This is a genomic window from Pseudovibrio sp. JE062 (assembly GCF_000156235.1).
Taxonomy (GTDB): Bacteria; Pseudomonadota; Alphaproteobacteria; order Rhizobiales; family Stappiaceae; genus Pseudovibrio.
The window spans coordinates 139083-195371 of sequence record NZ_DS996807.1 but is presented as its reverse complement, the minus strand read 5'-3'; the positions used below and the strand labels follow the sequence as shown (position 1 = coordinate 195371).

Below are 56289 nucleotides of genomic sequence, written 5' to 3'. Positions count from 1 at the left end.
AAGCAGAGGCGATGAAGCTGGCAACAGCTGCAGCTCACAAGGCTGGTCGTCCATGGGTGCTGGACCCGGTGGCTGTCGGCGCCCTCACCTTCCGCACTAAACTTGCTGCTGAATTGCTGGAGAATAAGCCGAGCGTCATTCGCGGTAATGCCTCTGAAATCATGGCACTTGCCGGTCAGGGTGCAGGCGGAAAAGGCGTTGATAGCACGGATAGCTCTGAGACTGCTCTGGCTGGTGCGAAAGAGCTGGCGAAACAGACTGGTGCTGTGGTTGTTGTCTCTGGTCCGGTCGACTTCATCACTGACGGCACGCGCACTGCTGAAGTCGCCAACGGGGATAAGATGATGCCATACGTGACTGGCCTCGGCTGCACGGCAACGGCCCTCACTGGCGCAACGCTCGCAGTTTGCGATGATCCGTTTGATGCTGCAGTCGATGCAATGGTTTTCCTCGGTGTAACTGGTGAGATTGCTGCGAAAGATACCGCAGGACCAGCAAGTTTGCAGTTGGATATCATCAATGGTCTCTATCAGCTGAACGGTGATATCCTCAATGCAACAGCTCGGGTTGAGATGCATGAAGCCGTTGCTTGATCTTTCCGTATATCTAGTGCTGGGGCCGCAAGACTGCCCTGGCCAGGATCCCGTCAACATCGCAGTCGCAGCCGCTCAAAACGGTGCTACTGTGGTGCAACTGCGCGATAAAACTGGCAGCACCAAAGAGCAGATTGAGCTGGCAGAACGGCTGATGCAGGCGCTTAAACCGCTCAATGTGCCTTTGATCGTCAATGACCGTGTAGATGTTGCGCTGGCCGTTGATGCCGATGGTGTTCATGTTGGACAAGATGACATGAACGCCACTAAAGCGCGGGAATTGATCGGGGCAGATAAGCTGCTTGGACTGTCGGTGAGCACTCAGGATGAGCTGGACGCTGCGGACATTGCAGCCTGCGATTACCTCGGCATCGGCGCATGCTTTCCGACCAACAGCAAAGATGATGCAGCTGATGTGGGGATGCAGAACTTTGCTGGCTTAACTGCTCAATCACAGCTGCCTGTTGTTGGGATTGGCGGAATTTCTCTTGCCAATGCGGATCAAGTGATCAAAGCTGGGGCTGATGGTGTTGCTGTCATTTCAGCAATCTGTGGGGCACCCAGTGCTGCGGAAGCTACGCGCAAGCTTCAGGAAATCGTCAAAAGCGTAAAAGACCTAGGGTGATAGGATAAAACACGCATTTACTCCTCACAGAGCCCATCTACATTGATATATGAGAGAACTGAAGTTTGGTGCATTCATTGAGTTCATGCAAATCGCTCCAAGCTTTTGTTTTAAACGCATCACCAGTGTTTTCCTCTGAGGTGCGTTTCTGGCGGGGGGCCGTTCGTCATGAAGCTTAGTCAAACAACGTTCATGTGCACGCTGTTCAGCACATTCGCTTTCTTTGCCTCTGAAGGACAAGCCCAAACCGCCTGCGAAGTCCGCAAATCTGAGATGGCAGAGCTGGGCAACTGGGAGAACCCAAAGGCACGGCTGAAAGAGCTTTCTCAGATTGAGGTGGAAGGCGAATGCATTGATAACCAACTGGTGGTTCGCGCCCGTGCTTTTACAAGCTGTTCCCCCCGAGACTGCAAATGGGGCTGGGCTGCGGGGCAGTTGAGTTTCTCTGGTGTGTTGACGTTTCGGTTCGGTGGGTTCTTTAAGGCTCAGTATATTGAACTACGGCCAATGGGTCAGCGTATTCAGGCCTATGTGCGGACCGAGAACCATGATCCAACCATTCCCAACAAGACGCGCAGTTACATCCTGATCCGTCAGTAAAGCTGCCTGCTTTGCAGTAGGAGCGTTTGAGCTGCTTTACTTTTTTCCTTGCGTATCTTTTTCCGAAAACCGGTACCCACTTTTCGGAGATACACCAATAAAAAAAGCCGCCTCAGTTTCCTGAAGCGGCTTTCTCTTAATCTGATCAGCTCAGATTACATATGAATTGGCTTTGCAAATGTCGCCATAGCAGCTTCTTTCACTGCTTCGGACATTGTTGGGTGCGCATGACAGGTGCGACCCAGATCTTCTGAAGATCCGCCAAATTCCATCAGAACACATGCTTCGTGGATCATCTCGCCAGCACCGAAGCCAACGATGTGAACGCCGAGAACACGATCTGTTTCTGCGTCAGCCAGAACTTTCACGAAACCGTCGGTGTGCAGCATTGCTTTTGCACGACCGTTTGCAGAGAACGGGAACTTGCCAGACTTGTACTTGATGCCGTCTGCTTTCAGCTCTTCTTCGGTTTTACCAACGCTGGCAACCTCTGGAGAGGTGTAAACAACGCCTGGGATGACGTCATAGTTTACGTGACCAGCCTGGCCGGAGAGCATCTCAGCAACTGCAACGCCTTCGTCTTCAGCTTTGTGAGCAAGCATTGGGCCTGCAATCACATCACCGATCGCATAGATGCCATCAACGTTGGTTTTGTAGTGGTTGTCTGTCTTCACGCGGCCGCGCTCGTCCAGCTCAACGCCTGCTTCAGCAAGGCCGAGGCCTTCAGTGTAAGGACGGCGGCCGATAGCAACGAGAACCACATCAGCGTCCAGAGTTTCAGCTGCTGCTTCACCAGCTGCAGGCTCTACAGTCACCTCCAGAGAGCGACCTTTTTTCTGAACTGCTGTTACCTTGGAGGACAGCTTGAACTTCAGGCCCTGCTTTTTCAGCATACGCATGAACTGCTTGGAAACGTCCGCATCCATTGGGCCAAGGATCTTGTCCATAAACTCAACAACAGTCACTTCAGCGCCGAGACGTGCGTAAACGGAACCAAGCTCAAGGCCGATCACGCCTGCACCAACGACAGTCATGCGGTTAGGCACTTTTTCCAGAGACAGAGCACCGGTTGAAGATACGATGGTCTTCTCATCGATCTCGATGCCTGGCAGAGGCATGACGTCAGAACCAGTTGCGATAACGATGTTCTTGGTCTCAACGATGGAAGTGGAGCCGTCTTCAGCTTTTACTTCTACGCGGCCAGCGCCAAGCACACGGCCAACACCGCTGTGAACGTCGATCTTGTTCTTTTTGAAGAGGTAATCGATGCCGGTTACGTTGCCATCGATGACTTTGTCTTTGTGCGCCTGCATTGCCTTCCAGTCCACTTTTGGCTTGGAAGTTTTAATGCCGAGGGTTTCAAAGCTATGGCTTGCTTCCTCAAACATTTCAGAGGCATGCAGCAGAGCTTTGGACGGAATACAACCGATGTTCAGGCAAGTACCACCATGGGTCTTACGTTTCTCAACAACGGCGACTTTCATGCCGAGCTGAGCTGCCTTGATTGCACAAACATAGCCGCCTGGGCCTGTTCCGATGACAACGAGATCGTAGGACATTTGCTAATCCCTGTAAGTAGTCGGGGGAAGGCAGCGACGAGATAAGTGCGCCAATCACCCTTTAAAGCAAATGTGCCCGGACAGTGCCGGGCACGCTTATATTAGAGGTCCAGAACCAGACGCTGTGGATCTTCAAGGCTCTCTTTAACGCGAACCAGGAAGGTCACTGCCTCTTTGCCGTCAACGATACGGTGATCGTAGGACAGAGCCAGGTACATCATCGGACGGATTTCGACCTGACCGTTGATTGCGACCGGACGCTCCTGAATTTTGTGCATGCCGAGGATACCGGACTGCGGTGCATTCAGGATTGGAGAGGACATCAGGGAACCGTAAACACCACCGTTGGAGATGGTGAAGGTGCCACCCTGCATGTCTGCCATGGAGAGCTTGCCGTCACGACCTTTGCGGCCGAGGTTGCCGATCTCTTTTTCGATCTCAGCGATGGACATCTGGTCAGCATCGCGAACCACAGGAACAACGAGACCCTTCGGTGTGCCAACAGCAACGCCGATATGTGCGAAGTTCTTGTAGATGATGTCGGTGCCATCGATCTCAGCGTTTACAGCTGGGATTTCTTTGAGAGCATGGGTCACTGCTTTGGTGAAGAAACCCATGAAGCCGAGCTTAACGCCGTGCTTCTTCTCGAAGATATCCTTGTACTGCTTGCGCAGATCCATGATCGGCTTCATGTCCACTTCGTTGTAAGTGGTCAGCATAGCCGCGGTGTTCTGAGCATCTTTCAGGCGGCGCGCAATGGTCTGGCGCAGCTTGGTCATGCGAACACGTTCTTCACGAACTTCATCAGCCGGAGCAGATGGTGCGCGAACAGCGACAGGAGCCGGTGCAGCTACTGCTGCAGGAGCAGCGGTTACGCCAGCAGCTACAGCTGCGAGAACATCACCTTTGAGAACCTGACCGCGCTTGCCGGAGCCTGCAACCTGATCAGCGGAGAGGCCTTTTTCAGCCATCATCTTTGCTGCAGATGGTGCAGGAGGCATGCTGGAACCGGATACTGCTGGTGCAGGAGCAGCGGCAGCCTGAGCTGCTACAGCAGCAACTGCTGCACCCTCGCCTTTAGCGATCTTGCAGAGCAGGTTGCCTGGCTCAACAGTTGCGCCAGTTGCCTGAGCAATCTCAACAACAGTACCAGCAACTGGGCTAGGTACTTCCTGAGCAGCTTTGTCAGTTTCCAGTTCAACGAGGATGTCATCAGCCTTGACAACATCACCCACCTTCACGGACCACTCACCAACTTCAGCTTCAGTGACACTTTCACCAGCGGAAGGTACGAGCACTTCAATTGTCTCAGCAGGTGCTGCAGATGTAGCTGGTTCAGCCTTAGCTGCCGGAGCAGCTGCTGCGCCAGCAGCGCCTTCAGCAATAGCGCCAAGAAGTGCGCCAACTTCAACAGTGTCGCCTTCTTTCACGTCGATGCTTTCCAGCTTGCCAGCAACAGGAGCAGGCACTTCAACAGTCACTTTGTCTGTTTCCAGCTCAACGATTGGTTCGTCTGCATTCACCGCATCGCCCGGTTTTTTGAACCATTGAGCGATTGTTGCCTCGGTTACGGATTCACCCAGAGTGGGTACTCGAATTTCCGTCGCCATTGTCTCTATCTCTTTTCGTTTCAGGGCCCCTGAAAGGCCTCTCGGACTTTACCTGATTACGAGGTACTTACTCGGCGAATGCATCGTCGAGGAAAGCTTGTAGCTGAGCCAAGTGCTTTGACATCAAGCCGGTTGCTGTTGCAGCAGCTGGTGGACGGCCAACGTAACGTGGGCGATGCACTTTTGCATTCACATGCTCCAGAACCCATTCAATGTACTGCTGAATGAAGAACCAGGAGCCCATGTTCTTTGGCTCTTCCTGACACCAGACTACGTCTGCATTCTTGAAGCGCGCCATCTCTACACATAGGGATTTGGTAGGGAATGGGTAGAGCTGCTCAACGCGGAGGATGTAAACATCGTTGATGTTACGCTTCTCACGCTCTTCAAGCAGGTCATAGTAGACCTTACCAGTACAGAGGATCACGCGACGGATGTCTTCATCCTTCTTCAGCTCAACAGTTGAACCTGGGTTCGTCTGAGCATCATCGTGAAGGAGACGGTGGAAGCTCTCGTCCGCGCCAAAGTCTTCCAGCTTGGAAACTGCTCGCTTGTGGCGGAGCAGAGACTTCGGTGTCATCAGAACGAGTGGCTTACGAATGTCACGCTTCAGCTGACGGCGCAGGATGTGGAAGTAGTTTGCAGGCGTTGTACAGTTCGCAACCTGCATGTTGTCTTCCGCGCACATCTGCAAGAAGCGCTCAAGGCGTGCAGAGGAGTGCTCTGGGCCCTGGCCTTCGTAGCCGTGTGGCAGCAAGCAAACCAGACCGGACATACGCAACCATTTACGCTCACCAGAAGAGATGAACTGGTCGAACAGCACCTGAGCACCGTTTGCGAAGTCGCCGAACTGTGCTTCCCACATGGTCAGCGCGTTTGGCTCAGTCAAGGAGTAACCGTATTCGAAGCCCAACACCGCTTCTTCAGAAAGCATGGAGTTGATTACTTCGTAGCGGCCCTGCTTTTCACCAACGTGGTTCAGCGGGATGTAACGGCCTTCGTCTTCCTGATCGTAAAGAACGGAGTGACGCTGAGAGAAAGTACCGCGCTCACAGTCCTGACCAGACAGGCGAACGGAATGGCCTTCTTTCAGAAGAGAACCGAATGCGAGCGCTTCACCCATTGCCCAATCGATACCTTCACCGGTTTCGATCATTTTGGCACGGTTGCTCATAAAGCGACGGATGGTGCGGTGTGCGTTGAAGTCGTCCGGCACGGAAGAGAGCTTCTCGCCGATAGCCTTCAGATCTTCGAAAGGCATGCCTGTAGAACCACGGCGTGGCTCGTCGACTTCCTTAGCAACCTTCATCTTAGACCAGCGACCATCCAGCCAGTCAGCCTTATTTGGCTTGTAGGTCTGGCCAGTTTCGAACTCACGGTCCAGATGCGCACGCCAGTCAGCTTTTGCCTTCTCAACGTCTTCAGCGGACATCAGGCCTTCTTTGACCAGCTTGTCAGCGTAGATCTGCAGAGTTGTCGCGTGCTTACGGATCTTGCGGTACATGATTGGCTGCGTGAACGCAGGCTCGTCGCCTTCGTTGTGGCCGAAGCGACGGTAACAAATCATGTCGATCACAACCGGCCGACCGAACTTCTGACGGTACTCAATCGCAATCTTCGCAGCGTAGGTAACAGCTTCTGGATCGTCGCCGTTTACGTGGAAGATTGGCGCTTCAATCACTTTCGCCACATCAGAAGGATATGGAGAAGAGCGTGAGAAACGTGGATTGGTTGTGAAGCCGATCTGGTTGTTAATGATGAAGTGGATGGAACCACCAGTACGGTGACCGCGCAGTGCGGACAGACCGAAACATTCAGCAACAACACCCTGACCAGCGAATGCAGCATCACCGTGCAGAAGCAGCGGAAGAACGTTGTCACGCTCAACTTCCGTTGTTTCTTTCCAGTCTGCCAGCTGGTCCTGTTTTGCGCGTACCTTACCCAGAACAACCGGGTTTACGATCTCAAGGTGAGACGGGTTCGCAGTCAAAGACAGGTGAACGTTGTTGTTGTCAAAGGAACGGTCAGAAGATGCACCGAGATGGTACTTCACGTCGCCGGAGCCTTCCACATCATCAGGAGCGTAGGAACCGCCCTTGAACTCGTGGAAGATTGCCCGGTGAGGCTTGCCCATCACCTGAGACAGAACGTTCAGGCGGCCACGGTGTGCCATGCCCAGAACGATGTCCTGTACGCCAAGAGCACCACCACGCTTGATGATCTGCTCAAGTGCAGGGATCAGTGCTTCGCCACCGTCCAGACCAAAACGCTTGGTACCGGTGTATTTTACGTCGAGGAATTTCTCGAAGCCTTCAGCCTCAACCAGTTTGTTGAGGATCGCCTTCTTACCTTCCGGAGTAAAGGCAACATGCTTGTCCGGACCTTCGATGCGCTCCTGAAGCCATGCTTTTGCAGCAGGATCAGAGATGTGCATGAACTCAACACCAAGGGTGGAGCAATAAGTCCGTTTCAGAATGTCCAACATCTCGCGGATGGTGGCGAATTCCATACCCAGAACGTTGTCCAGGAAGATCTTCCGATCCCAGTCCTGTTCAGAGAAGCCATAGGTCGCGGGATGCAACTCTTCGTGGTCACCAGGAACAGCCAGACGGAGCGGGTCAAGATCAGCATGCAAATGGCCGCGCATACGGTATGCACGGATCATCATGATAGCGCGGACACTGTCACGTGTTGCCTGCAGCACCTGATCTTCGGTTAGCTCGACGCCATTTTTCTTGGCTGTGGACTTGATCTTCTTGCTGACTTCTTTCTCAGCAGGCCAATCGCCATCAAGAGCTGAAACCAGTTCACCGTTTGCTGGAACTGGCCAGTCAGAACGCTTCCAGGTCGCTCCACGAGCTTCCTTGATTACGTCCTCTGGATTGTCCTGAAGCGAAGAAAAGAATTCTTTCCACTCGGGATCGAGTGAATTCGGGTTTTCCTGATATTGAGCATAAAGCTCTTCAATATAAGGAGCGTTGGCGCCGTATAGAAACGACGTCAGCGCGAATACGTTGTTCGCGTCCTGCCGAGCCATCGTTTTTAAGCGGACTTTTGATCCGCCCTACTTTCTTTGGGCGGGTGTCACACACCACATACCCTTGGGTCCCGCGACTGACAGTAAGCCTGGGGACTTACTGCCTCCTCAAGGACTGTCGATGAAAGTGATTCACCGACAGTCGATTTAGTATGCCTCCTAAATAGTGTAGGAGGTGTAATTTTTAAGCGCCCTGCTTCAATTCTTCGAGAAGAGCAACAAGGGTTTTGCCAAGCTTCGCAGGAGATGGAGATACACGGATACCCGCATCTTCCATTGCTGCGATCTTGTCATCTGCACCACCTTTACCGCCAGAGATCACAGCACCTGCGTGACCCATGGTACGGCCTGGAGGCGCTGTACGACCTGCGATGAAGCCAACCATTGGCTTCTTGCGGCCTTTAGCAGCCTGTTCTTTCAGCCACTCAGCAGCTTCTTCTTCAGCAGAACCACCGATCTCACCGATCATGATGATGGATTCTGTTTCTGGGTCGTCCAGGAACAGGTCCAGCATGTCGATGAACTCGGTACCCTTAACCGGGTCACCACCGATACCAACAGCAGTGGTCTGGCCGAGGCCTTCTGAGAAGTCTGGAACACAGCTTCATAAGTCAGGGTACCTGAGCGGGACACGATGCCAACATTACCCTTTTTGAAGATAGAACCAGGCATGATGCCGATTTTACATTCTTCAGGGGTCAGAACGCCTGGGCAGTTCGGGCCAAGCAGACGGCTGTTGGAGTTGTCGAGGCGAGCTTTCACCTTCACCATGTCTGCAACTGGGATACCCTCAGTGATACAAACGATGAATGGGATTTCTGCGTCGATTGCTTCGATGATTGCAGCTGCTGCACCTGCTGGTGGAACATAAACTACAGAAGCGTTTGCACCGGTTGCCTCTTTAGCTTCTTTAACGGAAGCGAAGATTGGCAGTTCAGCTGCGGAATCCAGGCCAGAAGACCAGGTTTCGCCGCCTTTTTTAGGGTGTACGCCAGCAACCATTTTGGTGCCGAAGTATGCCAGTGCCTGCTCAGTGTGGAATGTGCCGGTTTTGCCGGTCAGACCCTGAACAATAACTTTGGTGTCTTTATCTACGAGGATGGACATTATGCGACCTCCTTCACAGCAGCTACGATTTTCTGAGCTGCGTCATCGAGATCGTCAGCAGGAATAACATTCATGCCGCTCTCGTTGATGATCTTTTTGCCAAGCTCAACGTTGGTGCCCTCAAGACGCACAACGAGTGGAACCTGCAGGCCAACTTCTTTAACAGCAGCCAGCACGCCTTCTGCGATAACGTCACAGCGCATGATGCCGCCGAAGATGTTAACCAGAATGCCCTGTACGTTTGGATCAGACGTGATGATCTTAAACGCAGAGGTTACTTTCTCTTTGGTAGCGCCTCCACCAACGTCGAGGAAGTTTGCAGGCTCAGCACCATACAGCTTGATGATGTCCATGGTCGCCATAGCGAGACCAGCACCGTTCACCATGCAGCCGATGTTACCGTCTAGAGCAACGTACGCGAGGTCGTGCTTGGAAGCTTCGATCTCTTTTTCGTCTTCTTCGGTCTTATCGCGCAGAGCAACGATGTCTTCGTGGCGGAACAGTGCGTTGCCGTCGAAGGATACTTTCGCATCCAGAACGCGCAGACGACCGTTTTCCATGACGATCAGCGGGTTGATTTCGAGAAGCGCCATATCCTTTTCTACAAATGCTTTGTAGAGGATTGGGAACAGCTTCATGCCGTCTTTGCGTGCTTCACCTTCAAGCTTGAGAGTGTCGCAAAGCGCAGCAGCTTTCTCTTCAGTCACGCCTTCCAATGGATTGATTGGCAGGGTGAGGATCTTTTCAGGAGTTGCGTGTGCAACTTCTTCGATGTCCATGCCGCCTTCGGTGGATGCTACGAAAGCAACCTGACCACAAGTACGGTCTACCAGAAGGGAGAGGTACAGTTCGCGATCGATGTCTGCACCGTCTTCAATGTAAAGACGGTTTACAACTTTACCTGCGTCACCGGTCTGAGCGGTTACGAGGGTGTTGCCAAGCATCTCATTCGCGTGGGACTCAACTTCGTCCTTGCTGAATGCCAAGCGAACGCCGCCCTTTGCGTCTGGGCCGAGTTCCTTGAACTTACCTTTACCACGGCCACCGGCGTGGATCTGGGACTTCACAACCCAAAGCGGGCCAGGAAGTTTATCTGCCGCAGCTTTTGCTTCGTCTGCGGAGAAAATTGCGACACCTTCAGCAACCGGTGCGCCGTATTCTTTCAGGACTGCTTTAGCCTGATACTCATGAATGTTCATCTGCACTTCCCATTCTAAGGGCCCTGCCGGAGCAGGAAGCTAGACTGGCAACGACAATTGCTGCCAGCCTTTCAGATCAAAGCTTGCCTGGCTTATGCCAGAGCAGGCTGGATTTTCTTACAAGCGTCAACGAGACCGTTTACGGAAGCAACGGACTTGTCGAACATAGCTTTTTCATCGCTATTGAGATCGATTTCAATGATACGTTCGATGCCATTTGCGCCGATAACGGTTGGCACGCCAACGTACATATCTTTCTGACCGTACTGACCATCAAGATGAGCCGCACATGGAAGAACGCGCTTTTTATCTTTCAGGTAGCTCTCAGCCATCTGGATAGCAGAAGCAGCTGGTGCGTAGAATGCGGAACCAGTTTTCAGCAGGCCTACGATCTCTGCGCCACCATCACGGGTGCGCTGTACGATTTCTTCCAGACGCTCTGCAGTGAGCCAGCCCATCTTAACAAGATCGGTCAGAGGCACACCGGCAACGGTGGAGTAACGTGTCAGCGGAACCATGGTGTCGCCGTGACCGCCAAGAACGAATGCGGTTACGTCTTCTACGGATACGTTGAATTCTTCAGCGAGGAAGTAGCGGAAGCGCGCGCTGTCCAGAACACCAGCCATGCCGACAACTTTGTTTGCTGGCAGACCAGAGAACTTCTGGAGAGCCCAAACCATTGCGTCGAGCGGGTTGGTGATGCAGATAACGAATGCGTCTGGTGCGTACTTCTTAATACCAGCACCAACCTGTTCCATAACCTTCAGGTTGATTTCAAGCAGGTCATCACGGCTCATGCCAGGTTTACGAGGAACACCTGCGGTCACGATGACGACATCAGCGCCTTCGATACCTTCATAGGTGTTGGTGCCAGACAGACCTGAGTCAAAGCCATCAACCGGAGAAGATTCTGCCAGGTCCAAAGCCTTACCCTGAGGCATACCTTCAGCGATATCGAACAGAACGATATCACCCAGTTCTTTCAGACCAGCGAGGTGTGCAAGTGTGCCACCAATCTGACCAGATCCAATCAAAGCAATCTTGTTGCGCGCCATGAGAAGCTCCCCTTTACGTAACATAGAACCATGATATATGGTGCCTATTTGTCGCAGTGGGTAGCGTTTTTGACGCATGTGCGCAACCCAAATGAAGCACACATCCGCGTTATTTTCCGTAAAATGACGTTTTTTTAGCAGTTTGGATAAGCTCTCAATACGTCATTTCTGAAAATATTTAAATTTTTTCAGTTTTAGGTATTCTGCTCATGCATCAAGTACTCTTCCGAACGCATTTCAATGAGCCGCGAAGCAGTCCGATCGAACTCAAAAGCTTCCGTTCCAGAAGAGGCGACATAGAGGTCTTGCGGCTCTGCGCCTGCCTGAATCACGAGATGGACGTGATTGTCATATAGCGTATCGATCAGATTAATGAATCGCTTAGCCTCATTCCGACGTGTCTTGTCCAGGACGGGCACACCTTCGAGGAAAACTGTGTTGAAAGCATGTGCAATACGCAGATAATCGGATGGTCCCAGCGGGGTGCAGCAGAGCTCCTGGAATGTGAACCAGGCAATCGCGCTACAAGTCCGGCTTACCGGGATTTTCCGACCCTTGTTTTCCAGCTCAACCAGATGGCATTGAAGGCCATAAGTCATGCTGTCCCAGAGCTTCTCCATGCGCTGCAGGCTTTCCGGGCCAAGTGGCTCCAGGTACGTGTCTGAGCCGGAGAGCTTTTCAAGGCGATAATCGGTGGGGGCATCAAGGTGCAGAATATTCATCCGCTCATTCAGAGAACGGATGAATGGAAGAATGTGATTTCTATTCAGTCCGTCCTTATAGAGCTCGTCTGGCACCACGTTTGAGGTGCACACGACAACAACACCAGCCTCGAACAACTTGCCAAACAGTCGGCCGAGCAACATGGCGTCAGCAATGTCCGTGACAGTGAACTCGTCAAAACAAAGGAGGCGCGTTTCGCTGGCGATCTGCTCGGCAATCGGGATGATTGGATCGCGATCCTTGATGGTGCCAGCGCTGATCTGCTTTCGGACGATAAACACGCGGTCATGAACCTCCTCCATGAACTCGTGAAAGTGAGAGCGGTGTTTCTTAGGCTCCGGACTGAGATCGAAGAACAGATCCATAAGCATGGTCTTGCCGCGTCCAACGGAACCCCAGACATAGAGCCCCTTGGTGAACTCCTGCTCTTCCTTGCCCTTGCCAAACAAGCGTCCCAGCAGGCCTTTCTTCTCTTCTGGCTTTCGCTGTGCCATTTCGGCTGTCAAAGCATCAAGAGATTTTGCCACCTGAATCTGCGCTGGGTCTGCTTCCAGATCGCCCCGCGCGACCATTGCTTCATAGTTGGCAAGGACGGTTGTTAGGTTAGACGTATTCTCAAGCACGGAGCTCACATTCCTTAAGCTGATTTTTTGAAGGGCAAATCACCCGGCCCATTGGGCATATTTGCCCATGGCATAATGGAGAGCGCTACCCAGACGCAAGTACAATAGGGTTTATTCGTAAAACCAATGCCTCACATCTCATCAAAATCTACGGCGTACTTGCACAAACACAAAAAGCGCTGCGCCTGATACCAGCGCAACGCTTCTAAACTTATAAAACCATCAACTGATGATTAGCGGGCGAAGTTGATTGGAGCGCCGTTCGCTGTCTGGCCGGAGAAGTTGGTTCCGCCACCAGAAAGGGTCGCTACATTTCCGCCGCCAGCGTCTTTCAGGACAACCTGATTGCCATTCAGATTCCATGCGGAGATCTGAGAGAGTGTTGCATCGCTACAGCCGCGGGTGTTCGCGCGGTAGCCGCCACTCCATTTGGTCAGGGTCATGAAGAGCTTACAGTTGTCGCCGCCTGAAGAAACGCTCCAGCCGCCTAGCAGGTCAGTCCGGCCTACGGAGCCGCCTGTTGCGTTTACGTTTGGAGCAGGTGGTGCAGAAACAACCTGAGAGTTAGCGTTTGCGTCCTGACCATCAACCAGGATCTGGCCTTCAGAGCCTGGCTGACCAGGTGTGATCGGCGACAGCGTCTGGCCTTCGATTGGTGAGATCGGGGAAGCAGGCAACGGAGAGACATAGCTACGGGTATACGTCGTCCGTTGGCACGCCATAGTGGAAAGTGCAATTACAGAAACAAATGCAATCGTCAAACTACGATTCATAGTGGTGTCATCCCAGCCTTGTGAATTAAGGCGTATTAACCATAAAGACCTTAAGAAACTGCCCCTAAAACATGGCAGGTGAAAGGTTTAGCACTCAAAAAAATGTGAGTTTCCCACTGAAACCCCTGTTTCCTAGGGGAAATATGCGAAAATCTGACAACTACGATAAAGCATTGGGCCAGTGAAGCTTAACAAGCGGCACGCCAATTCAGAGAATCACTAGAAAATACCTTAGATGAGATTGCGAGATCTATAGATTCTTTAATTTTGTGGAATGCATCTGTGGCCTCTTTTATGTTTCGCGGCATGTTTTCATCTAGACAGATGTCCCAGTTCATCTTCACAGGTTGCCCAGGCCACATTGGTTGCTTGTCAAGAAGCACGCTTGTCTGAAGGCTTATTATGTAATCGGGCTGGGGTGCGTGCGGCAGCGAAAAAATGGTCCACGGCTTGGGATGGAGGCCACTCTCATCCATTCCATTGGTGAAAAGGACTTTCTGCGTGAGAGATACCATCTCTTCCCGAGGCAAGGGCCCTGCAGAGAAGGCACGCAACTCACCCATGGATGTGTGGTTAAGGTAAGCCTCAGCCGCCAGGCTCAGAAACGAGTTATCTACGCATACAAACAGTACATTTGCCTTGGTCATAGGCACGCCTCCACTGGAGCGCCGGACAGTGTCCAATCATTCGGTGTCATACGGTTCGAGCACTTCATAGTACCCTTTTTCTTCGGATCGATGACAACCGAACGATGCGCTTAAAATAAATGCGATTGATTTTGGATTGAGCGAAGCCAAGGCACAGAAATATTCGCCATATTGACTTCAAACCTAAGTGAACTCAGTTCACTTTGCTTCTCAACGCCTGTATAAAGGCTCCGATTTTCTTGATCTTGTTTGGAGCTTGCACAATGTCTTTTCCTTTATGGACAATTTTGATTGCCGGTCTGATGCCATGGCTATCTGTTCTTCCTGCCAAATTTTCGCGCAAATTCGACAATGCCAATCCAAGAGATCCTGAGTACTGGAAAGAAGGTTTCCGCCTGCGTGCTCGTTCCGCTGAGGTCAACGGCTACGAAGCATTTCCTCTTTTCGCAATTTCAGTTCTCGTTGCCCTTGCTTATGGCGGCAACCCAGACTGGATCGAAAGATTGTGCGGCCTGTTCATCGCGATGCGTCTTCTTTACGTCGCCTGCTATTGGCTCAACCGCGCGACCTTGCGCTCTCTAGTCTGGTTCGTTGGATTGGTCTGTTGTGTTGCGCTGTTCACGTCTCCGGCGTGGTCTTAACAGCAAGCGCTGAGGGTCATAATCCCCGCGATTTCAAGGTATTGTGAGAAAGGTAAAGACCTTTCTTGCGCAAACTGGCGCAGTTCTGCAGTTTCCGCAGCTCAGTAATCGCGAGAAGTAAACAGGCGGCCTTATCAGCCCCTTTAGTTTTTAGGGACGACTGCCCACTTCAGGAAGAATCTATCTGCCTGAGACGCTGTTTCTTGTGTGAACGCGCGTCGACGACGAGCCAACAAGGCGGGCCCGGCCTCCAGCTCTGACAGGATCAGATCATTGATTGCGCCTGCTGGACGAACAACATCCTTGATCATTCCAGCTTCACTGCGCTCAACCAGTTCTTCGATTTCACCGCGAAGGACTGGACGAATGAAGGTCGCTTCCGCGATTTCCATCAAGCGTGAAGGCGGAACGCCTTGATAGCGATTCTGGTTGTACCAGCGCAGGACTAGCGAGGAACGGATAAGATCATAAAGTCGCTCAGGAACGATCTCTGTCAGTGAAACCCCATCGAACCTGTGTTTTTGGCGCTCCAGCCTGTTGTAATGATAGAGGGCGAAACGGACAGGGTCGCAGTACTCAAGTGCGAAGGAAACCAGGGATTTCGGAAACTCATCGTGTCCTGCATATGGATCTTTCAACTGAACCCAATCCAGAGGCTCAGGATTACCCTTTAGCAAAGCGATCAGCGTCTTCTTAAGATCCCATCCAGACACGTTTGCTGGTGTGTTTACGTCAACTTCCAGCGTGTCTTCAGCAGGAAAAAGGGAGAGGTAGTGCTCAATTGACCGAATGTAGATGAACCGGCAATTGGCGTAGTAGTCCTCGGACTTCTTGTTGAGGTAGAGGTGCGAAAGATCGCCCGCGTGCAGAACACGCAGATTTCTCTCGTTTTCCAAATCACGAAAGCTCTTTTCAAGCTCAAAAAATACAGAAGAGCTTTCCGAACCGACCTGTGAAGGTGCACCCACCAATATTGCCTACCTGAAATCTAAGAGGCTTCCCCTCGTTGCACTTACCCTTGAACGCAATTCAGGGCAAGTGCACACGAGCAGTTTGCTCTCTAAGTTTTAGGAAAACAGAGAGGCATTGTGAAGATGTGCGGTGTCTTACTTCGCTTCTTCCAAAAGAGCATCAAATGCGCTCAGCGCCTCGGCAGCGTACATCAGGGAAGGTCCGCCGCCCATGTAAACCGCTACGCCGAGCGCTTCCATAAGCTCTTCGCGGGTTACGCCGTACTTGATGCAAGCTTTTGCGTGGTAGCCCAGGCATGCATCGCAGCGCGCAGCCACACCAATTGAGATTGCGATGAGTTCTTTCTGCTTTGGCTCAAGAGCACCGGTTCCGATCGCGCTTTTCGCGATTTCGCCAAATCCCTTCATTACGCCAGGGATGCCTGGGCGAAGTTCAGCGAGGCGACCGTCGGTTTGTTTCAGAAATTCTTGCCAATTCTCTACAGCCATGCTTCGACTCCTTTTATATTAGATATTACTAATACTAATAATTCACCGAAACCCAACAATGATAAAAATCAAAGAAATCACGCATAACGTATTAATATCATTCGTGTTTTTACATAATTTGCCTGTTAATGTGACGCTAACGTCATTGCAATCTTTACTCAGCTATGATTACTGAAGGAACTCTCGTTTTTTCATTTCGGAAATTAAGATGTCCATCGCAGAAATCCTGACTGCAAAGGGCCGTGCTGCTGATCTTCTCAGCGCTGCCCGTGATGCATTCCTCTCCCAAGGCTACAAGAAGACCTCGGTGAGCGAAATTGCTGATGCCTCAGGCATTTCGATGGCGCACATCTACAACTTCTATCCCAGCAAAATTGACCTTGCCTGTGCAGTGGTTGCTGCTGAGGTGGTGAAGCTTGTGGCACGTCTTGAAACTGCGACTGATCCCAATGCCAGCGCATCTGCACGTCTGAGCAAGTTCCTTTTGATGGAGTTTGAAGAGACATACCGGTTGCTGGAACTTAATCAGGGACTAGCTGACTGCCTGCAAGTGCTTGAACGCAAGCGCCCGGAAGACTTTGAGGAGCTGTTCCGGCTTGTTCGTCAACCGATGCATACTATCCTCCATTCCGGCAACCTTGCTGAAGAGTTTGACCTGCGTGAGGTTAGTCAGGTTGCGCGGAACATCCATGCGGCCACAATGAAGTTCCGCTTCCCTCAGCTACACAGCCAGGAACCGTATGACATTCAGCGCAAAGAGTGCATTGGCGTTATCAAGCTTGTGCTGAAGGGTGTTGAACGGCGCTAGAGAGTCGCTGATTTTTCGTAAACCGCATTCAATGGCGTTGACTGTTTCGTAGGGATTGCAGATTTCGCTCCCTTAAAACTTATAAAACAGCACGTACGCACTTGTCATTTCGAACTAGCATTAACGCAAATTTTCCTTTTTAAAATCAAGCATTTATAAAGATCACAGTTCTAGACTTATTTGTATCAAGTTACCTATCACGTCTGATTTTTTAGCCGTGTCATCCTCTTGCGTATTTTGGGGGAACCAATGAGTCGCTTAAGAGTATTTGCGTTTGCGGTATTGGGATTGCTCGGCTTCAGCAGCCATTCCTATGCTGTTGAATATCCACCCGGTGTTGAGGTGGAAGAACCCTATGAAGTTTATGAGGAAGAAGTTGTCGACGGGCTGATCACCCCGCCTGAGTATGACTGGGATGGTTTTTATCTCGGTGTTCAGGGCGGTTGGGCTCGCCTGCATGGCACGAACCGCTTCAATAACAGTGGCTCTCAGTACAATGGCGGCACTGTCGGTCTGTATGGCGGTTACAACTACACCTACCAGAACATTCTGATCGGCGTAGAAGGTGAAGGTGCCTATTGGGCCTTTGGTGAGCGTTCACGTGGTGAAATGTCCCTGCGCTCCGATTACTTCGCAGCAGCCAAGATCAGAGCTGGCCTGACTTATGATTGGTTTATGGCCTATGTGACTGGTGGTGCAGCGGTTTCTACCTTCCGCGCCTCAAATCCAAACTTTGGCCCCGGCACAGACAGCAACACAATGCTGGGCTGGGTTGGCGGCGCTGGCCTTGAGATGTTTGTCACAGAGCGGATTATCGTGCGCCTCGACTACGAACGCATCGTATTCCCGGGCCGCAGCTTCACCGTAGGCGGTACACGCTTCAAGGAAGACATCGACAGCGATGCAATCCGACTGGGTGTTTCCTATAAGTTCTAGGCTGTATTAGCCCCAAAATGAAAAAAGCCGCCTCATTTCAGTGAGGCGGCTTTTTGTGTTCTGATAGGTCGCTTGAACGCTGATTAGACGCGGCGCTCAACCATCATCTTCTTGATCTCAGCAATTGCCTTTGCAGGGTTCAGACCCTTAGGACATGCCTGAGAACAGTTCATGATGGTGTGGCAGCGGTACAGACGGAATGGATCTTCCAGATTGTCCAGACGCTCACCAGTTGCCTCATCACGGCTGTCGATCAGCCAACGGTATGCCTGCAGAAGGATAGCAGGGCCGAGGTAGCGATCACCATTCCACCAGTAGCTTGGGCAAGAGGTGGAGCAGCAAGCACACAGAATGCACTCATAAAGACCATCCAGTTTCTGGCGATCTTCGTAGGACTGCAGCCATTCTTTTTCAGGCTCAGGTGTGGTGGTTTTCAGCCATGGCTCGATAGAGCGATGCTGCGCGTAGAAGCGCGTCAGATCCGGTACAAGGTCCTTCACAACAGGCATGTGCGGCAAAGGATAAATCTTGACGATCTCGTGGGAACATTCGTCCGCACCCTTTGTACATGCCAGTGTGTTGGTTCCGTCGATGTTCATCGCACAGGAACCACAGATACCCTCACGACAAGAACGACGGAAAGTCAGTGTCGGATCGACCTTGTCCTTGATGTAGATGAGCGCATCCAGAACCATTGGGCCACACTCGTCAGCATCAACGTAGTAGGTGTCGATGCGCGGGTTGCGACCATCGTCTGGAGACCAGCGGTAGATGCGGTACTCACGTACGTTGGTGGCGCCTTCTGGTTTCGGCCAGACCTTGCCCTCTCCCATCCGGGAGTTTTTTGGCAGTTGGAATTCAGCCATAACAGTTACTCCTGGTTTCGGCGCCTTAGTAGACGCGGGCTTTCGGTGCGATCTTCTTCATGTCGATGCCACCCTGTTCGTAGGTGGTCAGCGGCTCAAGAACAACCGGACGGTAGCTGAGCGTCACCTTACCATCTTCGGAGAGATGGGAGATGGTGTGCTTGCGCCATTCGTCATCGTTACGACCACCTAGAGGACCATCTTTGTAGTCTTCACGAGCGTGCGCGCCACGGCTCTCTTTACGGGCTTCAGCGCCGTAAACAGTGGTGATCGCGTTGGCCATAAGGTTTTCGAGTTCGAGAGTCTCGACCAGATCAGAGTTCCAGATCATAGAGCTATCGGAAACGTGCAGATCGCTCAGTTCACCCCAGATTGCGGAGATGCGCTCACAACCCTGTTCCAGGCTTTCCTGAGTACGGAACACCGCAGCATCTTCCTGCATGGTCTTCTGCATCTTCAGGCGCAGGTCAGCGGTTGGAGTACCACCCTTCGCAAAGCGAAGCTTGTCGAAGCGCGCCATGATCTTCTGGCTGCTTGCTTCGTTTGGCTCTGGGATTGGAGCTTCGCGGTCAATCACTTCACCAGCGCGAATTGCTGCCGCACGACCGAACACAACAAGGTCAATCAGGGAGTTGGAACCGAGGCGGTTTGCACCGTGAACGGATGCACAGCCAGCTTCACCAACAGCCATCAGACCCGGCGCAACTGCGTTTGGATCGTCTTTGGTTGGGTTCAGCACTTCACCCCAATAGTTGGTTGGAATACCACCCATGTTGTAGTGAACGGTTGGCAGAACCGGAATTGGAGCCTTGGTTACATCAACGCCTGCGAAGATGCGTGCGCTCTCGGAGATGCCTGGAAGACGCTCTGCCAGCAGGTCAGGATCGAGGTGATCCAGATGCAGGAAGATGTGGTCTTTGTTTTTGCCAACACCACGGCCTTCGCGGATTTCCATTGTCATACAACGGGAAACAACATCGCGGGATGCAAGGTCTTTTGCGGAAGGTGCGTAACGCTCCATGAAGCGCTCACCTTCGGAGTTCACGAGATAACCACCTTCACCGCGAGCACCTTCAGTGATCAGACAGCCTGAGCCGTAGATGCCGGTTGGGTGGAACTGAACGAACTCCATATCCTGCAGAGGCAGGCCCGCACGTGCGATCATGCCGCCGCCGTCACCAGTACAGGTGTGCGCGGATGTTGCAGAGAAGTATGCGCGGCCATAACCGCCGGTCGCCAGAACAACCATCTTCGCAGAGAAGCGGTGAATGGTGCCGTCGTCGAGGTTCCATGCAATCACGCCCTGACACACGCCATCGTCGGACATGATCAGGTCGAGTGCGAAGTACTCGATGAAGAAGTCTGCGTTGTGGCGCAGGGACTGGCCATAAAGCGTATGCAGGATTGCGTGGCCTGTACGGTCAGCAGCCGCACAGGTGCGCTGTACCGGAGGACCTTCACCGTAGTTCTGCATGTGGCCGCCGAATGGGCGCTGGTAGATCTTGCCTTCTTCCGTACGGGAGAATGGCACACCGTAGTGCTCAAGCTCATAAACCGCTTTAGGGGCTTCACGAGCGAGGTATTCCATCGCATCAGTGTCGCCAAGCCAGTCAGAGCCCTTCACAGTGTCATACATATGCCACTGCCAGCAGTCTGGCGTCATGTTCTTCAAGCTTGCTGCGATACCACCCTGTGCTGCCACAGTGTGGGAACGGGTTGGGAACACCTTGGAAATACAAGCTGTCTTCAAGCCCTGCTCAGCCATGCCGAGCGTTGCACGGAGGCCTGCGCCACCAGCACCAACAACCACAACGTCAAACTTGTGGTCTACAAACTCATAGGCCTTGCCGCTCTGGCTCGGCGCTGTTGCTACACCGGTTTGTTCAACCATTGAGATCAGCCTCCGAAGCTGATTTTAAGCACTGCAACTACGGAGCTGAGTGCAATAATAGAAACGAAGAAGATGTTACCCATGAGCAGAAGGAGTTTGAGGCCTTCGGAGTGAATGTAATCTTCGATGATAACCTGCATACCCAGCTTCATGTGCAGGCAACCCACCAGGATTACCAATAGCAGCAAGATGGAAATGACCGGATTTTGAAGCGCTTCAGTGAAACTCGCATAATCAGCACCCTGAAGGGCGATAACGAGGATAACAAAGAAGGAAATCAGAAATACGTTGGCTACAGCGGTTACGCGCTGGCGCCAGAAGTGTGTTGTGCCATCTTTGGCAGAACCAAGGCCGCGTACTTTAGCGAGGGGGGTGCGCATATCGGACATCGGTTTCTCCTTTAAGCAACGATAAAGCCAATGATCCAGAGGATCACTGTGAGGCTTACGGAGCCAATGATTGTTGCGCGAGCCATCCAGTTCGCTGCAGACAAGTCAAAGCCATGACCCATGTCCCATACAAAGTGGCGCAAGCCGCCCAGCATGTGATGCACAAGAGCCCAGGTGAATCCAAAGAGGACGAGTTGGCCCAGGAAGGAACCGAATACATCCATCGCGAACTGATAGGATTCAGGGCCTGCTGCTGCACAGACAAGCCAGAACGCCATCAGGATCGTTCCGAAGTAAAGCGCCGCACCGGTGATGCGATGCAAAATAGACATCACCATCGTCACGATCGGCTTATAGATCTGAAGATGGGGCGACAATGGCCTGTTGGCCTTGAGGTCAGCGTTCGCCATAAATCTCTCTCCCGTCCCTAGTTTAAGTTACGCTTACGTAAACGTAACAAAACAAGGCGTTGTATGAGGTTCTAATACCTTCAGTTTCTGGGTGCGTCAAAGCATCCTATGCGACTAAATGCTTTTTCTACTAGGTTTGCCCTCAAAATTGGCCGAAATGATTAGATTTTGCGGTGTAAACTTTGTTAGTTTCTATGTGATCAAGTAACAAGAAACTGCCTATTTATTATCTTGAGTTTTGGGCTCATATTTTATTTTACTGAAATTACCGAAAATTTTTCAGAAAATCACTTAAAGTCAAATTACGTTTACGTAAACTTTATTTAACGTGAATGAGCTGACACAACCCACATCAGCAAGAAATAGAGCAACTGGTTTCGATATCCAGCTTAGCCATCAAAATTGCCTTCTGAGCCACTTCTGATCCACTCCCCATCTCACAGGCACGCCCTTTCTGCGTCTTCGTTTCAAGCGATGGCTTACATCGCCACAAACAACATCCGAAAAGGAGACAATGATGAGCTACAGATGGGCCAAAGACACGCATACATTCCGGGTGGATGAGCAGCGTAATTGTCTTGAAGGCATTTTTGATGGTGATGCCTCACTTACGTCCAGCGTCTGTTACTCAGACCATATTGCTTATGAGCCGGGAGAGAACATTTTGATGCCCGATGGCGTATGGGCTCAAGAAGGCTACATGACCACTAACCCGACACGACAAGGTCTTGGCTATATGCTCAGCTTTGCTGCTGCCTCAGTTGCGATCCGCGACCGGGTTAACTTCATCTACATTTCATCAGGTAGCATTGATGGTGGTGGATCTGCGTTGATCAAGAAGCTTGGCGGCAAGCTGAACATGGATCTGGAGTTCAGAACCAGCAAAGGCAACAGTGTCAAACTGCCTGGTTATCTCATCCGCACCAACGACATGATCAAGCTCTCTGCTGAAGGCTGGCAGAACAAGGGTTGGAAGCTCATGGAGGCACGTGACTAAGTTTGCAAGCTAAGGCGGAGCATGAATAAGCCGCTCCGCCGAAGTCATCATCTTACTGCAGAGTGAACTCACAATACTCCACGCCGCTCTCATAGAGCTTTGAGGAGAGGTAGGTTAGGTCAATCCGTTCGGAGACATTGGCAAACAACGGTGTGCCGCCTCCGCATACGACAGGAGCGACTTTCAAGCGAAGGACGTCGATCAGATTGCTTTCGGCCAGCAGGCCAGCAAACATTCCGCCACCGCACAGATAGATGTCACCGCCCTGCTCGTTCTTCAGCTCTTCAACGCGTGCAGCGAAGTCGGTCCTGACGGTCTCTACCTCCGCATCTTGGGGCAACTGAATTCCTTCCGAGAAAATCAGATGGCGCATATGTGGGTAGGCTTTTGCGCCAGCAGGAAGACCAAACTGATAACCGAACTCATAGGTATGACGCCCCATGATCACCGTATCATAGGTCAATAGACGCTCATTATAGGCATCTACGTGTTCACCTGTGTGCGGGAAGATTGAAACATCGCCGTTTGGGCCAGCAATAAAACCGTCGCGACTTACGGCGACGTCATAGATAACGCGTCTCATAAAGACTCCATCAAAACAAATAGGCAACAAACACCAGCAGCGCTGAACGCAGCAGTGCATCTGATTAGAATTTGGGTTGCCTTAGTTGTTCACTGACAGAGTCCTCCTCATTGCTTGGCGTTAGGTTGAAACAGATTTCTCGGCAGGTCAACCTGCCAAGACTTCAAAGAGACGATGACGTAGAGATTTCGAGCTGCTGTGGCGCCGCAGTAACAAAACAAGCAGCTCAACACTCCCTGATTTTTCATAAAATAGCGGTCTTCAGAGTGCTTTTTCCATGTACTGCACCGTCTTCCCTTTTCCTTCCAATTCAGCCTTACCGACGACTTTGAAACCCAAAGAGGCATGGAAAGCGTCAGAAGCTGGGTTGGGGGGATCTGAGTTCACCTCACAGACGACACGTTCGTATCCCTTCGCTTTTGCGAACTGAAAGAGGTCATCATAGAGCTTTCTGGCGATGCCCTGCCCACGCGCTACCTTGGAGATCACGATACGATCCACATAGAGGAAGTTATCGTAGTGCTCGCAGAACCATCTGAAATTGATGGAAGAATAGACTCCGTCCTGATCATAGGTGATTAGCAGGCCAGCATCGTTGTCTGCGACTTTCACATAGGTCGCCTTTTCGATCAGCTCCGCGAAACCATCCTGTGTCAAAGAGGAGAGCTCGATAGCATGCTCCTCATTCAGAGCATGCGCCCAGGTTAGATCGTCAGCAATAAAGCTTCTAATAGCAAACACACCTGTTTCCTGTTATTTCTTAAAATTGTAGTATTCTTCGCCGCTAAACGGATAAATTGCGTTTCGTACGGAGCGTCTTGAAGACGTGCACCATAAAGATTGTTGCGAAGAGTGGCGTGATGAGGTTGACGATCGGAATTGCCAGCACAAACGCAACAATGAGGCCTGCTGCAAACACAGTTCCACCTTGTGATCTGCGGAAAGCTTTTGCCTCCTGCACTGGCATGAACCGCATAGCTACGAACTCAAAGTATTCTCGCCCCAGCAAATAGCCGTTTACCAGCAGGAATGCGATCTGGCCGATGCCTGGAACAAAGAACAGCATCAAAGCGAAGATGTTTGCGATGATTACAACACCGACAAAACGCAGAGCAGTAGCAATGGACTCGCCCAAAGGCAGCGCCTTACCCGGCTTGTCATGCGGATAGGAGCGCTCTTCAACGAGATCAGAGATCTGGTCCTGATAAAACGCGACAACCATCGCGGAGACTGGGGCGAGAATGTAACCAAGACCAATCAAGGCACCGATGCCAGTCAGGATACTGACTGTCGTGTCCTGCCAATTCTCTGGAAGGTCAATAAAGTACCCAACCAAACCCTGAATGGCGATCCAAGCTACGAGAAGAAGAAGCAGAGTGAGCCCTAAGGCCTTGAAAAATATGCTTCTGAAATGGGGTTCGAAAACCTGCGAAAATGCTTTGATTGCTGCCGATAACATCTCTTGCGCCGAATTCTTGAAAACAAATGGCACTCAGAGCTCGGTACGCTCACACATCCCGCTCTAAGTCGTTGCTTTAAGTGTATTTTGATCTGAAATGCCCAAACACATTCCAGAGTTACGCTTTAGATAAGCATTTCACACAGCAGCAACAAGAGCCGGAGCTATGAAAGCAGCCTGCCAACCATCAAGATCAACAGGCTGCTTAGTTTCTTTATTATCTGCAGCGCGCAAGTTAAGTGGCGAGTTCCATCTCATCAATCAGCTGCCACTTCAGGCTTTCAATGTCAGCCTTGCAAGCCTCAAGGTCCGCTGGATCAAACCGAAACCAGCAACCGCCTCCAACATTTGCAGGTTGGTCAAATGCGCGGTCGATTGCGTTGTTGGCGAGATGGCATTTGAGCAGCGTTCCTACACCGCCATGGCCGGAGAAGAGCACAGGCTCGCCGCTTGGGATGGTGGTCAGCGCTTTTTTTATTGCGTCCACTACACGGCTCTGGGCATCTAACGCGCGCTCCCAACCGCGTACGCTGACTGCGGGGCGGCAGAAGAACTCATCGGCAACCTTCTCAAACTCGTCCGGCTCCAGGAAGCCGGTTGAACTGCGGTCATTCTCATGAAGGCCTGGAGCTGTTATGAGCTCGATCCCCAGATGGTTTGCGATGATCTGGCCCGTCTCAATGGCCTTCTTTTCGCGGCTGGCAATAACGTGGTCGATCTCCAAAAGCCATGGCTGGTGCAGGCCTTGTTCTAAGCGTTCCCGACCTTTATCCGACAAATCCCAGTGCGGGACCGGGGTTGCCGGATCGATGTAAACGTTTGGGTGGGTCAGATATATGCAGTAAGTCATGGCACCTCCCCGGTGCCATCAGGCACCTGCTAAACAACCACTGGCTCTAGTCGACCATGGGTCATTGTTCCTCGATAAATTTCTTGATCAAATGATGCGCGATAGAGATGTCAGGGGGACAAACTAATCCTGACTCCGCTTCGCCTTGGAGCATCTTCAGTGTCTCCTCTTTGGAAAACCACTGACAATCCTGCATTTCTTCATAGTCGATATTCAAGTCCGTCGTCAGCGCTTCACCGTGGAACCCGATCATAATGTTTGATGGGAAAGGCCATGGCTGGCTGGCGACGTATTTCACGGGGCCGACTTTAACACCTGCTTCTTCAAAAACTTCACGGCGCACGGCATCTTCAAATGTCTCACCTGGCTCTACGAAACCCGCGAGTGTGGTGTAGACATTTTCCATCAGATGGTATGGGCGCCCCATCAGACATTTATCCCCGTGGGTGATCAACATTATCACCGCAGGGTCAGTTCTTGGAAAATGCTGTGCGGAGCAAGACGGGCAATCACGGCGATATCCCGCTTCGGCGAGTTCAGTTGGCTTACCGCACTGGGAGCACATCTTATGGGTTGAGTGCCATTTGCCCATTGAGGCAGCCTGAGCCATCATGCCCAGCACTTGTTGGCTTGCAGCGTGCTTCATTGCAATACCACGTAGGCCATAGGCAGCGTATGGGCCAATTTTTTCCAGTTCTTCGTCAATCGTTTCCGGGTCAGTGGAGTAACGCAGGCCGAAGTGTGGGCGGTTGCCGTCGCTCTCATCAATGCCGAGAAAAATCGTCGTGGCATCAGTGATGCCCAATAGGTTGATCACCTCAGCAGAATGGAGAAGAGGCTGATTGGCGTCGTCCTTATTAAAGATAAAACTGTCGTTTGCCTGGATCAGAAAACGTGTTTCCGGCGCAGCTTTGAGTGAATTAACCCATTCTGTATCCTTACGTTTTTCTCCACAGCGATTAAGTGAATTGGCAGAATAGCAAAGAGCAGCAGAGGCGTCGTACACCTCAGTTGTTTCGGCCAGCATTTCGAATTCCTTAAATTATAAAATTATGCAAAGTGAACCCGAGATACCGCTGAATTGCAATGTCGCGACGACATTTTGTGATTTCTGTTTCATTGGATTGATCGGAAGATTCACAGTCTCGTCCACAGTAGCGAGCGGTAAACATCAATGAACACTTGCAAATTTCAGGCAAAACGCCCATATACACGACCGGGAGGTTGGTGGTGGACGAGCCACTCGCCAACCGGGTCAGGTCCGGAAGGAAGCAGCCCTAACGAGTCCATGGCACGGGTCATCGTGCCAGCCTCCCACCTATTTTCCCCGCGCCCATACTCGACAAGCGGCCGGTCTTCGTCTTGAATGGCCGGGAATAAGTTTTACCTTGCCTTTGAAGCGGCTGAGGATTTGGGCGATATGGACGGAATAGACCTTCAAGAAGAGCACCAGACAACAACAGGCGCGGAAGACAAATCTTCCAGCAGCGATGGTGCTTATCGCGTTCTCGCCCGTAAGTATCGACCAAGCACGTTCGATGATCTTTATGGTCAGGAGCCGATGGTCCAGACTCTGCAGAATGCATTTGAGACTGGACGTATCGCACAAGCATGGATGCTGACTGGTGTTCGCGGTGTTGGTAAAACGACCACTGCACGTATTCTGGCACGTGGTCTCAATTACGAGATACCAGGCGAAATTGATAAGCCTACCATCCACTTAGACAAACCAGGCGTTCACTGTCAGGCGATCATGGAAGGTCGTCATGTGGATGTGATCGAGATGGATGCGGCGTCGCATACGGGTATTGGCGATATTCGCGAGATTACCGAGGCGGCGCGGTATCGGCCTGCAAATGCGCGGTATAAAGTGTACATTATCGATGAGGTGCACATGCTTTCTAATGCGGCGTTCAACGGCTTGTTGAAGACGCTAGAAGAGCCGCCAGAGCATGTGAAGTTCATCTTTGCGACGACAGAAATCCGCAAGGTTCCTGTAACTGTCCTCTCCCGTTGTCAGCGGTTTGACCTGCGCCGGATTGAGAGTTCTACGCTTGTATCTCTGCTGCGTGAGATCTCCGGCAAAGAGGGGATAGAAATCTCCGATGAAGCGCTGACGCTGATTGCGCGCGCTGGTGAGGGTTCCGCCCGAGACAGTTTATCCCTTCTGGATCAAGCAATTGCGCATGGTGCTGGCCGCATTGAAGCTGACGAAGTGCGGCAGATGCTTGGCCTTGCTGACCGCAGCCGGGTGATAGATTTGTTTGAGCACGTGATGCGCGGCGACATTGCCAGCGCTCTGGACGAGCTCAAAGCCCAGTATGATGTGGGCGCAGATCCGGCAGTTGTCCTCTCTGACCTTGCAGACTTTACCCATCTGGTAACTCGCCTGAAAGCGGTTCCTAAAGCGGGTGAAGAGAACTCTGTTACTGAGAGTGAAAGACAACGTGGTCGGGAGTTTGCTGAGAAGCTCTCCATGCGTGTTCTTTCCCGGACATGGCAGATTCTGCTGAAGGGAATTAATGAAGTGCAGAATGCACCTAAACCATTGGCCGCGGCTGACATGGTTCTGGTGCGCTTGTGCTATGCTTCCGATCTACCAGATCCGGAAGAGGCGCTGAAGCTGCTCAAGTCCGGCAAGTTCTCCCCGGCAGGTGGCGGTGCACCAGCAGGCAACGCTCCGCAAGGTGGTGGCGGGCCAAGCGCAAGTAGCGCACCTTCCGGCGGTGGTTCTGCGCCTCAGCTGCGTGCTGTTGCAGGTGGTCAGCCGATGGCGCAAGCCGTTGGCGCTGCTCCACAAACAGCACCGCAAATGCGGCAGGCGGAAGAGATCAACGAAAGGATCGCGATCCGCTCCTGGGCTGAGGTCGCTCAGCTTGCGGGCCGCATGAAGGACATTCCGGTCAAGGTTTCTGTTGAGCGCGCACTGCGACTTGTCAACTTCCAACCGGGCCGCATTGAGGTGCAGCCAACAGAGATAGCGACACCTGATGCAGCCGGTGAACTTGGCCGAAAGCTGACTGAATGGACAGGTCGTCGCTGGATTGTTGCGGTTAGCCGTGAGCAAGGTCGCCCGACTTTGCATGAAGAAAAAGAAGCGAACCAGAGACAGTTGGTTTCTGATGCGCATTCTGATCCGGAAGTGGTGAAACTTATTTCTGCCTTTCCCGGAGCTAAGGTTGTTGACGTGCGCATTTTGAAGCAGGAGGAAGATCTCCCCCTTGAAGCGGCGTCCGAGCCTGTCGACATAGAAGACATGGACTCTATGGATTTCACCCAAGATTTCTAAGGTTTCTGTGGTATGAAACCTAACGAGCAGAACAAGAGAAGCGCGACATGCGCTCAAGAGACGTTTAAGGAGCGAGTCGATGGACTTTCTTAAAATGATGAAGCAAGCCAAGCAGATGCAGGAAAAAATGGGCGAGCTTCAGGAGACTGTGAACGAGCTTTCTGTTGAGGGCACCTCAGGCGCAGGCATGGTAACCGTTACCCTGAATGGTAAAGGTGAAATGACCGGATTGAAGATCGATCCATCTCTCATCAACGCTGATGAAGTTGAAATCCTGGAAGATCTTATCCTCGCTGCGCATAATGATGCTAAGGCGAAGGGTGAGGCACTGGTGCAAGAGCGCACGCAGGACATGATGTCCGGCATGGGCCTGCCAGCTGGCATGAAACTCCCGTTCGGCTCCTAAGTTCTTCAGGCTGAATCTGTTGCCAAATCACCGCGACCCTGCGCAGATTTGGCGGCACGCCTGAAATGGATTTATTCCCTCTTGCCCGCCTCCTCAGGCGGGCATAGTTTATCTGGCATTGTCTCGCAAATCAGCTTTGCGGGTGCCTTTTCTTTCTCGCAGAGAGCATAGATTTTCGATGAGTACACGCAGGGTTGCTGGTCCCGAAATTGAACGCCTGATTCAGCTGCTTGCCAAGTTGCCCGGCCTTGGTCCACGCTCGGCCAGACGCGCCGCTTTGCATCTGGTTCAGAAGAAAGATCAGTTACTTATCCCGCTGGCGGAAGCTATGGGCGTGGCCGTTGATCAGGTTGGCATCTGCTCAGAATGCGGCACCGTTGATACCAGTGATCCTTGCACCATTTGCTCTGATCCGCGCCGGGATGGCTCCACCATTGTGGTGGTTGAGGACGTCTCTGATCTTTGGGCGCTGGAGCGGGCATCGGCAGTGAGCGCGCATTATCATGTCCTCGGTGGCACCTTGTCTCCGCTGGATGGAATTGGGCCGGATGACCTCAACATTTCCAAGCTGATAGAGCGTGTTGAAAGCGGTGGTGTGAACGAAGTTATCCTCGCGGTGAATGCCACCGTTGAAGGGCAGACCACAGCGCATTTCATTACGGATCAGCTTGCGCGATTTGAGAATGTGAAAGTGACCCGCCTTGCCCATGGCGTGCCGGTTGGTGGGGAGCTGGATTACCTTGACGAAGGCACTCTGGCGCAGGCTTTACGAGCAAGAACAAAGTTTTAGCAGGTTTCTTGCTCAGCACTTATGCGGGGATTTCAGTGGCATAAGTCGTTTGCGTTGCTATGTGCGTTGATTTGAAAGCTTTGCGTGTTTTTTACGCTGATCGGGAATTTTGAAAAATGGACACATCTTCCGCCAAACCTATCGAGTTTTTCATCCGCAAAACTCAGCTCAACGATGTGAACGAGCTGCTTGCCCTGCTCAACCGGATTATTGAGGCCGGGGGGACAACTGCGATTGAGAAGCCGCTGAACAAAGGTGAGTTCATCGACTGGTTTCTTGAAGCGGACATTCTGGAAAGCACTGTTTGCGCGATTGACCGTGAAACCGGTGAGCCACTTGGCTTTCAGATCGCCAGCCACTACGGAGATATCCCCGCGGACTGGGTTGATATTGGCACCTTTGTAAAGCCGGGCCTGCACAAAAGCGGCATTGGCAGTGCGCTGTTCAAAGCGACCCTTGCCAATCTGGAGGGCAAAGGCCTCATCGCCATCAACGCCACCATCCGCGCCGACAACACCGGCGGCCGCGCCTACTACACCTCCCGCGGCTTCAAAGACTACAAAGTGCTGGAAGCCATCCCGCTCTCTGACGGCACCCCGGTAGACCGGATTTGTAAGCGGTTTGATTTGGGGTGAATGGTTGCCTCTGAAGTAAAGGGACTGAGGCGGACGGCTCAATGACGCTCACCAAGCAAACCCAGCAGAACCTGAAAGCTTACGCTTTCTGCCTTGCGGCGACGGCGCTGTCCTGGCTGTTTTTTCCGTTTAGTCCCTTATTGATCCCGATTATATTCTGTTTGTCGATCCTCTACGTCGGGACCGATACTGTAAAAACCAAGCCAGCTACATACTATAGCCAAGTCGCCGACTACATGGCACTTACCTATGCTTTTGCTCTGCCAATCACGGTCATTTACGTTGCGGTGCACTCGAGTTCAACACTCAGCAGCATCTTATTCAGCACGGTGGAATCACTTCCCAATTATTCTTTCTTTCCAGGATATTACGACAGCCTTATTGCTGAACACACACGCCATACAGGTTCCAGAGACGAGGCAGTAGCAACCCTTGCCTTTATGATTATTGGCTACTCACTCCCAAGCTTGAGTGCAATATTCTGGATGAACCCGTTTCGACGAATGTTTCGATATAGGGCAAAAGCTAATCCCCACCAAAATGAAGTGCAACCTCAAGACCTTGAGAAGCGTCTTTGGATTGCCCTAGTCGTGATCAGTATACTCGTTGGTTTTGTAACAATTCTTCACACTAACGAATGCATGTATGAGGCAGACCCGCCATTCTCCAAGTTCCAGAATTTTTGTAAGGTCTATAGTTCAGCTAGCTTTTTCTACATATTTACGGTTTGCATATGGGCATACTTGCTTCTAGGTCTGTGCTTTATACTTCATGCTATTGTTAAAATACGACGCCTTTCTAGAAAAGAACGCCAACGCCAAATGAGTAACTTGCAGACCTAACGTGGACACTCTCTTGCTATGTACCAGTCAATAAAAAGAAAACTAATGGGTACTGCATTGTTGCTTCTGACAGTGGCAGGTGTGACCAGCGATGCTATCGCCGCTTTCAACTCAAGAGTGGATCTACTGGAAGCTAAGGAGATCTATGTTTGCTCGGATTGGCCTAAGCTCTCTGCTGATGTTCTTGCTCGCTTCTTCGCCTTGCAGTTTCCTGACAAACCAAAACCAGAGTTTGCTCCGTTTCCGGAGTCAGTAGAGCCGGATGCAGATGGTGCACTGTTCCTGACACTCTCTGGAAAAGCGCCTGACACGAATGTTTTAGAATGCCTGACCAAGCTGCCTCGAAGCTGGAAAAATACTTTTATCGAAGGTAGGGAAGCTTTAGGCGAACCTCTTCATCCATCAATCAGCAAGTTCATGAAGCACGCCGACAAGTTGGGTCCTCTTGCAGCAACAACGAGGTACAACAGAACTTCGGCAGCCCCCTTCATCGCGCATTTCAGAATGACGCTGGACCCTCTTGATGAGAGAGACGTCCTACGGACATTGTTTGGGTTGGAAGACAGCTTTTGCAGCACAAGCAAAGCATGCAGGGTGTTGACGCCTCTTCCAGCTTCACCAGCGCTGCAAAGCTATAAGGGAACCGCTGTTGAGCGGTGGCAGACGCTTTGGAGCAAATGCCAAACGGCTCTTGAGGAGACAGGAACACTGAACCATGACGGTTTGATCCAATACGTTCCTCAGAAGGACAACTCATCAAAACTCAGTAGTGAGGTATGGACGGTTCAAAACTCTGAATTTTATTTGGAGATAGCTCATTTGAACTCTGCTCCAGACACTCCAAGAAGCAGCTGCCGCGTTGCACTCAAACCCGAGGAAGCTCCACTCAGCGCTGCAGATCAAGCCCTGATGTTGCAAGCATTTCTCGACATCCGCTCACGCCTTATCTGGGAAGGCACTCACGAGATAAACAATCCCGACAGCATCTATCCAATGCTCTCATTGGGGTTTGCGCCGAAGGAGAAGAGCCGCCGGGGATGTCCAATCATCCATGCCATGCACTCCGATCCTTCAGCTGGTTACATTGCGACGACTTCAGGAGAACAAGCTGGCAAAGGTTGCCAAGCACAGAACTGAATGTTGTTTGGACTTCTGTCGTTCCAGATCCCGGATCATCGCTTCGCTTGTCCGGGATGACGGTGGTGGGTGGTGAGGCTGTTGTGGGCGTTTCAATGCCGTCATCCCGCGCTTGATGCGGGATCCAGTGAATTGGGCGGTAGAGGGAGTGCTGCCCCTGATTTTTCAGGGAGTGGACGTGGTGTGGGTGGCACTGGTATTTTTAGGGAGGTGCTGACCTGCGGCGGGTGGTATGGCCGCAGACCAGCAGGGCACCGATTGGCGAGGATGCGGGGTGTATTTGCGTTTCGCCATTGGCACCGGAGCAAGAGGCACTAGTTTGTGCCATTTACCATTCACAGTGATGTTGCACGCGCTTTGCGTGGTCAGGGTTACCGATCACGTTGAGCGCATTGCACGATCAAGCCATTTCCTGAGCCAGTCCCTAACATGAGGCTGGCTCTTTTCTTTGCTGCTATGCCGTTTCCTCACTTGAACGCGATGGGCTTTGAGGATCGAGCGCGAGCAAAGGGCAGTACGGCTTAATCAGGAAGCGGAACTTTTGTGTTTATTGGCTGCGGATGAGCGACCCGCTCTAACATTCCGCAGCTTTTTTCCAGTGCTTCAAGGCGATCGCGGAAGGCGTGATGCAGAGTGAACAGGGCATCGCGCTCGCTGGAGTGCTGCATTCTCTCCGTCAGCACAAGGTGCTGAATATACGAGAGGTTTTGCAGATCCGAGACAGCGACGATGACTTCATCAATTTCATTTTGGAAAGTATTTGTGGCGCTACATGCGCATGCGGAGTCGTTCATTCTCAATCCCTCTGTCTTTAGGGTGTTGAACAACCACAGGACAGCAAGGCTTTCGACGGCCCGCTGGCGAGCGGGAGGTTCGAAACCTGTAAGACAGACAGGCGAGTTTATTCCCCCCCGAAGGAGGTGTTGTATTCACCGCCCTCCCGCTCATAGCAAAGGGTTTGCGCGCTACCTATAAAGCAGGCACAAAAAATCCGCCAGTGACGGGAGCGGTAACCGCTGTCTTAAAGGAGGTTTCGACGCCTCATGTATGAATGTGGAATGAAAACCAGAGGTTGTCAAACTGACAGTTTTTACAAGGATGTGGATGGCTGAGTTTGCGCGCATTTGGTGAGGCGGTTGAGCTGTGGTTTGGGTCTGTGCTCATGGCTCTGGATCCCGCATCGCGCTTCGCTTGTGCGGGATGACGGTGGGTGGGATGTGGCTGCTATCAACAGCGCGTCGGGTCTGTTTTCGAAAACTCTTGCAATTGGGGGCGGTAAAACTCAGTATGCGCGCTGATGGTTTCTGGGGAGCGAAAGGCCCCGGGATTAAAAGGGAACACGGTGCGGTGTAGCCAACAGGCGCCAATTCCGTGACTGCCCCCGCAACTGTAAGCGGTTAGCGAAGCCAAGCGTGCCACTGGAGAGATCCGGGAAGGCTGGCTGAGCACAGACCCGCGAGTCAGGAGACCTGCCATTATGTTTCACTTCAACCCGGGCGGGGCGTCCCGGAAGGAGGCCATAATGGTTGCATTGGCGCAAGCCTCTCACATATCCGGTTTCTATTTGCCCCCGCTGCAGCGCGGAGGGCGTTATGAGACCTTTTTCCTCACAAACTAAACTTTATCCCGGATCGTTTTGCGAGCCGCTGATGGTCTGCGCGCGCGTGCGCTTGACTTTTACTTCAGGATTCGACAATTGATGTAACGTTATAACGTTACATTTATGACTATGTAGCGTTTCACTCAGGTGGGGTGGTTGAATGCTGGATCCTGTTTCTTTTCATTTCAATGGCTTAGGCTGTCCGGTTGGCGCTGAGCGGCGCAAGGATGCTTTGTCATGAGCGCGGCTTCTGTATCCGTTTGCGAGGTTTCCTGGGCGCCGGAGCGTAAGAGCGCGCTTGTTCTGAAACCGCTGAGCTTTGAGTTGGCGGCGGGGCAAACCCTTGGTGTTGTTGGGGCAAACGGGGCTGGTAAGTCTACATTGCTGCGGCTGCTTTATCGGTTCAACAAGCCGATGAGCGGGCAGATTTGCATTGGCGGCGATGACATCTGGTCTCTTTCAGCTCGGGCGACAGCGCAGCGGGTAGCAGCAGTGCTGCAGGAACAGCCGACAGATTTTGCTCTCAGGGTGCGTGAGATTGTGGAGCTGGGGCGCACGCCCTATCGCAGCGGGCTGGCGGCTTCCGGTGAACATGACCGGCAGGTGGTGGATCGTGCGATCCATGCTTTGCAGCTGGATGGGCTGGCCGGACGGTTGTTCGGCACGCTTTCTGGCGGGGAACGGCAGCGGGTGATGGTGGCACGGGCTTTGGCGCAGGAGCCGGAGCTGCTCATCTTGGATGAGCCGACCAACCATCTGGATATTCGCCATCAGCTGGAAATTCTGAAGCTGATTGAAGAGCTGGATCTGACGATCATCACCAGTTTGCACGACCTGAACATGGCGGCGCAGGTGTGTGATCAGATCCTGCTGCTGGATCACGGGCAGATGCTGGGTTTCGGGGCTCCGGAGCAGATCCTCTCCCCTGCCCTTGTTTCGCAGGCGTTTCAGGTGCGGACCACGCGTGATCAGCTGATGGCCCGGCAACAATCCCTCCTTACTTTTGATCTTCACTCATAAGGACTGCTTTCATGAATAAACTTGGTTTGGCGCTGGCTGTAGCGCTGCTTTCTTCTTCTGCTGCCTTGGCAGAGGTTTCCGTACAAAGCTGTAGTCGCACCGTGAAGTTTGATGGCGTGCCGCAGCGGGCTGTTTCCAACGACTCCAACCTGACAGAGATGATGCTGGCGCTGGGGCTGCAGGACAACATGGTGGGCTACACCGGCGTTTCTGGCTGGAAGACGCTGGATGCAGAACTGACCGACAAGGTGGCTGTGTTGCCAGAACTCTCCCCGAAGTACCCAAGCAAGGAAGTGCTGATCGGCGCTGATGCTGACTTCTACTTCGCGGGCTGGAACTACGGCATGAAGGTTGGCGGCGAGGTGACGCCAGAAACACTAGAGCCGTTTGGCATCAAGGTTTACGAGTTGACCGAGAGCTGCATCCACCTTGGCGAGAAGCCTAAAGTTTCCATGGATGACATGTACAACGACCTTTTGAACCTTGGCCGCATCTTTGGTGTTGAGGCGCGGGCGGAAGCGCTGGTGCAGTCTTATCGTGATGAGCTGGTGAAGTTCAAAGCTGGCCTGAAGACCTCTGACACACCGCTGCGTGTGTTTGTTTATGACAGTGGTGAGGATTCTCCATTCACCGCCGGTCGTTATGCGATGCCGACTGCGATGATTGAAGCAGCCGGTGGCACCAACGTGCTGGACACATTGGAGAAGAGCTGGGCGCGCGTGAACTGGGAAGCTGTGGTTGAGGCGAACCCAGAGATGATCGTGATCGTCAACTATGGCGAGGTGACTGCTGAGCAGAAGCGTGAGTTCATGCTCAACAACCCAGCCTTTGCGGAGCTAGATGCGGTGAAGAATGACCGGTTCGTGACACTGGAGTATGCTGAGGCAACACCGGGACCACGGAACATCAAGGCGATCAAGAAGCTCGCTGCTGCGTTCTGGGGGAACTAACATGAGCGAAGGAACCGGCGTTGTCGTGGCCCCACCTGAGGGCCGTTCTCCTCATATGCTGCAGATCTGTTGCGTGGGATTGGCTGCGCTGGTTCTTTCGGTTTGCCTTGCTGTCTCCGTTGGCGCGGTTTCTGTATCCATGGAGACGGTTTGGGGTGTTCTTGTCAACAAACTGGTGCCGGGGTTGGTGGAGCCGAGCTGGTCGTTGGGCCGGGAGAACATTCTCTGGCAGATCCGCCTGCCCCGTGCGCTGCTGGCGATTATGGTTGGAGCGGGGCTTTCCATTGTAGGGGCCTGCCTGCAATCCGTAACCCGCAACCCGCTGGCTGACCCACATTTGATCGGCATTTCTGCTGGTGGTGCGTTTGGGGCGGTGTTGGCGCTGTTGCATACAGGGCTGTTTCTGGGCTTGCTTACGGTGCCGTTGCTGGCATTTCTTGGCTCTCTTGGAGCGACGCTGCTGGTGATTGGTGTTGCCAAGTTCACGAGCGCAACCAGCGCAGACCGGCTGGTGCTGACCGGTGTTGCGGTGAGCTTTGTGCTGATGGCGGGCGCGAACATTCTCATCTTTCTGGCGGACCCGCGGGCTACGCACACCGTGGTTTACTGGATGCTGGGCGGGTTAGGTCTGGCGCAGTGGACGCATCTTCTCTATCCGTTGGTGGTGCTGCTATTTTGCGGGACGTGGCTGTGGCTGCGGGCCGGGCATTTCAACGCCATGACCATTGGCGATGAGACTGCGACAACACTGGGTATCTCCGTTGCTTCCTTCCGGCTGGAGACCTTTGTGATCAGCGCTCTGATTACCGGGGTGATGGTGGCGTTTTCGGGCATGATCGGCTTTGTGGGGCTGATGGTGCCTCATATTGTGCGGTTGTTTGTGGGGGGGGACTATCGGCGCCTGATCCCGGTCTCGGCCTTGTTCGGGGCGATCTTTTTGCTGCTGGCGGATGTGGTTTCGCGCACGCTGATGAAGCCGGAGGACATGCCGATTGGCATCATCACCGGGCTTGTGGGCGGTATTTTCTTCATCTGGCTGCTGCGGGAAAAGCGCTAGTTTGCCGTTTTTCAGGGGCTCAGGCATCTCGCAATTGTTGTGATATTGGCCTGAGCTTGCCGTGATCGCGACACAGATTTTTCGCGTTAGACTCATACAAGGCCGCTCTGGCAGCATGGCAAACAAGCGGTTTTGAAGGGAATTTGCTTTTATTCCGGTTGGTTCCGGCTGCTTTTAATTATGGTTTTGTCGCATATTCCTAGGTGATGAACAGAGGTCTGTTTCGGGAACATGTGTTTGATGCGGAGTACGTGAATGACATCTCGTTTGTATAGCGATTTTGCCGAGCAATATGATGAGGCCATTCAGGAGAACATCTACAACGCTCTTTTGGAACGGCCAACGCTGCTTGGCATGCTGCCTCCGCTGCAAGGGCTGAAGGTTCTTGATCTGGGTTGCGGACCGGGGGTGTATGCGCAGTTTTTATATGACCACGGCGCGGATGTGACCTGCATCGATGAATCTGAGCAGATGTTGAAGCTGGTGAAAGAGAAGCTGGACGACAACGTGAAGTGCTACACCTCTGACCTTTCCGACGGGCTGCCGGACAAGCTGGAGGGCACGTTTGATATCGTGATTTGCCCGCTGATGATCCATTACATTGAGGATCTGGGGAAGCTCTTTTCCGACATTGGCAAGGTGCTGAAGCCGGGTGGCTATTTCGTGTTCTCAACGCACCATCCGCTGATTGATGCGCAGTGCTCTCCAAGCGGCAGTTATCTGCGTCAGGAGCATGTGACTGAGGAGTGGAACACCATTGGCGTGCCAGTGAAGGTGAGCTTTTACCGTCGCCCCCTCTCCATGCTGTTTGGATGGCTTTCCAGCGCCGGGATGTGCGTTGTGGACCTGCGAGAAGGGATGCCAGCTGCTGAGATGAAGGAAAAATCTCCGGTCCATTATGAGAAGCTGCTGAAGAACCCCAACTTCATCTTCTTCAAATGCCAAAGCCACTGCTGCAAGTGAGTGGTGAACTGAAGCTGCCTCAGACTCTTTGGCAACTTACAGATTTGTGAGTCTCAGGGTTTCTGCGGTTTATCTCCCGCAGAGTCAGTTATGCCCTACCCTAACTCGTGAAATCATGAGTCATTTCAAGGAGATATTGACTCTGCGAAACTCACAGGTGTGTTAGTTGCCTCTGAGTCAATTCTCACCCTCTGCAAAGGTGGAGTAAATGCTGCGAAAGCGGTCATAACGGGCTCGATTGGCACCCATATCGCTGTAGCCGACACGGGACTGGGAGCGGTAGTGCACGACGCGGTCCTGCTCATCAATCCAGAGCTCAACATCATCGTTGTAGCCCATCTGAGCGCTCGTGAAGACAGCGTGGAGGTAAGGTCCATCCACCTTGCTGATCTTATTCTTGCCCATCTCCTCCAGCGTGTTGGTGAGAGCTGCCTGCGTTGCGCCAAATGTGGCGAGCATGGGCAGCGGCTCTACATGGCGGGAGGCATCTTGCGCTTGAGAGGAGACGGCATTGGGGGAATTCGGGAGCGGCGCAAACTGTCCATCATGCACACCGACATACTCCGGGACCTTAGAGTTTTGCCAGATAAGCTTTACTGTGACACCGACCACAAGAGCCACCAGAAGAATTGCAATAACAGCCATTTTAGAAAGACCTTTAAACATTATCGTTTCCAGATTTCCCACCTGCACAGAGCATAACTCATTCAGGAGTTGCGGACGAAATGAAATTCTAGTGTTTAGAATTGCCGGGATTATGTTGGCGATGCGGTAGGTGGTTGATGGCTCTAAAGAGCAAGTAAGGCGGTGCTGAACCTTAATCAACACCGCCTTAGGAAGGCATATCCACGTATAGTCGTTAGATACTACCGGCGTTAGCAACCGGCTCGATACGCATGTGCAGTGTAATTGATTTAGTCAATAACGCCCTGCTCGCGTGCTTCAGCGATCAGTTCAGAACAGTATTTTTCACGAGCTGCAGGGTCTTTAATCTTCTGAACAGCCTGCTCATGCACCATAGACATCATAATCACGGTCATGAGGTCCCCTTCATCTTCATTCTTGATTTCGTTCATCAGCGCTTTGCCCTTTGCATCAGGAATGGTGAGGCCGCAGCTTTCTTCTGCTCCAATAAAGCTCGCAATGGTCGCTTACTTGATCATTGTATCTTTGATTGGACCAGCAAAGGCAGACTGAGTGGAAACGCTCAGCAGAAGTGCAGCTGCGAGGCATTTAAGGGTGGTGCTCATAATATGTAGTTCCAGATAAAATTGGATGTATCACCACTGCACATGAATATGCGCAGCATTTTAATAAATATGAGATTCAAAATATTCTGTCGATGCAAACTCATCCCGAACTAATTGATAAATTTTACTTTTTGCAATTTGGGATTTGCAAGAAAAATCATAGGGTAACGAATTTTGATGCCTTAATTGCTCTAATAAATTGCTTAAATTATCTAATGCAATCGACATAGAGCCTTTCTTCCTCGCTCGAAACTGCTGTATTTGCTTCAGCCTGAACGCCTCTTAGATGTTTCAGCTGAACGCATAATTAAGGCTTTCGGGGCGCAAAACGGCCCAATCGGTGCCATTAAACTTGACGATTTTGCAATTTCACTCTTAATTGCCCTTTTAATAGCAAAATTGCTGCTTAAATCTCTCAGGTCGGGAGAAAAGCAACAAAAGGAAGCCTTTGCAGATGAATTCAGAACGCTCTACGCAAACCACTGAGCGCCAGGAACCTTCTCCACTCTTGAAGCTGGCCCTAGAGCTCGGTCCATTGGGCGTTTTCTTCATCGCCAACTCCAGAGGCGAACAGCTTGCAGAAATGTTCCCTGCGCTGGGTTCTCTCGGGCAGCCGATTTTTATTGCGACAGCTGCCTTTATGGTTGCGATTTCCATCTCCCTCACCGTTTCCTACATTCTCACCCGTCATCTGCCGGTGATGCCGCTGGTTTCCGGTGTGGTGGTGCTCGTGTTTGGGGCGCTGACGCTGTATCTGCAGGATGAGCTGTTCATCAAGCTCAAGCCAACCATCGTGAATACCCTGTTTGGGTCCATTCTGTTGGGTGGCCTGTTCTTTGGTAAGTCTCTGCTGGGTTATGTGTTTGACAGCGCCTTTAAGCTGGATGCGGAAGGCTGGCGGAAGCTGACCATGCGTTGGGGCGTGTTCTTCCTTGTACTGGCGCTCATCAATGAGTTTGTCTGGCGCAACTTCTCAACGGACTTCTGGGTGGACTTCAAGGTCTTTGGTTTCATGCCGATCACCATGGTCTTCACCATGATGCAGCTGCCGCTGATCCAGAAACACAGCCTTGAGAGCGAAGAGAAGAGCTAAGCCTCTCTCTCTTTCCGGAATACAGACAAAATTAAAGCGCGGTTTGGGCCGCGCTTTTGTGTTTTTAGCAGTAAGTTCCGAGTTAGCGCGGTGCGCGCTTTGCCAGGATGCGCTGGAGCGTTCTGCGGTGCATGTTCAGACGACGGGCTGTCTCTGAAACGTTGCGGTCACACAGTTCGTAAACGCGCTGGATATGCTCCCAACGAACCCGGTCAGCGGACATTGGATTTTCTGGTGGCGGAGCTTTATCGTTTGGACGGCGGGTCAGCGCTGCCAGAATATCATCGGCATCAGCTGGTTTCGCGAGATAGTCAATCGCGCCAAGTTTTACGGCGGTTACAGCGGTTGCGATGTTGCCATAGCCGGTCAGGATGATTGCACGCGCGTCCGGCTTTTTCATGCGGATGGCTTCAACCACGTCCAGACCGCTGCCATCTTCAAGGCGCATGTCTACGACAGCATAATCAGGTGCCTGTGCTGCAACTTTACTCAGCGCTTCTCTAACACCATCTGCGGTTTCCGTGTGGAAACCCCGTTTCTGCATCGCACGTTCCAAGCGCTGCTGGAAAGCACGATCGTCATCAACGATTAGAAGGCGTCCAAGAGGTGCAACTTCTGGTTCTGTCATTTTGCAGGTCCGATTAATCTACGGTATTCACAGGCCACTTTAGTATATTTTTCAGTTAAGGGAAGTTCCCAACGGCTTTTATAGCCAGATTTCGCTAAAGTATTTTTACTAGGATACCTAGAGATTTACTCTCAGGATTCTGGAGTTTGTGCTCCCTGATCCATGGTTTCACGCAGCCAGCGAATATGGACCAAAGCACCGTGCTCCGGATCTTTTCGATTATGAAAATTCACTCTTCCACCTGAGCGCTCCAGCAATGTTTTGGCGATGAAGAAGCCAAGACCAAGGCCGCCGCCAGACTGGCGCTCTGCTTCATCTTCAAACTCTTCTTCGCCATCCTCTGTAATGGCAGGCGCGGTGCGTTTGGAGACGTATGGCTCCCCCATGCGAGCGAGAACTTCCGGTGCGAAGCCCGGGCCGTCGTCTACGATGAAGATTTCGACGAACTTCTCATCCCACTTTGCTTCAAAGAGAACCGTGGTTTCTGCGAAGTCTACCGCGTTTTCCAATAGGTTGCCGAGGCCGTAACTGATGGCTGCATCACGAACACCCACAGGCTCCGGTCCGGTGCCTTCTGCGTTGACCTTGATTTCAATACCGAGGCCTCTGTGAGGCTCTGAGACGTCCGAGAGCAACAAGGAGATCGGCATACGCTGGAACACCTGATCGGCGTCACTGGAGAGGCTGGTGAGCTTCTTCAGGATCTCACGGCAGCGGGCAGCCTGAGAATAAACCAGTTCAGCATCTTCACGCAGCGGGTCGCCCTTTTCAAACTCCGTGGAGAGCTCTTTAGCCGTCAGGTAGATCGTGCCCAGCGGGGTTCCCAGTTCGTGCGCAGCGGCTGTTGCAAGGCCATCCAGCGCGGACAGGTGCTTCTGGTGAGCCAGAACCATGTCACTGGCGGCCAGCGCGTTGGAGAGCTGGCGTGCTTCTTCTGCGACGCGCAGGGAGTATGTGGCCATGAAGAACATGGAGCACATGAGCGAGAACCAGACGCCGACAAGGTACAGCGGTGGCAGATCGATCTGGGTGCCATCGTACCACGGCAGCGGCATATGGAAGGCGGTGAGCAGCGTTACCACTGCACCAGCCAGCGCGCCAAGGATGATGGTGTTGCGGGAGGACAGCGCGGTCGCGGAGACCACAACTGGTGCCAGAATGAGGAAACAGAACGGGTTGCCCAGTCCACCTGTGAGGTAGAACAAGCCGCCGAGCTGGATGATATCGTAGGCCAGCTGTGCTGCTGCTGCGTTTTTGGAGATGCGCGTGCTGGATGGCCAGCGGATTTTCAGGATGACATTGAGCCATGCCGAAGCGGCGACCAGAACGTAGCTGTAGCCAATTGGCAGCGGGAAGTTGAGCAAGTAGTGCACAACCAACAGAGAGACAGTTTGTCCGGCTACCGCCAACCAACGCAGACGGACAAGCGTATCCAGCTTGATCTGCGGGTCTAACAGTCGCGACTGTCCTTCCGGTGTGCTTATCATTTAATCTTGCTCCAATACGTCATAAAAGCCCTTCATAAATCACAGGTGATCCACTTGCCAATGGGTTATGTGGCAGAACTATGCTGTTTTGCCGCTGAAATGTTAGCATAGCCTTGTATCCGCCTCTGGGGCATGCTAGCCAACCATCTAGTTGCGCAGGTACGGCAAACAAACACTTAAGAGTGACAGTGAGTTGTACCAGTGATTGTTATTGCGACACGGGAAAAACGATATGAGTGAAGCTAATACTGCTGGCGAACAGGGTGAAGCAGCTGCTCCAGGTATGAACATCCTGGCTCAGTACATTAAAGATCTGTCCTTTGAAAACCCAAATTCTCCGAAGTCTCTTCAGCCAGGTGAGCAGCCTAAGCTGGACATCAACGTAAACGTTGGTGCAAACCCAATTGGCGAAGACCAGTTCGAAGTAATTATTACCCTGAACGCAAAAGCGAACACTCCTGAGCAGGTTCTGTTTGCTGTTGAACTCGTTTACGGTGGCGTATTCCAGATCACCGGTGTTCCTCAGGAGCATATGCACCCGTTCATCCTGATCGAGTGCCCACGCATGCTGTTCCCGTTTGCTCGCAACATTCTTGCAGACACCACACGCAATGGCGGCTTCCCTCCACTGCTGCTCGATCCAATCGACTTTGCTGCTCTGTACCGTCAGAACCTGGCACAGGCTGCAGCAGCACAGCAGGCACCTGCTGGCGACAATGGCGAAGCAAAGCCAAACTAAGAATTTTAAGTTTCCGGCCAACTGTCGGTACTTTGACAAAGCCACGCTGGGTTCCAGCGTGGCTTTTGTTTTGCCTGCAATTCGACATTTCGATCTAGGAAGATGTTTAGTTTCGCCACCTAGGATTGCCGCAGTCAAAAGATAGAGGCCTCAAGAGACTTAAAAATGCGGCATCCAAGATTTTTGAATATTGCTGGCGCACTGGGCATTGCTGCCCTTTTGATGACACCTGTTGGCTCCTTTGCCCAGGATGAGGAGCCAGAGATTGCTGGCCCTGAGGACTGGCATGCTTACAGTTACTCTGCAGAGCAGATTACCGGCGACATCATTCTGGCACCCGGAACAATCGAGATGGGGAATGCTGGTGTTCTGACAATTACCGGTGTTGAGGGCTATACGCCGAACCTGTTCTCCTTCAGCGGTGCTACTTCGCTCAATCTGCCCGAAGGCAAATACTTCTGCGAAAAGGGCGTCGATAAAGGCTTCATGGTCATTGATCGATCCCAGCCGGATTTTCTCGTGATTGACGTCTTCGGCGGGGATGTGCCACCTGTCGCTGGCAAGGGCGTGGACCAACAAGCTGGTTTCTGCGGCTCGTTTACCTACAACAAGTCATAGGGGCACTCAGCATGGCACGATTGAACAAAGGCGCAGGCTTTGCTTCTGTGTGTTTGGGTTTCTCCCTTCTGGCAAGCCCATTCGCTTTTGCTGAAGATGCTGGAGAGAAATGGATTGCAGTGAGTAACACCGCGATGAGCATTACTGGCGACATCGAGTTATCTCCAACAGCCATTACCATGAGCACTGGAAGCGTTTTGCCGCTGGAAGCTGTGAAAGGTGACGTCCCTAATCTTTATCGCTTTACTCATGCTAATGATCTCAAGCTACTTCGCGACAATACGTTTTGCTTGCCACATACAGAAGTGGGGTACGTCGTGCTGAACTACCGAGGTAAGGAGGAGTTGGAGATTGATGTCTTCGACGGTGACGAAGCACCTCACAGCGCTGATGAGCTAGAAAGCCAACCTGGCTTTTGCGCTTCTTATTTCTATCAGAAACCGTAGTGCTTATAACTGCATTTGCACCTCGATCAGGTCTGTGCAACATACGCTTTATTCTGATGTTACACGGGGCTGATATGCGGATCAAAGACGCCAATTTCTATCGGAAATACTACAAAAAGTATCATGGCAAGGATCCGTACAAGAAAACTCCGAAGCCCCTCACCCGTCTTGGGGTCACCCGCAAGTATCTGAGCTATCTGCTGTTCTACATCTCCTCTACTTTCCTTCTGAGTGGCTATGCCACCAGCATGCGGGATTTGTTGATCTTCAACTATGCCGTTGCATGCGTGCTTGTTGTGGCTGCTGTTTTCATCTGGCCGCGAGAGGTGAAGGCGCTGGAGCTCATAGGTCGCTATCTTGGGGTCGTTCTTTTTGCGGCGGTGTACAGCGCAGTGATCTTCGTGCCGATTGCATACACAGTGACCACCGAGGAGTTTGTCGCCTTTTTGCAGCCCTTCCCGTGGATCATTCATGCAGTTTATCTGCCCCCAGCCATCTACGCTGGCATCATGATCTGGCGCGCACCACTAGCGAAGGATGAGGCGAACAGCTCTACTACATGATCTCTGTGGACGTCAGGTTGCGTCGGAGGTATCTCTATGCGAATAAACGAGAAATCGTTTTATGCACGGCGCACTTATGCAACACAAAGCCATCAGCTTTTATAAGAAATACAGCAATAAACATTCAGAGCAGGAACTCTTTGATCCAGATTTGATACCGCTGACGCGCTTTGGTCTTTTACGCAAGTATCTCAGCTTTGTTGTCTTCTATCTCTCCTATCCGTATGTGAGCAAACTGTTTGACGCCACTGCTCAGGATAGCTTTGCCAGCAACTCTATCCATCTTGGCGGGTACCTTGTTCTGGCTGCCTTTTTATGGCCGAGACGCCTCAACTTGTTTGGCTTCCTGATGCGCTATTTCTGCATCTGGGGCGCTGTTGTTCTTTATTGGATGCTGATCATTTATCTGGTCACGCCAGAGAAGCTTAAAGCGCTGGTCGCCACCCATCCCTGGCTTCCCAAGGCCGGCTATTTGCCGTTTGCGTTGTATGCGCTGGTGATGATCTGGCGTACGCCGAAATCAAAAAAAAGACGGTCCTGGCGCCAACAGCTCCGCGCAATGAGGCTCAGTTAAAGTTTGGCCCCTCATTTCAACTGGTCTTCAATTGCTCTCGGGAAAAGTTAGTCTGTCCCGGAGTTCGTGGCCTTCACGTGTCGCGCTCTAACAATTGATTTGAGCGGAACGCTTGCATTTGGTTGTATCTGGCCAAATGAGACATGCTCAATCTCCTTTCCTGAGGCAGCGGTTTTTCTGCGATGTCTGAAAACGCATACGCACAAGAAGTTTGCTACAACCTGCGTGGTGGGAACCGTGCATTGCTGATGGATGCGTTTGCCAATATCCGTAAAGAAGACTTTCTGTTCCCCCCTCCCTGGAAGGTGGCCATAACCACGCCCGGCTATGGACGTCGCGCCATTTTGCAGGATGCTGCAGATCTCTATCAGGACATGCTGGTGGAGCTGGTGCATGAGGCTTCCATCAACACCGGGCAGCCTTCACTCTGGGCGCAGATTTTTAACTGGTCGGGCCTCAAACCGGGGATGAGCGTTTTTGAGTCCGGTTCTGGCCTCGGGTACTTCACCGCTGTTATCGCTCATGTGGTTGGGCCTGAGGGCTCGGTTTACTTCGATGAACCCCATGAGAAGTTGCACGACAAGTGTCACGAGAACCTAGCAGATATCAAGAATGTCCATGCGGTGTATGACGGTGCTGCGCTGGACCGAACTTATCTTTGCTATGGCACCACTACAGTTCCTGCTGAGCTTTATCGCAACACCAAGCTGCGGGGGCAGATTGTGTTTCCCTTCACTGATGACTGGGGGCACGGTTTCTTCATCAGCCTGAAAAAGAAGAAGAAGGTTTGCGAGCTGAAGCTTGGGGCACCGTGTGCCTTTGTGATCAGCCGGGACTACAAGAACAATCCTTACACCAATGACTTTGGCGAGCTGACGGACATCGCGGTGGACGTCAAGTTCGTTGAGCAGGCATTGGATGACAAAGTGCTGGATGTGGCGAAGATGATCCATCTGGCGATTGAGGCCAAATCTCATTCCTAGCTTTTATGCCGCTGGTAATCCGGCTTGCCAAACTTCCCCCATCTCGCTAAGCTCATTTCCGTTGCGCATGAGCGTGATGATCCGAAACGTAACCAAAGGAGGTGCATTATGATTGTGATAAAGGTGCTTCAGGCAGGTTCGTTTAAATAGGCAACACGCCTTACCTGCCTGACCCACTTTGGGGTCCGTATGCGTTGGCTACGGCGACCCTATGGTGCTGTTCTATTTCAGGCAGATAAATGTCCCATAAATTGATTGAGCTGGGTTGGTCCGCTCATTTTATGATGCAGCTTCAGGATGATGAGCTGCAAACTCTTCCTGTTGCCCGCGTGACGCAGGTTCACCGTAACCAGATGATTGGTATCGGTCATCAGGGAGAGTTCACCCTGAGTGTTCCCGGCCAAGGTTCAACCGGCGATTATGCGGTTGGTGACTGGGTGGTTTATGACGCCCACGCTCAAGTTGTTCGTGCGCTGGACCGGCTTACGCTGGTTGAACGACGCGCGGCGGGTGAAGATGCCCGTGCGCAGCTGATTGCTGCCAATCTGGACGTGTTGTTCATCACCACCTCCTGCAACAAAGACTTCAACATCGCGCGGCTGGAGCGGTATCTAGCCGTGGCTCAGCAGGCTGGCATTCAGCCCGTGGTTCTGCTGACGAAGGCTGATCTGGTGGATGACACCTATGCGTTTGAGGCGGAAGTGCAGAAGATTGATCCGCTGTTGCCGGTGATCGCGCTTGATACCCGCGATCCGGAGCAGATTACGCCGTTGTTTGACTGGTGGAAGGCCGGGCAAACCGCAGCATTGGTGGGCTCTTCCGGTGTGGGCAAATCAACCATCCTCAACAGCTTGAGCGGTTCTTCTGCCAAGACAGCTGGCATTCGTGAGGATGATGCGAAAGGCCGGCATACCACGACGGCTCGCTGCCTCTCCCCTGTTGGGGATGGGCGTTGGTTGATGGATACGCCGGGTATGCGTGCTTTGCGGCTCTACGATGTTTCTGAGGGCGTTGCTGCGGTGTTTCAGGATCTGGTTGATCTTGCAGAGCACTGCCGGTTTTCGGACTGTAGTCATGAGAGTGAGCCGGGTTGTGCCATTCAGGCCGCGATTGAAGAAGGGGAACTGGACCCTTCACGGCTTAAACGCTGGAAGAAGCTGGCCCGTGAGGAGCAGTACAACAGCGAAACCGTTGCGCAATCCCGCTCCCGTTTGAAGAGCTTCTCCAAGATGATCAAGCGTGTGCAGGCAGACAATCGTATCCTGAAGGGCGATTACTAGCCCCTTTGAATAGCACCGCCCACAGCGTCAGCTTGTGGGGGTGCTACCGTTTTCTCAGTTTGCCGGTTTCCAGCTAGAACCCTCAAACTGAATTAGGGGAGCCGACCCGCGGTTTTGGCAGAGTTCGCAGGTCGGCTATATGCCCTTGAAGTGTTGTTGTGTTGAGGCAACTTCAAGGACCTCGGGAGGTTTGCCCACTCGGTGGATATGCTGTCTGACCGAAGTGGTGACGCTCACCTTTTTTCAGCCAAATGCAGTGCTGCAATACCGCAGTTGGCGAAGCAGCTTTGTTTTTCCAGCTGCATTCAACGAGTGTTGCGCGTTTCAATGAAATGAGCTGTTCTATAAAGAACAGCAGGGAAAGTTTTTTTGAGGTAAGCGCTGCGCGCGAAGCAGTGCCCGACTGCTGAGAGATTCGGTTTTATCCCGAGTTTGCCGTGGCCTTTGGCAGCTCAACCAGGAATGTGGTTTCCGCTCTATCTGGTAGATAAGACACGGTACCGTAGTGTGATTTGACCATGGATTGCACGATGCCAAGGCCCATGCCTGTGCCACCCTCTGCCCGCTGGGTGGTAAAGAACAGGTCGAAGATCTTCCCTGCATTACCCTCAGAAATGCCTCTGCCGTTGTCACTGGTGTAAAACAACAGGGTTTCCGGTGTTTCCTCGACTTTGATGGTGAGCTTGCTCGCCCCGTGGTTCACTGCATTTTCCAGCAGGTTGGAGAAAATGATCGCCGCATTTTCCAGAGTGATCGGCAGGGTCTGGTCTCTCTCACAGGCCACATCTATCTCTAGCTGCTCATAGTGACTTTGCAGGTGATCGAGCAGTTCGCCAAGATGCAAGGTACCAGAGGATTTGGGATTGTCCGCGCGAGCCAGATGGCGCAGGCGGTCTAGTAGTGCAGACAGGCGGTTGGAATCCTGCAAAATGTTGTTCAGGAATCTGGTGCGCTGGTCCTTTGACATGTCGTCCCCGGATTCCAGCAGGAGTTCGACTGCTCCTTTGGTGGCTGTGACCGGCGATTTCAACTCATGTGCTGCGTGAGAGGCGAAGGTGGAGATGTAGTCTGCCCGCTCCGAGATTTTCCGGGCCATGGCAAGGAAGCTATCTGCCAGCGATGCAAACTCACGTGTGCCGTTGTGCTTCAAAGGCGCGATTGCCTGTGTATCGCCACTGCTGATCCGCTGGGTGCGGTCGATCAACTCATAGATTGGCTTAGTGATAACCCGCAGGAACACAAAGCCGATAGCGGTTGTCACAAGCAATGTGAAGGCAGCGGCGATGGCCACGATCTGCCATTGCTTGAAGAGCTGGCGCATGGTGTTGCTGGGCGTACGGGAGGCGTAGATCACCCCAACTACCTTGCCCTGCACCAGAACCGGCATTGCAGAGAAGATGCGCGTTGATGTTCCGCGGCTTAGTGAAGTCAACGCTGGCGCCGGTTCATCCGAAATCCGCTCGCGCAGGACACTGCGATAGTGGCCAGAGAGTGCCGTTTGCACTTCCTCCACGTGCCTCAGGGAGAGACCGACTTCGCTGCGCCCAGCGATGACGTTGCCTTTGTGATCAAGCACACGGAAGCCAGCCAGTGTGACCTTCTGTGTTTCCATTAGCAGCGGAGACAGGCGACTGCCGATGTTCAGCATCACCTCACTGGGTGCTTCAGCGGCTTCACGAGCCTTTGCTCGGCGTGGGTAGGTTTTGGCGGAAAAGAGGTAGTTGCGCGGCGCTATCGGCGTGTAAGGGCCGTTCTCCACGCTCACGCTGCGTTCTGCACTCACGAGGTCATCAAGGCTGATCTCCTCCTGCTCTTCCACCATTTGCGACATGACGGCTGACAGGACAGCACTTTGAGCAATCAAGGCGTTTTCCGTTTGCTGGAAGATCTGATGCTCGAAGATGCGGAAGAACAGAATGATTGCGAGTGGCAGCAGCAGCACGCTGAGCAGCACTGCAACCACCACAAGGCCCAGCGTCGGGCGCCACTTCTTTTTTGTTGCTGTGGCAATCATGAGGGAACCGGCAGTGCCGCCAGTCTGAAGCCGACTGCGTGCACCGTCTCAATCAGATTCGGCGCACCTGCAGTCGTCAGCTTTGAGCGGACATTGCGGATGTGGCTGTCGATTGTCCGGTCTGAGACGTGAATGTTGGGCGGATATGCCAGATCGATGATCCTATCGCGGGAAAACGTCATGCGTGGGCGGTCCAGAAACAGCTTCAGGATCTCGAACTCGATGGATGTCAGTTCCACGGGCTGACCGTTGTAAGCGACCGAGCGGTAGGAAGGATCAAGCTGTACGCCTCCGGCCTGAAGTTGGGAAGGTTTGGCCTCTCCTGTAATCTTTGGGCCATTGGTGCGTTTCAGGATTGCGCCGATGCGGGCGACCAGCTCGCGCGGGCTGAACGGTTTGGTGACATAGTCGTCTCCCCCCATTTCCAGCCCGAGGATACGGTCAATCTCTTCATCGCGGGCGGACAGGAAAAGGATCGGCACTTCTGAGTGCTTGCGGATCTCGCGGCAGACTTCGAAGCCATCCATCTCCGGCATGCCGATGTCCAGAATGATCAGGTCCACCGGCTGCTGCTTAAAGCAGGCAACAGCCTCAAATCCATTTTCAGCAATGATGGTGTTGTAGTTGGCTTTTTCGATCGCGAAGGTAATCACTTCCCGAATGTGCGCATCGTCGTCAACTACCAGTATATTTTGCATTCTCAGAGGCCCGGATCTTCACGATAACGAGTTCTACTGTCAGAGGCCGGGGTTTGCAACTTAGCCGGGGTTTCCAGTTGTGTCGGAGCCTGCGGTTTTGCCGGAGACTGCGGTCTTGTCGGGACTTCGTTCTCTTGCAGGTAGTTGAGCAGCAACTGATTTCTGAGGCTCCATAGACGCCAGTCTCTTGCATCTAGTCGAACGTGGAGGGCTATGTACCGTCGAGAGGACTGCATTTTAATCAGTCTGCTGTTGTCATTTGGAACACCACGCTCCAACTCACTTCGGATTTTTGCATCAATGGCCGGGATAGCCTGTGGCCCTAAGCTGATCAGGTACCAATGGTCAAACTTGGAGTTATCGGCATAGGTCACGTTGTAATCTGCGATCAATGCGGCTGTGTTTGTGAGGCTGAGCGTGTAGAGGATCCCCACAACTGCGAGCATGTTTACACGAACGAGCCAGCCGTTGTTTCGTCCCAAGGCCAGTTTGGCAACGATGCTGAGCACGCCGATGAACACCAGTACCACCCAGATCAGTGCATAGAGGCGCAGGTAAGTCATTGAGTACACGCCGACATAATTGCCGAGGCGTGCGAGGCAGGAGGCGACGAGCAGAGCGGTCTGGATGGTCCATGCGAGCAACAACACCTTCACCAGTTTGGACTTGGCCGTGGAGGCTCCGGAGCGGCTGGCGAACAGCACGAAGACTGCGGCAAGCAGAGCGGCAATGATGAGGGTGTAGACGCCTTTGTGGGCGTAGTTGGCATAGGTGGTGCCTGCCGGGAGTTCCTGAGAGCCCCACAGGTAGAAGGCATCCAGCACTGTTTGCAGGGCAAAGAGGCCGTTGAAGAGCACAAGCGAGCGGACAACAGCTTTGTAGCCAAAGATTTCATCCAAGACAGATCGATAGGCTTGAACAGTTTCCTGCTCCGGTGTTTTGACAGTGGTGTCAGCAGCCTTCTTTTTCTTCAGCTTTTTTCTGAATTTTACGCGCAGGAACGGCCAGACCAGAGCAAACATGATGGACCAGAACACGATGCGGGCCATGTTCAGTTTTTCAAAGAGCTTGCCCAAGTTGATGCTGAGCAGCCATTGCTCGATGACAGGGTTTGAAGAACTGAACAGGTACAGGAAAATCGGGAACAGGGTGAGGGGCAGAAACCAGGTGAACGCCAGTTTGGCGTAGTTGGACAATGGCCGCTTGCGTCGTTTGACACGACTGAGCGTAAACATGTCTTTGATGAAACCCAGCGGCCAGCGGCGCAGGAAGATGAGCAGTGTTTTGACCATCTTCAAGTCAAAGGCATTCACGCGTCGGTTCATGATGAGAGTACACATGGCCAGAGCGAGGATGGCGATCAGCCCACTCAGAAAGTCCCATTGGAGGACACTTGGCACAACGCCAATGATCACCGTCAGCGTCGTGATCCATGCAAGGCGTGGGCTCACCCGGTGTCCGCCCAGCAGCATGATTGCAAAGGCAACAGCTACAATGAACAGGCTGAAGCCAATTTCAGCCCGGTGACCAAAAAACAGATAGTCAGCAAGCAGGCATAGACCCAAACCAAGAAGAAACCGGGCCTGAATGCCCATTGCAGGCATCCACGACACCGGCTGAATGCGAGAGTTAGATAACATCAATTTCGCCCCTGAAATCATTAAGTGAATGAACTCAGGCGACGATCTACCGACCTCCCTTGCAGGCAGTTGGGCAAAACCGATGAGATCTCGTGCAGATTTGTGCAGTTTCTGTGCAGGTGATGAGAGCTGCTACGGGAAAGCAGCCTGCATAGGTGTGCTGACTGCTGTTTTTATTGGGACTTGGCGAGCCTAGGCCGCTTTGATATCGCCGAGGAACTGGTCGATTTCGTTGCGGAGGTGATCGGCTTCGGTACGGAGCTCCTCAGAGGCGATGAGGACTTGCTTGGAGGTGACGCCAGTTTGGATGGCGGCTTCGTTGACCTTGGCGATGTTCTCCGTGACCTCAGCTGTGCCACCGGCAACCTCGCTGACATTGCTGGCGATTTCCTGGGTGGCGAACTTTTGCTCGTTGATGGCGCTGGAGACGGCACTGGCGCGTTGGTCGATCTCGCGGATGATCTTGTCGATGTCTTCCATTGCGGTGAGAGATCCCTCTGTAGCGCGCTGGATATCGGCAATCTCATTGCGGATTTGTTCTGTGGCCTGAGAGGTTTGCTCAGCCAAAGACTTCACCTCACTTGCAACCACCGCAAAGCCCTTGCCTGCCACCCCAGCTCGTGCAGCTTCTATGGTGGCGTTGAGGGCGAGTAGATTGGTTTGCTCAGCGATGTCTGTGATGATGCTGACCACATCTCCCACGCTCTGCGCTGCTTTGCGCAACTCTGCAGCATCGGAGTTGGCGCTGTGGACCTGATCCACCGCTTCAGACGCTGCTTTTCTGCAGTGTTGCATCTGGTTGCCGATTTCGGCGACGGAGCAGTCCAGCTCCTCTGTGGCAGAGGCGACGGATTGCACGCTGCGCGAGGCTTCTTCCGCTGCTGAGGCGACTGCCTTGGATTGGTTACTGGTAAGCTCGGAGATGCTCGACATTTCCTGAGAGGACAACTGCATGGTCTGCGAGTTGCGGCCCATGGTTTCAAGCACATAGGAAACGGCCTGCTCAAAGTCTGCAATACGGCCTTCAAGGAACTTACCGCGCTCTAACTGAGAGGCGTGCTGGGTGTCCTGCTCCTTCTTCAGATCGCGTGCGAGGATCATGTTTTCCTGGAAGACGGAGACAGCCTTGATCATCTGGCCCACTTCGTTTTTCGCTGGCTTTGGCAGCTTGATGTTCAGGTTGCCGCTGGCAAGTTGCTCCATGGCTTCAATGATCTTGGCGAAGGAGCGCTGGATAGATTTGATGAGGATGAAAGACATCAGGAACACCAGCAGGAAGCCAACGGCAGCGATGCTCATGTGAAGGGTGAGACGTCCGTTGGCACTTGCTTGCAGTTGCTCAGTATCTTCAATCAGACTGGCAGCAATGGTGTTTTCCAAGGCCTTGAGCTGGTTGATTTTTTGGGATGCGGTTCCAAACCATTCAGGGCCGCTGATGGTTTCCAGCGCCGTTGCTGTTTCCTCGCCGCCCAGTGCGATATCGCGATAGGTGTTCAGCTTGGTGTTGGCAGCACCGTTCTGCAGCTTCTCATAGTCTGCGAAAAGCTCAGGCGTGGCATAGGTTTGGAAAATGTGCGTGAAGGCGTTCTGTTCAACGATTAGACGTTGGAACTTTTGCAGGGCGGCAGGTGGAAACGCATTGCTTGCAAAGCCTGCTGCGCCCACAGCCCGCTCCAGCCCTGCCCGCTCTTTGGTCAGTAGGAAGGCGTGGTAGCTTACGATGCGGTCTACAATTTCCGCATTGGGGCTGAGTTCGCTCATGGAGCCGATGATGTCGAGCTTTTCAGAGTTCAGCCTGGTGTAGAAAGCAACAGCTTCAGCCATCTGCACATTCAACGCATCAACATTGGAGCGCATTCTGGGCGTCTTTTGCAGCTCGGCATTGATGCCTTCCAGATCAGCAGCAAATGCTGGCTGGTAGATGGACAGGTCAAAGCCCTCAAGGAATTGCAGGTAGTCGATGCGGGCGGTGTCCGTTGCTTTGCGCTGGGTTTTCAGGTCAGCCTCAAACTGCTGACCTTTGCTGGCTAGGAACAAGGCTGTGGCGCCACGCTCTTTCTGCTGCTCATGCACCAGACTGCCGATTTTGACGGAAAGACGCGTGAGCTGCGAAAGGGCAGCCAGTTTCTGCTCATCCTCGGTGTCGACCTTGATGAGCTGATAGAGAAAAACGAGGGCTGCAATGCTTGGAATAATTGAGAGCAGTGTGATGGTATGAACAATTTTGAGCTTAGCTAAATATGCAAACATGATAATTTGGTCCGCTGAAATCTAACTAAGCATTTTCCCGTGTTTATTTACGGCTAGTTAACGATAAGAGGCCGATTCCATGCATGCGGGCAGCATTCCAAAACGTGTGCTCATTGCATTCCTGATAGAGCCTTGTTCGGAAATTTGTTTTCCGGAAATAAGGTCGAGATGTTAATCAGGTAAAAAATTTTAGTTATTTCGCATATTCTTTAGAAAAGAAACATCAAAAATATCAGTAAAATGATTAACCAGAGCAGCAACCAACCGACGCAAGGCTCTATTTATAAATAAAGATTCGCTGAGAAGACTCGACCCGTGAACCTATATACATCCTGATTAAGCGTTTTACTTTGAAACAGAGAAATTAGAACTTACGTTACGTAGCATGTTCCACGCAATAAACTTGTGAGCGGGACCGACTGGCAGCATGTAGAGTTTACCGAACCAGTTGTGTGTGATGACCGAAGAGGTGATGCGCACCAACGCTCCTTCAGAAATTGCATCGACGCTGAACGTGGTCATGACCGAGAGATGTTTATCTCTTGAGGTGAGCACCAGTTCGCGGTCCTCAATGTGCTCAACCAGAAAGAAATCGAGCTTCTCACCTACCTCTGGCAGCGTGGTTTTTCGTTTGCCTTCAAAGCCTTTGATTTTGGCAACGCCTGCCAAAGCTGAGATCTGGTCCCTCACCCAAAATGCAGCGCCAAGCCAAGCAGAACGTTTGCTGAACAGAGCGTTGTAGACCTCAAACGCGGTTGGGTGTTCTTGTATCTTCAAGGAGTTGACGTGGTAGAAGTACAGCTCTTCGCGTGGGGCAACCAATTGAGGGGCCGGGAGAGATAGGGTTTCCGGCATGTTTTACGCTCCTTTATGATACTGCAGCTGACCTTCGCTACATTATTTAGATTATACTAAAATATGTTTATTTGCAATGAATTAGATAGCTTCAGCTAGCTTGCCTAATCCTGCAACAATATATTTTTTGCGCCATATTCTCGCCTTATGATTGCAACACACTTTTTCGCGCACCACATCGGTGTTTCTAATATCAATTTACGGCAAACACGCCAACTTCTGAGATCACTTTGGGGAGTGAGCCTCAGGAGTGGACGCCTTTCTGTGCTGCTTTGGGCGCCTATGTGCTTGCCATTGGGGGATTTTATGAAATCTATATTGCTTAAAGTTGTTGTGGGGTGTTCGGTTCTTCTCAGCGCTCAGGCTGCTGCTGCGTCCGGTCTTTATCTGCTGCGAGAAGATGGTAGCGAGATTGATATCTATCTGAAGTCACAAAGCCCGAAGAACGCGACAGACCTTCTTGTGCTTACTCAGGGCTCCGACTGTAACAGCGTGGCCAATAACAAGCTGATCAACGAGGAGTTCTCGCAGGTTCTGCCGGAAGCGGATGTGCTGACGGTTGAGAAGTATGGCATCACCTCCGACCTCTCCTGGGATCGGAATGATGAGCGTGCGGATTGCCCAGCGGCTTATATTGAGAATGACTCGCCGGAACGCCGGACTGCGGATTACATCAAGGTGATCAGCCAGTTGAAGGAAGGCGGCATTTATGAGCGCGTGATTTTGCTGGGTGGCAGTGAGGGCGCTGTGGTTGCCAACATGATTGCTGCGAAGGCTGATTTCGTGACTGCGAGCATTGCTCTGAATGGTGGCGGGCGTCACTTCATTGATGACATCCTGCACAACATGAAATCTAGCGGCATGCCTGAGGAAGCGTTCAAAGAAGCTTCTGCGGGTTTCAAAGGGTTTGCGCAACAGGTGACATCCAGTGAGCCGTTTGAACTCAACATGAGTGGGCATGGCTACAACTGGTGGAACAGTATGCTGAAATCAGATCAGCTGGAGATCCTCGCACAAGTCGACACTCCTGTTCTGATTGTG

The 56289-nt window shown here is 52.3% G+C and carries 55 protein-coding genes, 1 other RNA gene, 1 pseudogene and 1 riboswitch (1 of these 58 cut by a window edge); of the genes and pseudogenes, 27 read left to right on the top strand and 30 right to left on the bottom strand.

What is annotated here, in order from left to right; translation table 11 throughout:
• The 3 genes from thiM to PJE062_RS08425 all read left to right on the top strand — a co-directional run.
• Positions 1–593, top strand: partial view of a hydroxyethylthiazole kinase gene (gene thiM / locus PJE062_RS08435; RefSeq protein ID WP_008548321.1) — the 3' portion only. Its footprint begins 220 nt before the window's first position; the window shows 593 of its 813 coding nt (coding positions 221–813); its start codon lies off the left edge, out of view; it ends in the stop codon at positions 591–593.
• Positions 577–1218, top strand: coding sequence for a thiamine phosphate synthase (thiE, locus tag PJE062_RS08430; protein WP_037036386.1), 642 nt, complete (start codon positions 577–579; stop codon positions 1216–1218). Before thiM ends, thiE begins: the two co-directional genes overlap by 17 nt.
• Positions 1219–1386: 168 nt before the next feature.
• The gene (locus tag PJE062_RS08425; RefSeq protein ID WP_008548639.1) at positions 1387–1818 is read left to right on the top strand and encodes a hypothetical protein; all 432 of its coding nucleotides are present in this window, start codon (positions 1387–1389) and stop codon (positions 1816–1818) included.
• A 155-nt stretch (positions 1819–1973) separates the two neighbouring features.
• Here PJE062_RS08425 and lpdA read toward each other — a convergent pair whose 3' ends face one another.
• The 9 genes and pseudogenes from lpdA to PJE062_RS08380 all read right to left on the bottom strand — a co-directional run bounded on the left by lpdA (position 1974) and on the right by PJE062_RS08380 (position 14151).
• A complete protein-coding gene (lpdA, locus tag PJE062_RS08420; RefSeq protein WP_008548440.1) occupies positions 1974–3377 on the bottom strand; it encodes a dihydrolipoyl dehydrogenase in 1404 nt (467 codons plus the stop codon).
• Positions 3378–3478: 101 nt separating this feature from the next.
• Complete coding sequence (odhB, locus tag PJE062_RS08415; protein ID WP_008548282.1) at positions 3479–4987, bottom strand: 2-oxoglutarate dehydrogenase complex dihydrolipoyllysine-residue succinyltransferase; 1509 nt, start codon at positions 4985–4987, stop codon at positions 3479–3481.
• Between the two features lie 67 nt (positions 4988–5054).
• A complete protein-coding gene (locus PJE062_RS08410; RefSeq protein ID WP_008548523.1) occupies positions 5055–8024 on the bottom strand; it encodes a 2-oxoglutarate dehydrogenase E1 component in 2970 nt (989 codons plus the stop codon).
• 184 nt (positions 8025–8208) lie between these two features.
• A pseudogene (gene sucD, locus PJE062_RS08405) lies at positions 8209–9131 on the bottom strand (succinate--CoA ligase subunit alpha).
• Positions 9131–10330 carry an ADP-forming succinate--CoA ligase subunit beta gene (gene sucC / locus PJE062_RS08400; RefSeq protein WP_008548594.1) on the bottom strand — a complete coding sequence of 400 codons (1200 nt, stop codon included), beginning with the start codon at positions 10328–10330 and terminating at the stop codon, positions 9131–9133. The pseudogene sucD and the gene sucC overlap by 1 nt, the downstream one beginning before the upstream one ends.
• A 92-nt stretch (positions 10331–10422) precedes the next feature.
• Positions 10423–11385: a malate dehydrogenase gene (gene mdh / locus PJE062_RS08395; RefSeq protein ID WP_008548788.1), complete on the bottom strand. Its 963-nt coding sequence runs from the start codon at positions 11383–11385 to the stop codon at positions 10423–10425.
• A 194-nt stretch (positions 11386–11579) separates the two neighbouring features.
• On the bottom strand, positions 11580–12731 hold the full coding sequence (gene zapE / locus PJE062_RS08390; protein ID WP_008548743.1) for a cell division protein ZapE: 1152 nt from the start codon (positions 12729–12731) through the stop codon (positions 11580–11582).
• 233 nt (positions 12732–12964) lie between these two features.
• Positions 12965–13504: an AprI/Inh family metalloprotease inhibitor gene (locus PJE062_RS08385; protein WP_008548619.1), complete on the bottom strand. Its 540-nt coding sequence runs from the start codon at positions 13502–13504 to the stop codon at positions 12965–12967.
• Positions 13505–13692: 188 nt separating this feature from the next.
• Positions 13693–14151, bottom strand: a complete 459-nt coding sequence (locus PJE062_RS08380) for a low molecular weight phosphatase family protein (protein ID WP_050773872.1) — start codon at positions 14149–14151, stop codon at positions 13693–13695.
• Positions 14152–14414: 263 nt separating this feature from the next.
• Here PJE062_RS08380 and PJE062_RS08375 point away from each other — a divergent pair, with 263 nt between their 5' ends.
• A complete protein-coding gene (locus tag PJE062_RS08375; protein WP_008548820.1) occupies positions 14415–14792 on the top strand; it encodes an MAPEG family protein in 378 nt (125 codons plus the stop codon).
• A 143-nt stretch (positions 14793–14935) separates the two neighbouring features.
• Here PJE062_RS08375 and PJE062_RS08370 read toward each other — a convergent pair whose 3' ends face one another.
• Positions 14936–15760: a DNA polymerase beta superfamily protein gene (locus tag PJE062_RS08370; protein WP_008548476.1), complete on the bottom strand. Its 825-nt coding sequence runs from the start codon at positions 15758–15760 to the stop codon at positions 14936–14938.
• 138 nt (positions 15761–15898) lie between these two features.
• Positions 15899–16252 (bottom strand): carboxymuconolactone decarboxylase family protein, encoded by a 354-nt coding sequence (locus PJE062_RS08365; protein ID WP_008548520.1) that lies wholly within the window; start codon positions 16250–16252, stop codon positions 15899–15901.
• Between the two features lie 208 nt (positions 16253–16460).
• On the opposite strand from PJE062_RS08365, the gene PJE062_RS08360 reads away from it, so the two are divergent.
• Both PJE062_RS08360 and PJE062_RS08355 read left to right on the top strand, forming a co-directional pair.
• The gene (locus tag PJE062_RS08360; protein ID WP_008548272.1) at positions 16461–17060 is read left to right on the top strand and encodes a TetR/AcrR family transcriptional regulator; all 600 of its coding nucleotides are present in this window, start codon (positions 16461–16463) and stop codon (positions 17058–17060) included.
• Positions 17061–17309: 249 nt separating this feature from the next.
• The gene (locus PJE062_RS08355) at positions 17310–17996 is read left to right on the top strand and encodes an outer membrane protein (protein ID WP_008548630.1); all 687 of its coding nucleotides are present in this window, start codon (positions 17310–17312) and stop codon (positions 17994–17996) included.
• An 83-nt stretch (positions 17997–18079) separates the two neighbouring features.
• On the opposite strand, the gene PJE062_RS08350 is transcribed toward PJE062_RS08355, so the two are convergent.
• The 4 genes from PJE062_RS08350 to sdhC are packed head-to-tail and all read right to left on the bottom strand — an operon-like array spanning position 18080 to position 21552.
• Entirely contained in the window at positions 18080–18862 is a 783-nt protein-coding gene (locus tag PJE062_RS08350) for a succinate dehydrogenase iron-sulfur subunit (protein WP_008548236.1), read from the bottom strand.
• Positions 18863–18887: 25 nt separating this feature from the next.
• A complete protein-coding gene (gene sdhA / locus PJE062_RS08345; protein ID WP_008548323.1) occupies positions 18888–20753 on the bottom strand; it encodes a succinate dehydrogenase flavoprotein subunit in 1866 nt (621 codons plus the stop codon).
• Positions 20754–20758: 5 nt separating this feature from the next.
• Positions 20759–21142 (bottom strand): succinate dehydrogenase, hydrophobic membrane anchor protein, encoded by a 384-nt coding sequence (gene sdhD / locus PJE062_RS08340; protein WP_008548683.1) that lies wholly within the window; start codon positions 21140–21142, stop codon positions 20759–20761.
• A gap of 11 nt (positions 21143–21153) precedes the next feature.
• Complete coding sequence (sdhC, locus tag PJE062_RS08335; RefSeq protein WP_008548214.1) at positions 21154–21552, bottom strand: succinate dehydrogenase, cytochrome b556 subunit; 399 nt, start codon at positions 21550–21552, stop codon at positions 21154–21156.
• Between the two features lie 517 nt (positions 21553–22069).
• On the opposite strand from sdhC, the gene PJE062_RS08330 reads away from it, so the two are divergent.
• Positions 22070–22549, top strand: coding sequence for a hypothetical protein (locus PJE062_RS08330; RefSeq protein ID WP_208982219.1), 480 nt, complete (start codon positions 22070–22072; stop codon positions 22547–22549).
• A 52-nt stretch (positions 22550–22601) separates the two neighbouring features.
• Here the strand turns inward: PJE062_RS08330 and PJE062_RS08325 are convergent, their stop codons facing one another.
• The 5 genes from PJE062_RS08325 to nudC form a co-directional block, all read right to left on the bottom strand.
• Positions 22602–23132 (bottom strand): dihydrofolate reductase family protein, encoded by a 531-nt coding sequence (locus PJE062_RS08325; protein ID WP_008548518.1) that lies wholly within the window; start codon positions 23130–23132, stop codon positions 22602–22604.
• Positions 23133–23393: 261 nt separating this feature from the next.
• Entirely contained in the window at positions 23394–23873 is a 480-nt protein-coding gene (locus tag PJE062_RS08320) for a GNAT family N-acetyltransferase (protein WP_008548252.1), read from the bottom strand.
• Positions 23874–23916: 43 nt separating this feature from the next.
• Positions 23917–24591 carry a sulfate transporter family protein gene (locus PJE062_RS08315; protein ID WP_008548677.1) on the bottom strand — a complete coding sequence of 225 codons (675 nt, stop codon included), beginning with the start codon at positions 24589–24591 and terminating at the stop codon, positions 23917–23919.
• Between the two features lie 235 nt (positions 24592–24826).
• Positions 24827–25441, bottom strand: coding sequence for a histidine phosphatase family protein (locus PJE062_RS08310; RefSeq protein WP_008548641.1), 615 nt, complete (start codon positions 25439–25441; stop codon positions 24827–24829).
• 61 nt (positions 25442–25502) lie between these two features.
• Positions 25503–26468 (bottom strand): NAD(+) diphosphatase, encoded by a 966-nt coding sequence (gene nudC / locus PJE062_RS08305; protein WP_008548450.1) that lies wholly within the window; start codon positions 26466–26468, stop codon positions 25503–25505.
• A 192-nt stretch (positions 26469–26660) separates the two neighbouring features.
• On the opposite strand from nudC, the gene ffs reads away from it, so the two are divergent.
• The 7 genes from ffs to PJE062_RS08275 all read left to right on the top strand — a co-directional run bounded on the left by ffs (position 26661) and on the right by PJE062_RS08275 (position 32540).
• Positions 26661–26759, top strand: an RNA gene (gene ffs, locus PJE062_RS25985) — signal recognition particle sRNA small type.
• A 102-nt stretch (positions 26760–26861) separates the two neighbouring features.
• On the top strand, positions 26862–28730 hold the full coding sequence (locus PJE062_RS08300; protein WP_208982239.1) for a DNA polymerase III subunit gamma/tau: 1869 nt from the start codon (positions 26862–26864) through the stop codon (positions 28728–28730).
• A 79-nt stretch (positions 28731–28809) separates the two neighbouring features.
• Positions 28810–29136: a YbaB/EbfC family nucleoid-associated protein gene (locus PJE062_RS08295; RefSeq protein ID WP_008548682.1), complete on the top strand. Its 327-nt coding sequence runs from the start codon at positions 28810–28812 to the stop codon at positions 29134–29136.
• Between the two features lie 178 nt (positions 29137–29314).
• Positions 29315–29926 carry a recombination mediator RecR gene (gene recR, locus PJE062_RS08290; RefSeq protein WP_008548242.1) on the top strand — a complete coding sequence of 204 codons (612 nt, stop codon included), beginning with the start codon at positions 29315–29317 and terminating at the stop codon, positions 29924–29926.
• Between the two features lie 116 nt (positions 29927–30042).
• Entirely contained in the window at positions 30043–30561 is a 519-nt protein-coding gene (locus PJE062_RS08285) for a GNAT family N-acetyltransferase (RefSeq protein ID WP_008548274.1), read from the top strand.
• 41 nt (positions 30562–30602) lie between these two features.
• Positions 30603–31403, top strand: a complete 801-nt coding sequence (locus PJE062_RS08280) for a hypothetical protein (RefSeq protein ID WP_008548679.1) — start codon at positions 30603–30605, stop codon at positions 31401–31403.
• A gap of 45 nt (positions 31404–31448) precedes the next feature.
• Positions 31449–32540 carry a hypothetical protein gene (locus PJE062_RS08275; RefSeq protein ID WP_008548617.1) on the top strand — a complete coding sequence of 364 codons (1092 nt, stop codon included), beginning with the start codon at positions 31449–31451 and terminating at the stop codon, positions 32538–32540.
• 521 nt (positions 32541–33061) lie between these two features.
• Here PJE062_RS08275 and PJE062_RS08270 read toward each other — a convergent pair.
• A complete protein-coding gene (locus PJE062_RS08270) occupies positions 33062–33334 on the bottom strand; it encodes a hypothetical protein (protein WP_008548684.1) in 273 nt (90 codons plus the stop codon).
• A gap of 487 nt (positions 33335–33821) precedes the next feature.
• Positions 33822–34032: riboswitch (cobalamin riboswitch) on the top strand.
• A gap of 345 nt (positions 34033–34377) precedes the next feature.
• Between PJE062_RS08270 and PJE062_RS08265 the strand changes: the two genes are divergently transcribed.
• From PJE062_RS08265 to PJE062_RS08250, 4 genes are all read left to right on the top strand, one after another.
• Entirely contained in the window at positions 34378–35160 is a 783-nt protein-coding gene (locus tag PJE062_RS08265; RefSeq protein WP_008548394.1) for an ABC transporter ATP-binding protein, read from the top strand.
• Between the two features lie 11 nt (positions 35161–35171).
• Positions 35172–36110, top strand: coding sequence for an ABC transporter substrate-binding protein (locus PJE062_RS08260; protein WP_008548368.1), 939 nt, complete (start codon positions 35172–35174; stop codon positions 36108–36110).
• Between the two features lie 55 nt (positions 36111–36165).
• Positions 36166–37167 (top strand): iron ABC transporter permease, encoded by a 1002-nt coding sequence (locus tag PJE062_RS08255; protein WP_050773888.1) that lies wholly within the window; start codon positions 36166–36168, stop codon positions 37165–37167.
• Between the two features lie 255 nt (positions 37168–37422).
• On the top strand, positions 37423–38130 hold the full coding sequence (locus PJE062_RS08250; RefSeq protein ID WP_008548669.1) for a class I SAM-dependent methyltransferase: 708 nt from the start codon (positions 37423–37425) through the stop codon (positions 38128–38130).
• A 177-nt stretch (positions 38131–38307) separates the two neighbouring features.
• Here PJE062_RS08250 and PJE062_RS08245 read toward each other — a convergent pair whose 3' ends face one another.
• Together PJE062_RS08245 and PJE062_RS26335 are read right to left on the bottom strand one after the other, a co-directional pair.
• Positions 38308–38796 carry a DUF1499 domain-containing protein gene (locus PJE062_RS08245; RefSeq protein WP_148266076.1) on the bottom strand — a complete coding sequence of 163 codons (489 nt, stop codon included), beginning with the start codon at positions 38794–38796 and terminating at the stop codon, positions 38308–38310.
• Between the two features lie 248 nt (positions 38797–39044).
• On the bottom strand, positions 39045–39206 hold the full coding sequence (locus PJE062_RS26335; RefSeq protein WP_008548539.1) for a hypothetical protein: 162 nt from the start codon (positions 39204–39206) through the stop codon (positions 39045–39047).
• Positions 39207–39834: 628 nt separating this feature from the next.
• On the opposite strand from PJE062_RS26335, the gene PJE062_RS08235 reads away from it, so the two are divergent.
• Positions 39835–40473: a septation protein A gene (locus PJE062_RS08235; RefSeq protein WP_037036385.1), complete on the top strand. Its 639-nt coding sequence runs from the start codon at positions 39835–39837 to the stop codon at positions 40471–40473.
• Positions 40474–40555: 82 nt separating this feature from the next.
• Here PJE062_RS08235 and PJE062_RS08230 read toward each other — a convergent pair whose 3' ends face one another.
• Complete coding sequence (locus PJE062_RS08230) at positions 40556–41101, bottom strand: ActR/PrrA/RegA family redox response regulator transcription factor (protein WP_008548588.1); 546 nt, start codon at positions 41099–41101, stop codon at positions 40556–40558.
• Positions 41102–41232: 131 nt separating this feature from the next.
• Positions 41233–42588 carry an ActS/PrrB/RegB family redox-sensitive histidine kinase gene (locus PJE062_RS08225; protein WP_008548595.1) on the bottom strand — a complete coding sequence of 452 codons (1356 nt, stop codon included), beginning with the start codon at positions 42586–42588 and terminating at the stop codon, positions 41233–41235.
• A 232-nt stretch (positions 42589–42820) separates the two neighbouring features.
• Between PJE062_RS08225 and secB the strand changes: the two genes are divergently transcribed.
• From secB to rsgA, 7 genes are all read left to right on the top strand, one after another.
• Positions 42821–43327, top strand: coding sequence for a protein-export chaperone SecB (gene secB / locus PJE062_RS08220; protein WP_008548640.1), 507 nt, complete (start codon positions 42821–42823; stop codon positions 43325–43327).
• A gap of 165 nt (positions 43328–43492) precedes the next feature.
• Positions 43493–43945, top strand: a complete 453-nt coding sequence (locus PJE062_RS08215) for a hypothetical protein (protein WP_008548631.1) — start codon at positions 43493–43495, stop codon at positions 43943–43945.
• 11 nt (positions 43946–43956) lie between these two features.
• A complete protein-coding gene (locus PJE062_RS08210) occupies positions 43957–44391 on the top strand; it encodes a hypothetical protein (protein WP_008548622.1) in 435 nt (144 codons plus the stop codon).
• A 74-nt stretch (positions 44392–44465) separates the two neighbouring features.
• Positions 44466–44954 (top strand): hypothetical protein, encoded by a 489-nt coding sequence (locus tag PJE062_RS08205; protein WP_008548804.1) that lies wholly within the window; start codon positions 44466–44468, stop codon positions 44952–44954.
• Positions 44955–45015: 61 nt separating this feature from the next.
• The gene (locus PJE062_RS08200) at positions 45016–45528 is read left to right on the top strand and encodes a hypothetical protein (protein WP_008548312.1); all 513 of its coding nucleotides are present in this window, start codon (positions 45016–45018) and stop codon (positions 45526–45528) included.
• A gap of 182 nt (positions 45529–45710) precedes the next feature.
• Entirely contained in the window at positions 45711–46511 is an 801-nt protein-coding gene (locus PJE062_RS08195) for a protein-L-isoaspartate O-methyltransferase (RefSeq protein WP_008548438.1), read from the top strand.
• A gap of 239 nt (positions 46512–46750) precedes the next feature.
• Entirely contained in the window at positions 46751–47791 is a 1041-nt protein-coding gene (rsgA, locus tag PJE062_RS08190; protein WP_008548232.1) for a ribosome small subunit-dependent GTPase A, read from the top strand.
• A gap of 421 nt (positions 47792–48212) precedes the next feature.
• Here rsgA and PJE062_RS08185 read toward each other — a convergent pair whose 3' ends face one another.
• The 5 genes from PJE062_RS08185 to PJE062_RS08165 all read right to left on the bottom strand — a co-directional run bounded on the left by PJE062_RS08185 (position 48213) and on the right by PJE062_RS08165 (position 55248).
• Entirely contained in the window at positions 48213–49805 is a 1593-nt protein-coding gene (locus PJE062_RS08185; protein ID WP_008548359.1) for a HAMP domain-containing sensor histidine kinase, read from the bottom strand.
• Positions 49802–50503: a response regulator transcription factor gene (locus tag PJE062_RS08180; protein WP_008548378.1), complete on the bottom strand. Its 702-nt coding sequence runs from the start codon at positions 50501–50503 to the stop codon at positions 49802–49804. Before PJE062_RS08180 ends, PJE062_RS08185 begins: the two co-directional genes overlap by 4 nt.
• Positions 50504–50505: 2 nt before the next feature.
• Positions 50506–52143, bottom strand: coding sequence for a DUF4173 domain-containing protein (locus tag PJE062_RS08175; protein ID WP_208982218.1), 1638 nt, complete (start codon positions 52141–52143; stop codon positions 50506–50508).
• A gap of 192 nt (positions 52144–52335) precedes the next feature.
• Positions 52336–54393: a methyl-accepting chemotaxis protein gene (locus tag PJE062_RS08170; RefSeq protein ID WP_008548406.1), complete on the bottom strand. Its 2058-nt coding sequence runs from the start codon at positions 54391–54393 to the stop codon at positions 52336–52338.
• Positions 54394–54738: 345 nt separating this feature from the next.
• On the bottom strand, positions 54739–55248 hold the full coding sequence (locus PJE062_RS08165; protein ID WP_008548284.1) for a DUF2867 domain-containing protein: 510 nt from the start codon (positions 55246–55248) through the stop codon (positions 54739–54741).
• A gap of 306 nt (positions 55249–55554) precedes the next feature.
• Here PJE062_RS08165 and PJE062_RS26515 point away from each other — a divergent pair.
• A partial coding sequence (locus tag PJE062_RS26515) for a hypothetical protein (RefSeq protein ID WP_037036378.1) occupies positions 55555–56289 on the top strand: 735 nt, incomplete at its 3' end.

Excerpts from the sequence above, each read along its gene's own strand:
- PJE062_RS08215 (WP_008548631.1), top strand. The coding sequence starts at position 43,493 with ATGCGGCATCCAAGATTTTTGAATATTGCTGGCGCACTGGGCATTGCT.
- PJE062_RS08300 (WP_208982239.1), top strand. The coding sequence starts at position 26,862 with ATGGACGGAATAGACCTTCAAGAAGAGCACCAGACAACAACAGGCGCG.
- PJE062_RS08410 (WP_008548523.1), bottom strand. The coding sequence starts at position 8,024 with ATGGCTCGGCAGGACGCGAACAACGTATTCGCGCTGACGTCGTTTCTA.
- PJE062_RS08165 (WP_008548284.1), bottom strand. The coding sequence starts at position 55,248 with ATGCCGGAAACCCTATCTCTCCCGGCCCCTCAATTGGTTGCCCCACGC.
- PJE062_RS08180 (WP_008548378.1), bottom strand. The coding sequence starts at position 50,503 with ATGCAAAATATACTGGTAGTTGACGACGATGCGCACATTCGGGAAGTG.
- PJE062_RS08270 (WP_008548684.1), bottom strand. The coding sequence starts at position 33,334 with ATGAACGACTCCGCATGCGCATGTAGCGCCACAAATACTTTCCAAAAT.
- PJE062_RS08355 (WP_008548630.1), top strand. The coding sequence starts at position 17,310 with ATGAGTCGCTTAAGAGTATTTGCGTTTGCGGTATTGGGATTGCTCGGC.
- sdhA (WP_008548323.1), bottom strand. The coding sequence starts at position 20,753 with ATGGTTGAACAAACCGGTGTAGCAACAGCGCCGAGCCAGAGCGGCAAG.
- PJE062_RS08365 (WP_008548520.1), bottom strand. The coding sequence starts at position 16,252 with ATGGCTGTAGAGAATTGGCAAGAATTTCTGAAACAAACCGACGGTCGC.
- PJE062_RS08265 (WP_008548394.1), top strand. The coding sequence starts at position 34,378 with ATGAGCGCGGCTTCTGTATCCGTTTGCGAGGTTTCCTGGGCGCCGGAG.
- PJE062_RS08195 (WP_008548438.1), top strand. The coding sequence starts at position 45,711 with ATGTCTGAAAACGCATACGCACAAGAAGTTTGCTACAACCTGCGTGGT.
- PJE062_RS08185 (WP_008548359.1), bottom strand. The coding sequence starts at position 49,805 with ATGATTGCCACAGCAACAAAAAAGAAGTGGCGCCCGACGCTGGGCCTT.
- PJE062_RS08360 (WP_008548272.1), top strand. The coding sequence starts at position 16,461 with ATGTCCATCGCAGAAATCCTGACTGCAAAGGGCCGTGCTGCTGATCTT.
- PJE062_RS08225 (WP_008548595.1), bottom strand. The coding sequence starts at position 42,588 with ATGATAAGCACACCGGAAGGACAGTCGCGACTGTTAGACCCGCAGATC.
- PJE062_RS08285 (WP_008548274.1), top strand. The coding sequence starts at position 30,043 with ATGGACACATCTTCCGCCAAACCTATCGAGTTTTTCATCCGCAAAACT.
- PJE062_RS08170 (WP_008548406.1), bottom strand. The coding sequence starts at position 54,393 with ATGTTTGCATATTTAGCTAAGCTCAAAATTGTTCATACCATCACACTG.
- PJE062_RS08200 (WP_008548312.1), top strand. The coding sequence starts at position 45,016 with ATGCACGGCGCACTTATGCAACACAAAGCCATCAGCTTTTATAAGAAA.
- PJE062_RS08315 (WP_008548677.1), bottom strand. The coding sequence starts at position 24,591 with ATGTTATCGGCAGCAATCAAAGCATTTTCGCAGGTTTTCGAACCCCAT.
- secB (WP_008548640.1), top strand. The coding sequence starts at position 42,821 with ATGAGTGAAGCTAATACTGCTGGCGAACAGGGTGAAGCAGCTGCTCCA.
- PJE062_RS26335 (WP_008548539.1), bottom strand. The coding sequence starts at position 39,206 with ATGAACGAAATCAAGAATGAAGATGAAGGGGACCTCATGACCGTGATT.
- recR (WP_008548242.1), top strand. The coding sequence starts at position 29,315 with ATGAGTACACGCAGGGTTGCTGGTCCCGAAATTGAACGCCTGATTCAG.
- PJE062_RS08325 (WP_008548518.1), bottom strand. The coding sequence starts at position 23,132 with ATGAGACGCGTTATCTATGACGTCGCCGTAAGTCGCGACGGTTTTATT.
- sdhD (WP_008548683.1), bottom strand. The coding sequence starts at position 21,142 with ATGTCCGATATGCGCACCCCCCTCGCTAAAGTACGCGGCCTTGGTTCT.
- PJE062_RS08275 (WP_008548617.1), top strand. The coding sequence starts at position 31,449 with ATGGGTACTGCATTGTTGCTTCTGACAGTGGCAGGTGTGACCAGCGAT.
- PJE062_RS08385 (WP_008548619.1), bottom strand. The coding sequence starts at position 13,504 with ATGAATCGTAGTTTGACGATTGCATTTGTTTCTGTAATTGCACTTTCC.
- PJE062_RS08280 (WP_008548679.1), top strand. The coding sequence starts at position 30,603 with ATGACGCTCACCAAGCAAACCCAGCAGAACCTGAAAGCTTACGCTTTC.
- sdhC (WP_008548214.1), bottom strand. The coding sequence starts at position 21,552 with ATGGCGAACGCTGACCTCAAGGCCAACAGGCCATTGTCGCCCCATCTT.
- PJE062_RS08380 (WP_050773872.1), bottom strand. The coding sequence starts at position 14,151 with ATGACCAAGGCAAATGTACTGTTTGTATGCGTAGATAACTCGTTTCTG.
- PJE062_RS08350 (WP_008548236.1), bottom strand. The coding sequence starts at position 18,862 with ATGGCTGAATTCCAACTGCCAAAAAACTCCCGGATGGGAGAGGGCAAG.
- lpdA (WP_008548440.1), bottom strand. The coding sequence starts at position 3,377 with ATGTCCTACGATCTCGTTGTCATCGGAACAGGCCCAGGCGGCTATGTT.
- PJE062_RS08255 (WP_050773888.1), top strand. The coding sequence starts at position 36,166 with ATGCTGCAGATCTGTTGCGTGGGATTGGCTGCGCTGGTTCTTTCGGTT.
- odhB (WP_008548282.1), bottom strand. The coding sequence starts at position 4,987 with ATGGCGACGGAAATTCGAGTACCCACTCTGGGTGAATCCGTAACCGAG.
- PJE062_RS08245 (WP_148266076.1), bottom strand. The coding sequence starts at position 38,796 with ATGTTTAAAGGTCTTTCTAAAATGGCTGTTATTGCAATTCTTCTGGTG.
- nudC (WP_008548450.1), bottom strand. The coding sequence starts at position 26,468 with ATGCTGGCCGAAACAACTGAGGTGTACGACGCCTCTGCTGCTCTTTGC.
- PJE062_RS08230 (WP_008548588.1), bottom strand. The coding sequence starts at position 41,101 with ATGACAGAACCAGAAGTTGCACCTCTTGGACGCCTTCTAATCGTTGAT.
- PJE062_RS08205 (WP_008548804.1), top strand. The coding sequence starts at position 44,466 with ATGCGGATCAAAGACGCCAATTTCTATCGGAAATACTACAAAAAGTAT.
- sucC (WP_008548594.1), bottom strand. The coding sequence starts at position 10,330 with ATGAACATTCATGAGTATCAGGCTAAAGCAGTCCTGAAAGAATACGGC.
- PJE062_RS08175 (WP_208982218.1), bottom strand. The coding sequence starts at position 52,143 with ATGTTATCTAACTCTCGCATTCAGCCGGTGTCGTGGATGCCTGCAATG.
- PJE062_RS08250 (WP_008548669.1), top strand. The coding sequence starts at position 37,423 with ATGACATCTCGTTTGTATAGCGATTTTGCCGAGCAATATGATGAGGCC.
- PJE062_RS08295 (WP_008548682.1), top strand. The coding sequence starts at position 28,810 with ATGGACTTTCTTAAAATGATGAAGCAAGCCAAGCAGATGCAGGAAAAA.
- PJE062_RS08310 (WP_008548641.1), bottom strand. The coding sequence starts at position 25,441 with ATGACTTACTGCATATATCTGACCCACCCAAACGTTTACATCGATCCG.
- thiE (WP_037036386.1), top strand. The coding sequence starts at position 577 with ATGAAGCCGTTGCTTGATCTTTCCGTATATCTAGTGCTGGGGCCGCAA.
- rsgA (WP_008548232.1), top strand. The coding sequence starts at position 46,751 with ATGTCCCATAAATTGATTGAGCTGGGTTGGTCCGCTCATTTTATGATG.
- PJE062_RS08330 (WP_208982219.1), top strand. The coding sequence starts at position 22,070 with ATGAGCTACAGATGGGCCAAAGACACGCATACATTCCGGGTGGATGAG.
- PJE062_RS08425 (WP_008548639.1), top strand. The coding sequence starts at position 1,387 with ATGAAGCTTAGTCAAACAACGTTCATGTGCACGCTGTTCAGCACATTC.
- PJE062_RS08235 (WP_037036385.1), top strand. The coding sequence starts at position 39,835 with ATGAATTCAGAACGCTCTACGCAAACCACTGAGCGCCAGGAACCTTCT.
- PJE062_RS08375 (WP_008548820.1), top strand. The coding sequence starts at position 14,415 with ATGTCTTTTCCTTTATGGACAATTTTGATTGCCGGTCTGATGCCATGG.
- mdh (WP_008548788.1), bottom strand. The coding sequence starts at position 11,385 with ATGGCGCGCAACAAGATTGCTTTGATTGGATCTGGTCAGATTGGTGGC.
- PJE062_RS08210 (WP_008548622.1), top strand. The coding sequence starts at position 43,957 with ATGGCACGATTGAACAAAGGCGCAGGCTTTGCTTCTGTGTGTTTGGGT.
- PJE062_RS08260 (WP_008548368.1), top strand. The coding sequence starts at position 35,172 with ATGAATAAACTTGGTTTGGCGCTGGCTGTAGCGCTGCTTTCTTCTTCT.